Source organism: Ligilactobacillus murinus DSM 20452 = NBRC 14221 (genome assembly GCF_001591685.1).
Classification (GTDB): domain Bacteria; phylum Bacillota; class Bacilli; order Lactobacillales; family Lactobacillaceae; genus Ligilactobacillus; species Ligilactobacillus murinus.
Genome location: NZ_BCVJ01000008.1, coordinates 1 through 49020, shown reverse-complemented (window position 1 = coordinate 49020; position 49020 = coordinate 1). Strand labels below are relative to the sequence as shown.

Sequence of the window (49020 nt, the reverse complement as noted above, 5' to 3'; positions counted from 1 at the left end):
TCTTTTTGTAGGTTTTGTATTACTTAATCTTGTTACAATGTTAAATACTTATTTACTAGCAAGGTATTTAACTACTAAGATATATTGGCGCTTGTTAGGAGTCATGGTATATGAATTTAATTCTTATCATATGATAGTTATGTATGGTAGGAATGCTGTGGGAGAAATGTTAGCATATTCATTTTTACCTCTAGTATTTTTGGGCTATATTCAGATTATGGAAGGAAAACGTGATGGTATATGGGCGTTAGGAATAGGTATGGGGATGATTTTAAATTCCCATGTGATATCAGCGTTATTTACGTTTTTGATTTTGGGTATAATAGAACTCAGTAGGCTTTTTTTGAAAAAATTATCACTTGCAGAATTGGTAAATTGTGTTTATGCAGGGATAGTAGCAATAGTGGTTTCATGTTACTCTATTGCAAATTTAATATTAATTATGCATAAAAATCAGTTAATAACTCCTTGGAAAAGATTAGAACAAATTTCAGTTTCTGAAATGTGGGGAGCAATGTTAAATAATAGTATCAGTGATGTTATTACTTGGAATATAGGTTTAGTTTCTTTTATCCTGTTTGTAGCCATGATAGTACAAATATTCAAAAGGGAAAAAGCAGGTTCATGGAAATACTGGATAATTGGAGCTATGACAGTATATTTTTTAACCTTATCATGGATACCTTATCCTAAACAATTAGGAGAAACATTTTTAGGTAACATACAGTTTTTAGGACGTTTACTATCATTTGTGATGATATTTATTGTTATTGGAATGTGTTTATATCTGGAAATGTACGGAGTAGAGATATCACCAAAATTTTGTGTAGGGATAGTTGGGATATCACTAGTTATAATGAGTTCTGCAGCTGTAGTAACATTTCATGATACTAAAGGAGATTACAATGTTAGGTATTATCTCAATAATAAGAACTACTTATCAGATATAAGTAAAGGAAAGGAGGGATGGTATGACTATATGATAGCCACCCCAAAGGACCGCAACAAATGGTTGATCAATGTGGAAGATCCTAATAATGGTTTGGCTAATAGACTAGATATAAAATCAAATTATTCAAGTTTAACTTTCAAAATTAATGCACAAAAGGCAGAAAGAGTACAGGTCCCATTTTTGCTTTATAATGGGATAAAGTACAATATTAGTGTAAATGGAGAAAGGGAATACAGCTTTAATAGTGGGCAAGTACTAACTATTAATGTTGATAAGGGAATTAACAGTATTGAGATTTCAAGTGAGGTACCCAAATTTAGTTACTTTACTTTTGCTTTAAGTGTGGTAGCAATTATTTTTAGTATATTAATGCTAATATTAACTAGTTCTAAAAAAGTGGGAAGAATTGTGTCAAGGTAAGCTGACATAGTTGCGGGGATTAGAATATTATAGAAGGAGATGGAATTTATGGAAAGTAGATTTAAATTCACTAGCTATTTCCGGAAAAATCTACGGAAGTTTAGTACAAATGACTGAAAGTCAGTTTTTTGCAGTTAGTATAGAAATGTTATATCGATTCTTAATGACAGTTATAGGGATCATCGTTATTCCGAGGGTACCATTTGTAAGATCGTGTTATCTTGGACGTAAGTATCCATTTAGGATATATTTAGATCGATGAATAGTATATGAAGTAGTTAAATCAGATATAATATTTAGACGATAAAAATATTAAAATAAGGGTGGTTCGTTAACTATGAAGAGAAGAAAGATAATTTTAATGAGTATATTTGTTTTGGGGGCAGTTTTTGCCTCATATCCAGCATTCTGTACTCATTATTTTAAGGCTACGTTTGATGGCCAAATACATCTTATCAAATTTGAAGCAGTCACGGAGGCATTGAAACATTTTACACTTCCGCAATTAGTGAATTTTATGGGCTATCAAAATGTCGGTGAAGCTTTTAATGGTATGTATCCATGGTTATCAGGGTTGATTTTTATAATTCCCAGACTATTTATTAGTGAACCTATATATGCATTATTTGCAGGCTTTGTATTGCTAAATTTGATAACAATGGTAAATACTTATCTACTGACTAGACACTTGACTACTAATGTATATTGGCGTTTGCTAGGCGTTACCGTATATGAATTTAATGCTTACCATATGACAGTGATGTACGGTAGAAATGCATTTGGGGAAATGCTAGCATATACATTTTTGCCACTAATATTTTTGGGATATATGCAGATTTTGGATCAAAAATCTAAGGGGATTTGGGCGTTAGGCATAGGGATGGGAATGGTTATGAATTCCCATGTTATTTCGGCTCTATTTTCGGTCATTATATTAGTAATAATTGAGGGTGTGAGGATATGTTTTTGTAAAACCACTATCAAAGAGATTATAAGGATGGTCTATGCTGGAATAGTAGCTATATTGATCTCGTGCTATACTCTGGGAAATATGTTATTGCTGATGACAAAAAACAATCTGATGACCCCTTGGAAAGCCTTGTTACCGATAATACCGGATCAAATGTGGGATTCGATGTTAACAAACAATATGAGTGATAAGACATCCAATTCATGGAATATGGGGTTGATAGCATTTGTGATCTTTATTGCTTTGATCATACAATTATTCAAAGCTGATAAGGTAGGAGAATGGAAGTACTGGATAATTGGAGCGCTTGTACTTTACTTTTTAACATTATCTTGGATACCTTATCCAGAAATATTAGCTACGACATTTTTAGGAAATATCCAATTTTTAGGAAGATTATTGTCATTTATCATAATTTTTATTGTGATTGGAATGTGTCAATATTTAGAAAAATATGGGATGGCCCTTGCGCCTAAACTCTGTTTAATGATAGCTTCGGTATTGCTGATAGCTATGAGTGCTTCAGGGGTGAAAAACTTTCATGATGCAATAGGAGATGATGCTGTTAGATACTATCTAAATAATAAAAATTATTTATCGGAATTAGAGCACGGTAAATATGGATGGTATGATTATATGATTTCTGCTCCAGGAAAAGAAAAAAGGTGGTTGTTTGATATAAATAGTGATGATATCCCTAAAAGATATGAAATAAAAGCAACGTATGGATCACTAGCATTTAAAGTTAATGCTGAGCAAGTAGGACGATTAAAGTTACCGTTCTTACTGTATAATGGAGTGAAGTATAATGTTAAGGTAAATGGTCAGGTTGTGAAAAATTTTAATGATGGGCAGTTATTAACGATAATGGCTAAGAAGAAAACAAATAGTGTAGAAATTTCTAGCGAAGTTCCTAAATTTAATTACATTACATTCGGGTTGACAATGGTTGCACTTATTGTTGGATATATTATGCTATTCGTAACTAATTTGAGAGGAGATTGGATATGGCAAAAAGATTATCAATTATAGTTCCCTGTTACTTTGAGGAAGAATCGGTGCCACTATTCTATGAAGCGGTCGAGAAAGTGAAAGATAAACTAGCAAATGTTGAATTAGAGTATTGGTTTATAAATGATGGATCCACTGATAATACGTTAGGCGAGATGCAAAAATTACAAACTAAAGATCCAGAACATGTACACTATGTCTCTTTTTCACGTAATTTTGGTAAGGAAGCTGCTTTGTATTGTGGCCTTCGAGAAGCAACGGGAGATTATGTGACGGTGATGGATGTTGATCTGCAAGATCCACCTGAGATGTTACCACAAATGCTAGAGATTTTAGCTACGAGTGACTATGATTGTGTGGGAACAAGACGTATAGATCGTTCGGGGGAGCCACCAATTCGATCATTTTTTGCGCGGATGTTTTATAAGCTGATCAATAAGATCTCGGATACTGAGATTGTTGATGGAGCGCGAGATTTTCGCTTAATGACGCGCCAGATGGTTGATTCGATCATATCAATGAGCGAATATAATCGTTTTTCTAAGGGGATCTTTAGTTGGGTCGGCTTTAAAACTAAATATTTAAATTATGAAAATCAAGAACGAGTAGCAGGTAAAACAAGCTGGAATTTCTGGAGCTTATTTAGATATTCGATCGATGGGATCATTAATTTTTCTCAGTTTCCATTGGATATTGCTGCCTTTGTAGGCTTTATTTCATCAGTGGTCTCGGGCGTAGGGATCATGTTTATCATTGCTCGCTATTTGATCCATAGCGACCCAACAAGTGGATGGGCCTCAACGATCTGTATCATGCTTTTTATAGGGGGGATCCAGTTATTTTGCTTAGGGATAGTAGGTAAATATATTGGAAAAATATTTACCGAGGTCAAGGGGAGACCAATCTATATAATTAAGGAGAAAAAATAATAAGATGACTAAACCTGTAACGAGATTACATTATATTGATGTATTAAACTGTATTGCGATATTTTTTGTCCTAATGTTACATTCGTCACAATTAGCCAATTTTGGTAATGATGGCTATTCTCACATGCAGCTGGCCAAATTACTCCAGGTTTTGTGTATTCCAGCGGTTTTTATTTTCTTTATGAATTCAGGTGCTACACTATTGAATTATCGAAAACGTCAAACAACAAAACAGTTTTTTGAACGTCGAGGTCAAAGAGTTTTGGTACCATTTATTTTTTGGTCGGTGATATATTACTTGTTTGATACGAAGTATAGGGCTTTTCCTGGACCAATACCTCATCCAGAAGGAGCTAGTCTACATGGATTTATTGCTGCATTTTTAAATAATAATATCAATAACTTGTTTTGGTTTTTTTATGCGATCATTGCACTATATTTAGTAGCTCCGATCCTGTCAGTGTTAGCTGATAAACATAAAGATACTCTATGCTATGTTGTTGTTATATATTTTGTAGTAAATGATATTTTAGCCTATCTAGGGCATCTTATTGGGAAAAATATTGTGACAGAATTTGTTTCTCAACCGTTATTATCTTCATCATTTGTTGGATTTTTTATTATGGGGTATTTGATCAAAGAAAACTATTTTTCAATCAAGATCCAAAACTTCCTGATCATTGCTGGCTGTATAACATTAGTGGCTTCGATCATTAATGTGCTAACTGATGGAAAATATATTTTCTTGAGTGGCTATAGTTCATTCCTATATTCGGTAGCACTGTATTTAGTGGTGAAACGAGTAACTACTAAGATCAAACAAGAAGGAGTGCTGAAGTTTTTTGCACTTATGTCAGGTGCTAGTTTAGGTATTTATATCTTGCATCCGATCTTCTTTGCGATATTTGACAAGGTAGTTTTTCATGAAACGATCAATAATTGGCAAAACTACTTAGTTGTTATGAATAGTTGGGTGCATATTTTTATACTACCGGTAGTAAGTTATGCTTTATTAGTAGTACTAGTATTGTGTTTGAAAAAAATCAAACTGATTGCAAAGGTATTACCTTAAAGAAATTTCAAGTTAATGTGGTAGTATGTCGTTCTACAGAATTAGGTGTGAAGCAATAGACTAATATCTCACAATACGCTAAAATAATTGTGAGCTAAACTATTTATTAAGGATTGATAATTATCATTAACAAATTTAGAAATTTATTTGATGCTACAATGCTAAAATTTATTTTAGTTGGGATCGTCAATACAATTTTTGGGACAGGGATCATGTTTATCTTCTATAACTTCTTCCATTTCAGTTATTGGGTCTCTTCAGCGTCAAACTATATTTTTGGTAGTATTTTGAGTTATTTTTTGAATAAGCATTTTACGTTTCAAAACAAATCTAAAAGTTTAACAACTGTGATCAAATTTACTATAAATATCACGCTATGTTATCTAGTTGCTTATGGAATCGCTAAACCTCTTGCAATCTGGATATTTAGTGGGTTTGATACTAATATACAAAATAATATAGCAATGCTGGCGGGGGCTGTCTTTTTTGTTGGTCTAAATTATTTGGGGCAGAGATTTTGGGCATTTAAAGAAGGTTAGGTAGGAGGATGTTTGGTGCTTGAAAAATTAGCGTTATACAAAGATGACCTAGGGACGCAGCTCTATATGTTTTGTTTTAGCCTGTACCTGATCGTTAATTTTATGGCAGGTACGACCTTATCAAAGGCTTTTGGCTTAGGGGCGATCGTTGTTTTATTGCGACTTTCACAGTTAGTAACTTTGCTAGTATTTTGTAAGATCATTATATTTGATCGGCATAGATTTAATACGATCCTAGCAATTTTAGTTGGAGCAGGGTTCTTATTCATTGTTTGTAAGCAAGCTCATGAGCTAGATCCATTTTTTATGTATATATTTATTATTGGGGCGTATAAGATAGACTATAAGCAACTGTTAAATAAATATATTTTAGTCGTCTTATCGTTGCTCTTATTAGTGTATATCGCTACTGTTATGGGCCTTGTCGCTAACAATGTCATGTGGCGTGAAGGTGCGGGAGTGATCAGAGCGGGGCTTGGACTAGCTACACCATCTGATTTAGCAGCTCACGTGTTTTATCTGATGTTAGCATTTGCTTTAGTGCGAAATTTTGATTTTTCACGTCAAGAGCTACTTTTTATGATGATTATTGCAGTGTTGATCTATGCCATTACTAATAGTCGTTTAGATGCACTTTTGATGCTACTTTTGTTATTGGTGAGCTATTTTAGACGCTCTATTTTTAAGTTATTTAAGTTCTTAGGTCTAAAAGGAACTAGTCTTATAGTTGTAATTTACGCACTAGGAGATTTATTGCTGACGTATTTTTTTGATCCATATAGTCCGATTTATGCACAGATAGATTCTTGGCTTTCCCGACGCTTATTTTTTGGAAAGATGGCTTTTGAAAAATACCCACTTCACTTATTTGGACAGTATATCTACCAAAATGGAAATGGTGATCCACGGGGATTTGTTGTTTACTATTTTATTGATTCGGCCTATGTCCAAGCATTGATGATGTTTGGAATCATTTTTTTACTGTCTATGTTAGCTCTATTGATCTATTTGCTTTATCGAGCATATAGTCACAAATACTATGGCCTCGTTATTGCTGTTTTATTGATTTCATTTAGCATGGCGATCAACCATCATTTTTGGCACATTTCTTATAACATGAGCCTATTAGCTTTATTGGCAGTATTACCCCAAAATAATGTAATTGAGTAAAAAACTTATTTTACTTTTTTAAGAAAGTGAGATAAGTTTTTTATTCTGTGGTATAATTCAAAAGGGTCTACCGTCATTGTGACGGCTTTTTTGCTTATAGGCAGATCTCATAACAATAGTCATAAACTAGAGATCCATGCCTAATGGATCGAAGGGGAGTTATTAACTATTTGTAATATTATACGAATATTAATAGCTATATACATTATGACCAAGGCCCAAATGATATTTATAGGCTATAGTTTTGTGCTGTGGTGAGAATTTTAAATCAGATAAATTGAATATCTTTGGAGGAATACATATTATGTCTAAATACTTAATTGTTGGTGCAGGACTTTTTGGTGCAGTTTTTGCCAATGAAGCGGCTAAGCGTGGCCATGAAGTTACAGTGATCGAAAAGCGTGACCACTTAGCGGGAAATATTTATACGAAAGAAGTCAATGGGATCCAAGTGCATCAATATGGCGCACATATTTTCCACACTTCAAACAAAAAAGTTTGGGATTACGTGAACCAATTTGCTGAATTTAACCGGTATACGAATACCCCAGTGGCAAATTATAACGGCGAGATCTATAACTTGCCTTTCAACATGAATACTTTCAATAAGCTTTGGGGAGTAGTCACACCTAAAGAAGCGCAAGCAAAGATCGATGAACAACGTGCTGTTTTGAACGGTAAGACACCCGAAAACTTGGAAGAACAAGCTATTTCGTTGATCGGTACCGATATCTATGAAAAATTGATCAAGGGTTATACTGAAAAGCAATGGGGGCGTAAGGCAACTGAATTGCCAGCCTTTATCATTCGCCGTTTACCGGTACGTTTGACTTACGATAACAACTATTTCAACGATGATTATCAAGGGATCCCAGTTGGTGGCTACACACAGATTGTGGAAAAGATGTTAGATCACGACAACATCACCGTCAAAACCAATACTGATTTCTTTGATAATAAAGACCAATACTTGAGTGATTACGATAAAGTCTTATTCACTGGGATGATCGATCAATTCTTTGATTATAAACTAGGTGAATTAGAATATCGGAGTTTACGGTTTGAGACTGAAACCTTAGACGTTGATAACTATCAAGGTAATGCGGTCGTTAACTACACCGATGCTAAGACACCATATACACGGATTATTGAGCATAAGCACTTTGAATTTGGTAAAGGTGATAAGAATAAGACCGTTATAACCCGAGAATACCCTGCTGATTGGAAACGGGGCGACGAACCATATTATCCAGTCAATGATAAGAAGAACAATGCGCTTTATACTAAATACCAAGATCTAGCTAAACAAGAAGCACAAAATGTGATCTTTGGTGGACGTTTAGGGCAATATCGTTATTACAACATGGATCAAGTGATCTCGGCTGCTTTGACCACAGTTAAGCAAGAATTTGGTGATTAAAAATGAAAGTTCTCCGCAACTATTTGTATAATGCGGGCTATCAAGTGTTAGCGATCATCGTACCGCTGCTCACAAGTCCCTATATCAGTCGGGTCTTACATGCGTCAGGGGTCGGCGATAATGCTTATACTAACTCGATCATTCAGTACTTTGTTATGTTTGCTGCTTTAGGTGTCGGCTATTACGGAAATCGTGAAATCGCATATGTGAGAGAAGATCGACAAAAAATGTCAGAAACTTTTTGGGAGATCCAGATCCTAAAAACTTTGACGACTTTAGTGGCATATTTAGCATTTGTGATCTTTTTACAGATCTATACAGAATACACCTGGTATTTATGGATCCAGTCGATCAATGTGCTTGCAGTCGCATTCGATATTTCGTGGCTCTTTATGGGGATCGAAGATTTTAAGCGAACAGTCATCAGAAACACGATCGTTAAATTAGCATCGATGATCATGATCTTTACGCTTGTACGTGATGCAAACGATGTAGCTTTGTATATCTTTATTATTGGTGCATCGACCTTCTTTGGAAATTTGATCTTATGGCCATATCTAAAAAAGATCTTGGTTCCAGTCAAATTTAAAGAGCTACATCCACTAAAGCATTTTAACCCAACAGTGTCGTTATTTATTCCGCAAGTTGCGACATCAGTTTATCTGCAACTGAATAAGACAATGTTAGGTGCAATGGTCGGTGCTGAGTATGCAGGATTTTATTTTAATGCCGATCAGATCGTTAAAATGGTTTTAACTTTGGCGACCTCACTAGGAACGGTAATGTTGCCACATATGGCTTCAGCTTTTGCTAAGGGAAAACATAAAGAAGTAAATAAGATGTTGTATACATCTTTTGACTTCATATCCTTATTATCAGTTGCGATGACCTTTGGACTAGCTGCAGTATCATTGCATTTGGGACCTTATTTCTATGGTCACGGTTTTGGCCCTGTGGGTAAGGCAATGTTGATCGAGGCTGCTGTTATTTTATTTATTGCCTGGAGCAATACTGTTGGTGCCCAGTACTTATTGCCGACTAATAAGGTCAAAGCATTTACGACCTCAGTTGTTTTAGGTGCAGTCGTAAATATGATCGCCAACTTACCATTTATCTATTTATGGGGCTTAGAAGGTGCCATGTATGCGACTGTTATTTCTGAATTTGTAGTTACTGCATATCAAATTTGGTATATTCGTGATCTCGTGGATCTGAAGCAGATGTTTATCAATATCCCTAAGTATCTAATTGCAGGTATAGTAATGTTTGTTCCTGTATTTATGTTAGATAATTACCTAAAGACAAGTATTTTGACATTGGCAATAGAAGTTATTATTGGGATCTTGATCTATATTGTTATGATCATCGTGTTACGACCTACATCGCTTAATCAAATTACGACTATGATAAAGAGTAAAGTAAAAGGTAATTAAAAACATGGTAAGCTGCGGTAAAACACCAATTGCTTACCATGTTTTTTTATAAGATCACGGATGCTACATTTTAAGTGGTAAGTATAGTATAATTACGAAGTATTGAAGCTAGAGTAAAGGGGCTTTAAAAATGAAAAATTATGTATTGTTATGGCATGATAGTGCACGTGCCACGGGTGGTATCAAAGCCAAAGAAGATACTAATAATTTTTTTAGACAAGAAAATTATCAAGTTATAGATACTCCAACTGGAAAGATCGCAAAAGTTTTGTACGTTTTTTGTGTACTTCCTTTTATCTTCTTAAAAATTAGAAGCGGAAATGTTATCGTTCAATTTCCTTCAGGGAAAACATTTCTACAGAAAATGATGTTAGGTTGCATCAAATATCTTTCGGGTGCGAAACTGATCTTGATCGTTCATGATATCGAGGCATTACGTGCTAATGCTGGGGATGGTCATAGCCGTGAAAATGAGACCGAATTGAAATTATTGGGAATGGCTGATGGTTTAGTCTCTTTAAACGGTGTGATGACAGATTGGTTGCATGAGCATGGGATCAATGGTTTGATCACTAATTTAAATGTTTGGGATTATGATAATCCTAATCCGATAAATCCGATGCTACCATACACCGGGAGTATCTGTTTTGCTGGAAATTTAGATAAATCGACATTTCTAACTAAATATGATTTGAAACATAAGTTGCTAGTTTTTGGGCGTAAAACGACACCCGTGAATTTTCCAGGTAATATAGAATATGGTGGTGTCTTTAGTCCTGAAGAATTACCGAGCAAGTTAAAGGCGAATTTTGGCTTGATCTGGGATGGGGATGAATTAACAACTTGTTCGGGTAACTTTGGAAAATATTTACGGTATAATACGCCGCATAAGACGTCGTTATATTTAAGTTCAGGTGTTCCCGTTATTGTTTGGAAAGAGGCAGCTATTGCTAAAGTTATTGAACATTATGGCTGTGGCTTGACTATTTCAAGTTTGAACGAACTAGACGATGTCTTAGACGATTTGACATCAGAGCAATATGAAAAATTATACAAAAACACAGTTCAAGTTGCTGATATGATGCGTCGAGGTGTATTCATGCAAACAGCAATAAATTCATTGATCAAAATGTTAGACGAAGGGAAAAAAGATGAATAAATATGTTTTAACGATCGGAGACCCAAATAAGAATAATGCTGGTCCTAAGGCTAAGGAAGATGTGCTATATTTTTTGAAAGATGAAGGCTTTTTACCACTGCCACTTAACCTTAAGTTAGATCCTGAAGATCGGAGCTTTGGAGCAAAATTACGCAAAGTATATGATGTTAAATTTAAGATACCGCGTGTATTTAAGAAATTAAAAGCAGAAGTGATAGTTTTACAGTACCCGATCTATTCAACGTACTTGACGAATAATATCATTAAAGCAATCAGAAGTTATACTGATGCTAAGTTGTATTTAGTGATCCATGATGTTGAAACGTTAAGACTTTTTAAGGATGACCAGAATTTTTCCCAAAATGAGATCGAAGTGTTCAACAGTGTTGATGGGATCATTGACCATAATCGAAAAATGCATGCTTGGTTAGATGAACAAGGTGTAACGACACCATGTATAGACCTAGGTATATTTGATTACCATAATCCAACTGAATTACGTGAAGAATATGATTATGATCGCTCATTGGTTTTTGCTGGAAATTTAGCTAAGTCAAAATTTTTGACCAGTAAGGAGTTTGAAAAGCTAGCTTTCAAATTAGAACTTTTCGGACCTTCACCAGCTGAGAAATATGCGGAAAATATAAATTACCAGGGTGTTTATTCACCTGAGGAATTGCCAGAGCACTTAAAGCAAAATTTTGGCTTGGTTTGGGATGGTAATAGTATAGTTAAATGTGATGGAACCTTTGGTGAGTATACTAAGTACAATAACCCTCATAAGGCATCGCTTTATTTAAGCAGTGGCTTGCCGATCATAGTGTGGAAAAAAGCGGCATTAGCTGATTTTGTGATCGATAATAATGTTGGTTTTGCAGTTGATAGCTTGACTGAAATTGATGAGCGGCTTGAAAATATGCCACGTGAAGAATATTCAGTGATGAAGAAGAATGCTTTAGCGGTAGCACAAAAGATCCGTACTGGTGAATTTATTAAAACAGCAATGACAAAGTTAGAAAAAGTAAAGGATTAAAAATGGAAAATATAGTTAATTATCGCGCAAAGATCCAGCAAAAGTTAACAACAAAATTTCCTGGGTTAAGTAACTGGTCATATTTAACGGCCTTAGCAATTTATATTTTAGCAATGTCTTTAAAAGGTACAATGCTGGTCAATTTTTTGATCACGGAGCGAGGGTTATTTTATCTTTCAGCTTTACCGGCAGCACTTGTTCTATTTAAAGTAACGTTTTTAGATAATTATGATTGGAAGGAATATATAATTTTTATCCTACTAGAGATCATTTTATTCGCAGTAGGTACTAGTGCAAATGAATTCCAAATATTTTATCTGATGTTCTTTATTGTAGGTGCTAAAAATATCAATATTGATCGAATATTAAAGGTGTTCTTATGGGTCAATTTATTTGTTATCGCTCTAGCATTCTTCTTCTCAACGGTGGGAAGCGTAAAAAATGTCATTATTACTAGAGGGGATTCTCCCGCTGTTAGATATGCCTTAGGGGCTGTTTATCCGACTGATCTGGCATCAAGGGTGTTCTTTATGATGATCGCATATGCAGCCTTGAAACGCTTTAAGTTTTCAATAGCGGAGTATGTATCGTATATTGCACTAACTCTTTTAACTTATATTGTCACAGATACGCGGATCGATCTAATGCTGATGTGTGTATTGATCGTTAGCATCGTTCTTTATGGACGTTTCGATGCATTATTCAAGCATGTGAATGTTTATGTATTGTCGTTATTGAGCACAGCTTATGCGTTTTGTATCATCTTACTAGGTTATCTTTATACACCTAGAATAGGTTTACTAGAAAAAATCAATGGTTTTTTATCAGGAAGATTATTTTTTGAAAAAGTCGCTTTTGAAAATTATAACGTACCTCTTTTAGGCCAATTTATCTACCAAAATGGCTTTGGTGGAGGTTTTAAAGTGCATGATTATTTCTATATAGATTCATCTTTTGTAAGAACACTGATGATGCATGGATTGATCGTTTTTGTACTCATGCTATTACTGATTTGTCTATTGTTTGCCAAATTTAAGAAATTAAATCTGAATTATTGGATAATTTGTTTGATTTTAGTAGTTTTGACTTCTGGAATCGATCAACATCTTTGGGATATTTCATATAATTTTGTTTTCTTAGCTTTGATGGCAAATTTAAATGTAGAAGATAAACTAAATTAAAAATGGCGTTTCACTCGGTGATGCTGCGAGTGAAACGCCATTTTTTTAATTTACAAAGTTTTTTAAAGTAGCTTCAAAGTTATCAAAATATTTTTTGGGATAAAATGCTTGGATACTCTGCTTGATGGCTTGTTCAGTCAATTGAGTATGTTCTAAGTGTTCCATTTGTTCAACTAATTTAGAGACATCGTGTAGCGGATAGCTAAAGCCATTGATACCAGTTTTCAATACATCATGATAGCCATTAAACTCACTACATATTACCGGTATACCATGGGCAATAGCTTCCAACATTATCATTGGTAGTCCTTCATAGGTTGATGTCATGAGTAGAGCTGTTGGCTTTTCTTTTATCTCATGCCAAAGCTCAGGGGTATATCCATGCCAAATTATCCGTTGATCAACATTCAGTTCTCGAGCATACTCTTGACAACGCTTGACATCTTCTCCAGTACCAAAGACATCTAGGGTTGCACTCTCAGTCTTAGAGATAGCATAAATCATTTCTTTTAGATTTTTTTGTCCTTCAAAAATAACTCGACCAGCATAAAAGAATTTTGGTAGAGGCGAATTTGATGTAGGAATAGATGTTGCTATAGGATCAATTGGATTGAAAATTAGACTTATTTTTTCGTCGGGTACGCCATAGCTCAATAATTGTTCTTTAATTGTAGAACTGATAGCCAGATGTCCATCAGCTAGTGGAACAGTAGTTTTAGCATTGAACATATCTTGATCATCAAGTGAAAAATGGATCCAAGATATTATTTTATACTTACGCTTGAAGATACTTCTTATTTTAGCGCCTAATTTTATCATCTTAGGGCTAAGTGAGATGAAGCAAGTATCCGCTGAAGCCAGTAAAAACTTTTTAGTGATTGTAAGTGGTTTGTTTATTTTGCCTGAACAAATACTGATCTGTATTCTAGAATCAAGTTTAGTTAAAAAGTTTTGTTGAGGTGGGGCATTAGTTAAGATGAGTTCAATCTTGTGATGTTCACAAAGTTGATTTAATACTTTAACTAAAACCGTTTCGGTACCACCAGTGCCAGAGAGTTCCATGCATAAAAATTTTAATTTCATGAGTTATTTTCCTTTTGTTCATTTTGTTTGCTTCTAAGTTTAAATAGCAAGATCGCTAAAGAAGATAGATGTAATTTTAGGAATAACCCGGGAAGTAGATGAGGTGTCAGACATTGTTTTAGTGTGACCTGTTCAAGTGCTTTTTTAACTACTGGAGCAGTAATGACCTTATCTAATTCTGCTCTTTTTTGTTTATTAGAGGCAGGGTTACCTAGAGTATATATTAAGCGTACTGCGATAATATTAACTTGGATCAAAGTATAGCTTAAAAAACTTTGTTTAATTACTTGAGGTTGTGAGTCAATGAATTCTTCAGCAATATTTAGCGCATTTAGATAAGCTTGGATTTTTTTTGTATCAAAACTTCTAGTTGCGGATGGTGTATCGATCGTGTAGTGATATAAAACCAGTGCAGAAGTTGTGATCGACTCACAAGCAGCAGTATAACGAATCAGAAATTCACTGTCTTCAGACATAGTAAGCTCTTCATTGAAGTAGATATCATTATCGATCAACAAGGAACGCTTAAAGAATTTCCCCCAAACTGTCATATAGTTAGTAGGTTTTTCAAGCATTCGACACCGAACGTCTAAACTGTTGGATGATGGCAAAGTGAGATCGACAGTGTGTTTTCCGTGTTCAAAGCTAAAAATCTGTAGATCGGCCGGGTTCTTTTTGGCTTGGCTCAAAGCCTTAGGAAGAGCGGATCTGAGATAGTGATCATCAGCATCTAAAAATGCGATCATTTGTCCACGAGCATGTTTGATACCTGTGTTACGTGCGTGACCAACACCTTTTCCAGCGGTCAAAACACGTATTCGTTGATTCTGTAAAGCAAGTTGGTTAGCTAAGATCAAAGTATTATCTTTTGAACCATCGTCAATGATCAATACTTCATATGTTTGATCGATAATTGAATTTGTAACGCTCTCTACTGCTCGTTTTAAAGTTTTCTCTGAATTATATGCTGGGATTATAAATGAAATTAACGGCATACACAACACATCCTTATAAAAATTTTTAAAAAAGGTGCATGCAAAAAGCATGCACCTTTAAGGATCAGTAGGCACTATTGGGTTTAAATAAAATCTTGATAGTCATAAAGAGGATCTTAATGTCAAACCAAATACTGCTTTTTTGAATATATTCTAAATCTAGTTGGACCATTTCATGAAAACCAACTGAATTTCTAACTGTAGCTTGCCAAAGGCCGGAACAGCCTGGAACTACGAGGAGTCGTTGCATATCATAGTCAGTATATTCAGCAACTTCACTAGGTAATGGTGGACGAGGACCAACTAAGCTCATATCTCCACGGACGACATTGAATAGTTGGGGCAATTCATCAATACTTGTCTTACGGATGAAATGGCCGATCTTTGTAATACGAGGATCATTTTTCATTTTAAACATGGGTCCGTCAACTTCATTTTGTTTTTTTAGTTCGGCTAAGCGTTTATCAGCATCAACATGCATTGAGCGAAATTTGAACATATCAAATTCACGTTGTCCTTTGCCGACACGCTTTTGTTTATAAAAAACAGGACCATTGTCTTCTAATTTTATCAAGAGTGCTACAATTAGGAAAAGTGGACTCAAAATGATCAAACCACAAAGACTAGCTATAAAATCAAAAATACGCTTAATTATGTGATAGGTTCTTTTTTTAGCAAGCATATCTTGATCAATTATTATTTTTGATGACTGCTTCAATACCCTCACTCCAAGATTAAAAACTGTTTTCGTAACGTTGGTGGAAGAACTTAGCTTTTAAGAAAGCTGACCCTTTTTTCCACCAATTAACACCTTCAATATATACAAGCGGGAGCTCCTTTATTTCTGAAGGAGAAATATTTCCCCACTCTATTTGTTGTTGTAACCAAACGTTAAAAATTATTTCACTCACGCGTCCATAGAAACGTTGCTGGAAGGCAGAAAATTCTGTAGAACCTAATTTTTTTTCTAAGTCAGATAAAATACCAAATAACCAAGTACAGTACTGATCCATTAAATCTTTTCGCATAATAGCCATATTAAACATATAACCTGATGTCTTACTTAAAACCTTATCATATGTTGTTAAGTAATCCGGATGTTTTTTGCTGATTATTTCACGTGTTGCATCTAACTGATTTGAGTAATGTGTATGCTTATAGTGTGAATATAGTGTTTCAATATAATAGTGTCTTTTCTTAGGTAGTATTATATTATAGTCCTCTAACAAGGGGAGTAGTTCCTCACTTGAGATGACCCAATCAAGACGGTTCTTTCCAGGATGGCGTTTAGCACTAAAATAACGACGATAGTGTGCTAAACCAATATAATCGGCATCTAGATTTTTCCAAGCCCAGTATAAACCAGTCAGTTCACTGTAGCTGTCATTTTTTTGAGAGATATTCTCCCCAACATCATCTTTTTGATAACCTAGATCCAATTCAGGATGTAAGGCAACCCCTACCTGCAATGGTATATACATTTTATCAGTCGGCATTGCATATTTTTTATGCGTTGCCACAATAATTTTGACTTTATTTTCCAAAACGAGCTCCTCAATATCTCTATTTCCATAAAAAACTAACCCATACTTAGATACAGGTTAGATTTAACCACTAATTGGTATTTTTATAATTTCGTTGTTTTCTCTCGTATTCTTCATAAGCAACGAATCGTTTTTTTCCACGAGCACTACGAATTTTTCCAAAATTGACAGGACCAATGATAACGGGGAGAAAAACACGGACAAACTTTCGAAAAATTGAAATTGGTTCGTTTCCCCATGATTTTAGCAGTAGATGATTGCTAAAATTAGTTTTTTGATCATATGAAGGAAATTCAAAGTATTCTTTTGGAAAAATCGCTGTTCCATCAGACAAAGATAGTTGATGATTTCCAAGTGTAAAATCCGGGTAATAGTTTATTAGTTCCTTAGTGATCAAAGCATTGTTAGTCACTTCGACCGTACCATCCGCAATGCCACTAAAGTCTAGTTTAGCGTACTTATCCAATAAACGAGTGATAAAATCGTTATTAGGCTCACTTGCAATAACTGCGGTACTAATTGCGTTATCGTACATAAAACCCCAGAAAGCATGTCTATCTAATAACTCATCAAAACTCTTATTGACCATAATATCAGAATCTAGATAAATTCCACCAAATCGATTCAAAACATCTAGCCGAATAACATCTGAAGCGTATGCAAATTTTTTCTCATTAAAAGCAACCAGTGCAAATTTATTTTGGTTTAAATCCCAATTATGTTGATTCCACTCGATAATTTCATAGTCTGGTAAATAGCGTTTCCATGAATTTATACATTTGACGACCTGGGTAGGCTTATCAGCATCGCCCAGCCAGACATAGTGAATTTTTTTGGGTATCATACTTATCTAGTCACTTTCATATTAAAATATTACAAGAAAATAATACCATATAATTACGCAAGATGCTAGTTTAGACAGATAACAGTGATTATTTTTCATGGGAATAGCGAGCCCGCAAGCCCCAAAGGATCGAAACGGTGTCGATGACTTCTTGAAACATTGCGCCCACGATCGCTGGGATCCATCCAGTGCTAGCAACTAACATTAAAAAGACACAGATAAAGATCCCGATCAAAACAGCTTGGCGTGCAATGCGTAAAGTATCTTGGGCGATCTCAACGGCCTTAGCGACTTTTAGCAGGTCATCTTTTAAGATCACAACATCGGCTGATTCACTGGCTGCTGTGGCTCCATGGGCCCCCATGGCGATCCCGACATCAGCGACGGTCAATGAAGGGGCATCGTTGACTCCATCGCCGACCATGATAACGGGATGCTCACTTTCAGGTACTGCTTTTAAAGCCTGGATCTTTTCTTCAGGCAGTAATTTTGCCCTAACATCATCGATCCCGACTTCTTTAGCGATCGTTTGGGCAATAGCTTGTTGGTCACCAGTCAACATCATCAAGTGTTTGACTCCATGGTCGCGTAAAGTTTGCATCGTTTGAGCAGCTTCAAGGCGTAATTTATCGATGAAAGTGATCGTCCCGATATAGCGGTCATTTAAACTAATATAGACACAAGTTTGGGTCGTTTCAGCGACTTGGGCTGTTGGGGCAACAAACGAAGCTTTTCCGACTTTAATAGTCTGACCAGCGATCTGTGCTGTGACCCCGTTACCTGTGACCTCAGATAGTTGCTGAACTTCTAATAAGTTAACATCATGTTTAACCGCATAATTGAGTAAGGAACGAGCTAGGATGTGGCCGGAAGATTGTTCAGCACTAGCTGCGTAACTTAAAAGCTCTTCTTTGGTCGTACCTGCTACGGGTTTGATCTGATCGACAAAGAGGCGACCACTGGTGATCGTCCCGGTCTTATCAAAGGCGGCTGTTTTAGCTGTTGCCATCTTTTCCAAGACACTGCCGGTTTTGACCACGATCCCATTACGTGACGAACGGCTCATCCCAGATACCAAAGCTACTGGGGCCGCTAAGATCAATGGACAAGGTGAAGCTACGACCAAAACTTCGGCAAAACGTACTGGGTCTTTAGAAACAAACCAAGCGATTCCAGCGATCACAAAGGCGATCCCAGTAAATGGAACGGCATAACGGTCAGCCATTCGGACAAAATGAGCTGGGGTACTGTCGGCTTGTTTGACCAGTTGGATCAAACGTTGATATTGACTATCTTTAGCGAGTTTATCGACTGTCATTGTTATCGCAGAATCACCATTGATCGAACCAGAATAGACAGTATCGCTAACATTTTTGGTGATCGGTCTAGATTCACCAGTCAAGCTCGACTCATCAAACATACTACTGCCTTTGATGATATGCCCATCGACAGGGACAGTCTCGCCGGGTTTGACGACCAATTGATCGCCGATGTTAGCTTCATCGACTTTGATATCGACAAGTTTGTCAGCCACGACTTTGTGAGCGGTCTGTGGTGAATTGTCGAGCAAAGCTTTTAATTCGGTATGTGCTTTTTTAGAAGCATAATCTTCAAGCGAATCACCGCCGACCAACATGATCAAGACGATCATTGCAGCCCAATACTGCCCTACAGCAAGTGTAGCAGCCACAGCAGTGATCGCCAGCAGATCGACCCCATAGCTACCCGAGCGTAAGGTTTTGATCATTTCTTTTAACATGGATAAGGCGATCAAAGTTCCTGTTATCGTAATAATGATCTGCGCGACCAAGGCAAGCCCAAAGCCAAATTCTAAGACCGCTGAGAATAATGCGATCGCAATGATCAAGCCTAATTTAGTTGAATGTTTCATAATTAACATCCCCTCGTAAAAAAATAATTTCAGTTCTACTTTACTTAAACCGTAACACCAAAAACAACTAAAGTAAATTAGAATCGTTCTAAATAATAATGATTCTCAATTAGAGGGGATGAAATCTTGATTTGGTAGGGTTTGTATGTTCAGGTGAAAAAGGGTGTAATTGAAAAAGGTTATCAATTAGAGGGATCAATGTATAAAAAGGCATAAAATGTATATTAATACAAAAAAACAGCCACCTAATACATGTCGTATTGGATGGCTGTATGGTATTAAGCTTCAGTTTTCTCTGGCTTTTCAGCCAATGTGATCACGCCCACAGCGTTTAGCCCTGTATGTGTCATGATGATCGGACTTGTTAGGCGTGCGATGTAGGTCGCTTTACTATTTTCTGGTAAGATCGTTTCTTTGATCTTTTCCAAAAATTCTGGATCGGTCCCGACATTTGACAGCGAAAGAGCTTGGATCGGATTATCTTTGTGTTGTTCTGCTAATTCTTTACAGTGCTTGATGAAGGTCTTGCGACTTCGACCCTTGGTAAAGACATCAAGGCTGTGTTCATTTAAGCGGACGATGATCTTTAAGTTGATCAGTTTTGTCAAAGCACCAGCAAAACGACTCACACGTCCACCAGCAACAAGGCAGTCGAGATTATCTACCAACACGTCGATCGTTGTGCGTGAGTAGATATCAGCACAGTGTTCTTTGATCTCGGCGATCGATCTGCCTTCTCTTGCGTCTTTAGCAGCTGCTAAGACTTGGAATGCTAGTCCACGGTCAGTCGATTTGCTATTGATCACAGTTACATCAGCTTCTGACATATCAGCTGCACTGAGCGCTGTTTCAAAAGTTCCGCTCAAAACATCGGAGATCAAGATCGCTAAAACTTGGCTACCATCTTTGCCTAATTCATCGAAAGTATCGATAAAACGCCCCATTGCTGGTTGACTGGTCTTAGGGATGTTACCCTTGCGCAATTCTTCAACTAGTTGTTCGCGACTGATGTCTTCACCATCAATGTAGTTTTTACCATTCACCTCGACTGAAAGCGGAATGACCGTAATATTATTTTCTTTTATCTCTTCAGGTGTTAATTGAACAGATGAATCCGTAACGATTTTGATCGGTTTTGTCATAAGTATTTACTCCTTGGATCAAGCTCTATATTATTAATCATTTCCATTATATTATAACTTTAATAGCTTGTGAATCAATAAGAAATAGAATCCAAGTCTAGTAAGATAAAGCGTTTTTTATAAATGATCGTACCTTTGCTTGAGGCGATCTTTGATGAGTTTGACTTCACTTGCAGATGTGACCCCACTTTCACGATAGATCAAAGTGATGATCATTGTTAGATAATCATCTAAAAAAGCGGTAAGTGATAAGGTATCAAGTTGCTTTTCTAAGTTGCAAAGTGAGTGGTCGTTTGGTAAGTCCAACGAAAAATCAGCATTTATCTCATGGATGATCTGGTGGAGTTTATAGTAGATGGTCGTTGTTGTTTTTAAGTTGCTGAGATATGTTTTTTTATTGATAGGTAAGACATAGCGCGTCTTATCATCATGATCAAAGATGAAAGTGATATGGTCTGGGTCGCTGAAATAATCATAATAAACGTGATCAAGTCTGACCCAACTGGTCGCATGACGGGTATAGCCACTTAAAGGGACAAGTAAGATCTTTCCCCAGACATAGGGCAGACATGGTGTTTTTTTAGCAAATGATCCGACTAGTGCGCGTGTTAATAAAAGCCCAACTGGCTGTTGTTTGATGAATTGATTGACTAAACGTGTCGTCTCTTTGTCACTGATAATGATCCCGCGTTTAGTATCTAAGATGAGTGAGCGACAGTTCTTTAGTCCAAGATCGTGACAATCCCAGACTAAAAGAAGGGTCTGTTTGTCCAAATATGCGTCAGCATCAAAATATCCTTGTTGATAGAGTTTGACTAAACCAGCATGGTCAAAGGAAATTGTTTCCATAAAATTCACCTCTTATAATTTTAGGTTTTTCTTAACTACTACCGTAATATCTCACAATTATAAAGTTTATTAGACTTATTTTTAAGGCTATAAAAAATTATGTTTGTGTTATAGTAGCTGATAGATAGCTTAAACCCTATCATAACAGGGTTTTAAGAGAACTAAAAAATTACTTGCAGTTTTTTTGCGGTAAGATGCAGGTTTTTTTCAGTTCATATAGGTCGTATGCTGAAAACAGTTTAGGGCCCTAGACAAACTTTATCAGTAAAGGGAGTCTAGTTTATGTATGAAAAAGGATTTGCATATTTATTGCAAGGAGAACATGAAAAAGTTATCTATGGTGTTTTAAAGTATCTGCATGTATCGCGACAAGACTCAGATTATGAAGATCTAGTGGTAGAAGGACAGATCGCTTTTGCCCAAGCTTATTGTGCTTATTGCCAAACACATGACAGTGTTACAGAAGAAGCGGTAATGCCTTATCTCTATCAGAAGGTCAAGTGGCGTTTGTTAGACTTATTGCGTAAACAGACGCGAACTAAGCAAAGAGAATGCGGGTTGCCAGAAAATGCTGATGAACTATGGATAGTTGCAAATTGTCAAAATGATGATGTTATTATAAGAGATTTATTGGAAAGGTTATGGAACTTGTGTACACCAAAAGAACGTAAATTTTTAGAACTACAGCTGTATTCTAACTTAAATTTAGTAAAAACAGCTAAAATGTTGGAAATTAGTCGAAAAACAGTGTATAACTACAAAAGGAGCATTTTACGTAAATTAGATTCATTGTGAAATATATATAAAAAATTATATATATTATTTTATTGGGTCGTTAATAATGTTTCGTAACCTAATATTAATCTAAGTAATAAAATTTGAAGTTTAGTTACTTAATTTGAAGTATTCTAATTACTACTTAGCTATAAAGATGGTGGCTAAATTAGCTTAGTTAGGTAGTTAAATAAGAGATGGTTTTACAAGGGAGCATGGATGGAAGATTTTGCATACAATATAGTATACGCTGTAAATGATGATTTTTGTGAGATTATGGGTGTCTCTATTGCATCATTGCTAGAAAATAATAGTGAAATTTTGAAGAACTTGAGGATCACCGTATTATCGAGTGATATTACAGATGAAAATAAGAAGAAAATTGAGCAAATTTTCATAAGATTTGGGGCGGTTATTCCAAGATGGATCGATGCTACTAATACAGAAACTAGGTTGAAATATAGGGTGACTCTTGATAGGGGATCTGTATCACAATACTCACGTCTATTCATAGATAGAATTTTTGATGATTCAGTTTCAAGAGTATTATACTTAGATGCTGATACAGTCATTGAAAATTCTATTAAAGAGTTATGGAATCTAGACTTGGAGGATAACACAATAGGGGCATTAAAGGATGCTTTTAGTAAATACTATAGGAAAAACGTAGGCCTAGAGGAGAATGACATAATGTTTAATTCTGGAGTGATGCTAATTGATGTAAAGAAATGGAGAGAAAGAAATGTTGAAAAAAGATTATTAGATTTTATTGCTGATCATAGGGGATATATTCAACAGGGAGATCAGGGAGTATTGAATGGTGTTCTCAGTAAGGAAACATATCCGTTAACACCTAGATATAACTTGATTTCAGCATTTAGTATGTTTTCATACAAACAGATGATTCTATATAGAAAACCAGTTGCTTGTTACTCAGAGAATGAAGTGAACGCAGCTGTAAAAGATCCGGTGATTATACATTATACTAGTAACTTTTTTTCTGACAGACCTTGGTATGAAGGTTGTAATACGAAGTATGCCAAAAAATGGGTAGAGTATAGGAATTTAACGCCTTGGAAAAATAATAAGCTAAGATCCCCTAACAAGAGTTTGCTTTCAAGAATTTATAATGTATTACCAGATACTGTAGGGTTAAGATGTGCATCTATTTTCCAAGCATATTTAAGACCTCTAAAAAATAGATTTATAATTCTAATACGTGGATTTTGAATGTAGTATTACACAAGATTATTAGATTATATTTGTAAAAAAAAGAAACAGACTAAAAAAGTTATAAGGATAAAGAAGTGTGATGTTATTTTAGAGACTTATTATATGATTTATATGCATAAAAAGAATGAGGATTTCTAGAGTAAAGGACTGCGTGCTAACTTAATACTGGTGGGAACGCTAAAAGCGTTGCATAGAAAGGACTAACCTGATGAAAAACTTACTTGTAACAGGCGGTGCCGGTTTTATCGGTAGTAACTTTGTCCGCTACATGCTCGAAAAATATCCTGAATATAAGATCGTTAACTTAGATCTGTTGACCTATGCTGGTAATATTCATAATTTAGATGATCTAAAGGACAACCTTAATCATATCTTTGTTCACGGCAATATTACAAACCGTGAATTGGTCGAACATTTAGTTAAAGAACACGATATCGATACGATCGTAAACTTTGCGGCTGAAAGCCATGTTGACCGTTCGATCTTACATCCAGAAGTTTTTGTAGAAACAAATGTGCAAGGTACGTTAGCACTCTTACACGTAGCTAAGACAATGGGCTTAGAAAAATATTTGCAAGTTTCGACTGATGAAGTTTATGGTACTTTAGGTAAGGAAGGATACTTCAGTGAAACGACACCATTAGCACCTAACTCACCATATTCAGCAAGTAAAGCCTCTGCTGATCTGTTAGTTCGTGCTTACTATGAAACTTATGGTCTAAATGTGAATATCACACGTTGTTCAAACAACTACGGACCATACCAATTCCCTGAAAAATTGATCCCGTTGATGACATCAAATGGGATGGATGGTAAGAAATTACCGATCTATGGGGATGGTAAAAATATCCGCGATTGGCTTCATGTCTACGATCACTGCCAAGCAATCGACCTTGTTTTACATAAGGGTCGCAAGGGGGAAGTTTATAATGTCGGGGGACATAATGAACGGACAAATAATGAGATCGTACACTTGATCGTTGAACAACTTGGTTTAGGTGAAGATGCAATTGAATATGTTGCTGATCGTTTGGGACACGATCGTCGTTATGCGATCGATCCAACAAAGATCGAAACTGAACTCGGTTGGAAGCCAAAATATACTTTTGATACAGGTATCGTTGAAACTGTTAATTGGTATTTAAACAACGAAGAATGGTGGCGCCCACTAAAAGAACGTGCAGCCTTGAAGTAAATAATGGTAAGAAGTTGGTGATAATTGCATGTATCAGTTTTATTAGTAATAAGCTTTAAAAGCTGAATTTGGAAATAAAAAGTTTTGAACTATGTAATGTAGTGAATTACTAAGTAGTTTAAAAGATAAGAATTTTTTAGGAGAATATTAATGAGTGAACAAACGAATAATACAGTTGATTTAAATAGAATTTTTTCAATTTTAAGAGCTAATTTGTTAAATATAGTTTTGTGTGCAGTTGTGGGAACAGTTATTGCGCTAATTGTGTCTTATTTTTTTGTAACTCCAAAATATAGTTCTACAATTGATTTGTTAGTAAGTCAAAAAGATACAAATACTCAGACTCAATATACAGCACAACAAGCAGATTTGCAGGCAATCAATACGTACAAGGATGTGTTAAAAAAATCAATAATTTTAACACCCGTTTTAAAGAAAATACGTGAAAATGTGAATTATCAAGGTGATTTATCTGATTTACAAAGCTCAGTTGATATATCTAATCAGACAAATTCACAAGTTATTAGTGTAACGGTAACTGATAAAAATGCATATATAGCTACTGATATTGCGAATGAAATCGGAACGATTTTTACAGAAAAAATAAAAAAAATGATGAAGATTGACAATGTGACAGTTGTAAATAAGGCAACTGTAAACCCAACACCTGTTTCTCCAAATAAAAAATTAAATGTATTAATTGGACTACTATTAGGTAGTCTTATTGGGATCTGTATTTCCTTGATCAAAGAATTATTAGATACAACTGTTAAAGATAGTAATTTTTTAAGGGAAGAATTGGATTTAATAAATTTAGGGTTTATTTACCACATAAATAACGGAAATAAGGATTATCGTGTTGTTGAAGTTATTACAGATACAAGTAATGAAGAAGATCGACGAATTTAGGAGAAGAGTCAAATGAAATTTTTTAAAACAAAAAAGCAACTGGATGTTAATAGCATGGAAAACGGTGTTCGAATGATAACGGTAACGGCGCCTAATTCTACAAATACTGAACAATTTAATACAATTCGAACGAATATTGAATTTTCAAATATAGATAAACAATTAAAATCAATTGTATTGACATCTTCTTCGGCTTCCGAAGGAAAATCAACGATAGCAGCAAATTTAGCGGTCTCATTTGCAAGACAAGGTAAAAAAGTATTGCTTATAGACTCTGATTTACGTAGACCAACTATTGAAGCTACATTTAATATTATAAATCCGATTGGCTTGACAAATTATCTAACTGAGCAATCAGTCTCTGTAAATGATATTTTTTATAAAACATCTATTGATAAATTGTATATTATTCCAAGTGGTCCTATTCCACCTAACCCATCAGAGTTAATTGGGTCAAAAAAAATGGAAAAGTTGATAAAAATGCTGGAAGATGCGTTTGATTTAATTATCTATGATGCTCCCCCAGTACTATCCGTTACTGATGCACAGATTTTATCAACAAAAGTAGATGGTACGATTATTGTAGTTAGGGTAAATAAGACGGAAAAAGAGGCTGTTAAGCAAGCTGTTGAATTAATTAAACATGTTAATGGGAAAATTATTGGGACTATTTTAAATGATGTCGTTGGGGAGTCGAATGGCTATTATGGATATTACGGGAAAAATGATAAAAGATAAGGAAGATGTGTATGCCTAATCTAGTTGATTTACATTGTCATATTTTACCGGGAGTAGATGACGGCTCTCCGGATTTAGAACACTCGCTACAGCTAGCATGTCAAGCTGTAGCTGATGGGGTAACACATATTTTAGCTACACCACACCATTTGGATAAAAATTATGTTAACCATCATAAAGCAGTTATTGAAAAGACTGCAGAATTTCAGGCTGCCTTGTGTGAGAGAAAAATACCTTTAAAAGTTTTTCCGGGACAAGAAATTCATATAAATGGTAACTTGTTGAGTAACTATGATGATTTTTTAGGTACAGATATTAAGAAGAACTACATATTACTAGAGTTACCTCACGGGGATGTGCCGGCGTATACTGATAGGATTATTTTTGAGCTAAGGAAAAGGGGGACAACGCCTGTAATAGTTCATCCAGAGCGTAATTTAAAAATTCAAAGTGATCAAAATATTTTATATAATCTTATACAAAAAGGAGCTTTGGCACAATTAACAGCAACTAGTTATATAGGAGGTTTTGGAGAACATGTAGCAAATATTTCGAGAAGTTTGATTTCTCATGGCTTGATTCATGTCGTTGCTTCGGATGCACATGTGTTACCCGGACGAAATTTTGTCTTAAGGGAATCAATAAATGAAATTGCTAAAGAATTTGGTAGGCAACAAAGTCAATTTTTTAAGAACAATGCAGAATGTTTACTTAACGGCATTGAAATAGTTCAACAACCATATAGCCCGATTATTAAGAGAAAGAAACGTTTCTATATATTTTAGTAGAGTAGTTGTTTATAGATATAGAATAATGTCAAATATATTGATTTGAATGTAGAATTATTTGGGATAGTGGAGGCATATCATACATGGTTAGAAGAATATTACACTTTGAGATGACAGATAATATAGGTGGAATTGAAACTTTTATTATGAATATGTATAAAAATATGGATTCAAATGATATTAGGTTTGATGTTATAACGACTAGTCGAGATAAAATACCATTTGAGGAGAAGTTGAGAGAACAAAATTCAAAGATTTATCATATACCATCACCTAAAAATATATATCTATATGTAATGGAAATTATACGTATAATAAGGAGCAATAATTACGATATTATACATATTCATAAAAATTCTTTAGTAAATATTATTCCAATAATTATTGCATATAAGATCAATGGTAGCCGAGTTATTGTTCATGCACATAATACGGCTCCTACTAAGGGAAATTTGAAATTTTTGCATTATATCAATAGGTGGTTACTCAAAAGTATGAATATACGAAGAGTGGCATGTTCTAGAAAAGCAGCAAAATGGATATTCAATACAGATATTGCTGATCAAGTATTGATTATTCCGAATGGGATAAAACTGGAGCAATACGCTAGAAATAAAATAATTAGAGAGAAAATACGAAGAAAATATAGTTTAGATAGTGATGATATATTAATTGGAAATGTTGGTAGATTAACTAAACAGAAGAATCAAGAATATCTTATAGAATTGCTTGAGAAACTTGATGAAAAATTTAAGTTGATTATTATTGGTGATGGTAAGCTAAGAAACACTTTAATTAGTAGTGCAAAAAGGAGAAAAGTTTTAGAGCGGATAATATTTACGGGAGCTGTACAAAATGTGAATGACTATTTACAAGCGGTAGATATATTTGTAATGCCATCATTGTTCGAAGGGTTACCTATTGCTGGGATTGAAGCTCAAGCTATGGGGATTCCTGTTCTCGTATCAGATGCAGTTTCAATCGAACTGAAGCTAACCTCAAATATTGAATATTTGAGGTTAGCTAATCAGGAACAGTGGATAAACCATATAAAAAAATCTGTAGGGAAAGTTAACCATGAATCGATTGAACAAATAAGGGAAAATGGATATGACATTAGTCAAACAAGAATTAAAATAAGACAATTATACAATAAGATACTAGTGGGGAATAATGATTGTGAGTAAAGTTAGTGTAATTATACCCAATTATAATGCTGAAAGATATATTGAATTATGTTTAGAATCAATAAAAAAAAATAAAAGTGAGCTGGAGATAATTATTATTGATGATGGATCAATTGACGGTTCACGTAAAAAATTGAGTAAATTATCAAAAGAAGATTCGAGAATAGTTGTTGAATATCAAGCAAATATGAATGCGTCCGTTGCAAGAAATAGAGGAATGGATTTAGCTACTGGCCAATATATTATATTTGTTGATGCAGATGATATTCTGGAAGCAGGAGCAATTGATTTGATGGTTGAAAGTATGGAAGAGTATCAAGTTGATTTAGTGATAGGGAATCATATTTTGGTGGATAAATCAGGTAAGTTAATTAATAAAAGTGATGATTTTATAGAAAAAAGTTATATAGAAAAGAATCCAATGAATCTGGTTGATAAAGTTCCAAATCCACCAAATAAACTTTATAAATTGGAAATAATTAGGAGAAATGGTATATCTTGGGGGAACGTTAGAATTGGACAAGATATTAATTTTTATCTAAAATATTTGTTATTTTGTAAAAATGTAGCACTATTAAGTAATGTGGTTTATAGTTGGCGAATTCTATCTAGTAGTATGAGTCATAAGCCATCTCTTAAGATTTTGGATATTGTGAATTCATTTAAAAATATACGAAATTATTATATTTTAATGAATAGAGAGAAATTATACGTAAAGTATATACAATGCATAGAGTTTGAGCATTACAATCGTCAAATGGAAAAACAAAAGTACTTCCAGGATAGAGCACAGAGGAGATTTATAGTGTCATATTTTTCATATTTCTTAAAAAGAATAATGTCACAAGGAATAAAAAAAAGTGTAAACTTTCCTAATTATAAAAAACGATATTTTACATGTAAAATAAAATTAACATGTAAATCTTTATATGTATCAAAGTTATATAGTCGTATGATGAAAAATAGATAGGGGATGTTAGCGAGTGATCATTTATATTTTGATGTTTATTTGCTCATTGTTTTTTATCTACATAGGCGAGCAATTAGATGTGGAAAAAAATTTAAAAAAAACTGCAGTATTGGTGGGAAACGCAGTGTTCTATGTACCAAGTATCATCAAAATGACAACGATAGGTGGGATATATTTACTTGCTATATTGCTTCCTAGTTTCTTAGCGGGATATAGAGATTATACAATTGGAACTGATGTTTTAGTGTATGGAAATATTTGGTTCCACAATGCGATACTATCAAATAATTTTTGGAATTATTTGGAATGGGCTAATAATAGTTCAATAGGTGTGTTGTATGCAACGTTTAATTATGTAGTATCTAGATTTACATCTAATGTTCATATTTTTTATTTCTGGTATAGTTTTGTTGAAACTGCGCTAGTCTTGATGACACTACGCAAGAACAGGATCGATATAGTGTTAGGAATGTCAACATACTATTTTTTATTTTTCAATTTAACATTGAATATATTAAGACAAAGTTTAGCAATGATAGTTATTGTATGGGGATTTAACTATGTTACTGAAAAGAAATTATGGAAGTATTTGTTAATTATTTTGATTGCAAGTGGTTTTCATAGTACTGCAATGATAGCAATTATTATCTATCCACTATACTGGATTGCGAATAATAGAGAAAAATTACTGAATGTATTTGTATTAAGTGTATGTATACTGTTCATTGTGTTTTCTGAAAAATTAACAGTGCTTGCTTTAAATATTGGAATGTTGAATGAACGATATTCTGATTATTTGATGAATTCAAATATTAGGGGGGGCTTTTTTGCACACTTATTATTTTGTTTACCGATACTAATTTTATATTTAACAGCAAAAAATAATATTGGTGGTAGTAGAGATAGTCAGAGATATAATGGATTTAGACTAATAGTAGCATTCACAACTGTTTTAAGTGGTTTTAACTTGAAATATGTGTATTTGGGCCGAGTTACTCAATATTTTGATTTTTTGTTTTTATTAGCTGTTCCATATATAGGGAACAGGTATTATGTGAAAATAGGTAGATATAGAGATACACTAGTAACAAAATTATTAATATATATATATCTAATCACATATTGGATTATTATTTATGGAGTACAAAATTCTGGTGAGACTGTTCCATATATTTTGAATTTTAACTAAGGAACACGGGAGATACGATGGAAAAAATAAAAATTGCAGTGTTTTTACACGGATTATCTGGTGGTGCTGGACAAGTTGTTATAGATTATTTTAGTCATATGAAATATAGAGAAGACTATGATATAGATGTGATTACATTAAATGTTGAATCAGATAAGCTACGTAGAAGGTATGAGTCGGCTGGAATGAGAGTATTGTTAATTCCAAGTAAAAAAGAATCTATTTTGAAGAATCTGTTATCAATGTATCATATTTTTCGAAGAAAAAAATATGATATTGCTTATGGACATATGACATTAACCAACTGTTTTCCGTTTTGTATAGCAAAGTTGTGTGGTATAAGAACGCGAATTAGTCATTCACACTTAGTAGTCTCACCAACTATTTTTAATAGAGTATTAGCCAAGGCAACTCAGCTATTTTCGACAGACTATTTAGCTTGTGGGATAGAAGCTGGAAAGTCTTTATATGGTGATCATCCATTTGAAGTGTTTAATAATGCAATTGATTTACAAAAGTTTAAGTATAACAGTTATATACGATACAAAATTCGGAAGAACAACGATATTACTGATGACAACTTTGTGATTGGACATATAGGTCGTTTTGATAAACAGAAAAATCACGATCAGTTAATTGATATTTTTAAGGTGATTGTATCTGAGAACAAAGATGCCAAACTTATATTGATAGGAGATGGGATACTACTTAGTAAAATCAAAGAAAAAGTTAAAAACTATGGTATTGAGAAAAATGTTATTTTTACTGGGGCCATAGATAATGTGGCAGAATATATACAAGCAATGGATGTTTTTGTGCTTCCTTCTTTATATGAAGGATTGTGTTTATCTGCTATTGAGGCTCAATGTAGCGGAGTTCCTTGTGTGTTTTCTGATACTGTGTCTATAGAAACAAAAAAAATAGAAAATGTTTATTTTGTAGGTTTAAATGATAGTTCCGAAAAATGGGCTAGGGAAATACTAAGCATGGAAAATACTATGCGGGAAAAAAAGAGCATACAGATATTAAAAGAGTATGGATATGATATAAATATTGAGGCACAGAGACTGGATGTGTATCTAAGAAATAGTTTGACAGGTAAATAGTGTGGATAAAATTATTGGAGGAATATAATAATGAAGGTAGCGGTAGCGGGTACTGGATATGTAGGATTAAGCATGGCAACTTTATTGGCCCAGCACAATGAAGTTATTGCAGTTGATATAATTCCTGAAAGAGTCGAATTGATTAATAATAAAAAATCACCAATTGTTGATAGAGAGATTGAAGATTTTTTGGCTAATAAAGAACTGTCGTTGGTAGCTACTACTGATGCAAGTAAAGCGTATCAAGATGCTGATTTTGTTATTATTGCAACGCCAACTAATTATGATGCTGAAAAAAATTTTTTTGATACTTCGGCTGTAGAAAGTGTAATTGAAAAAGTTAAAAAAGCAAGTTCAACCGCTACTATAGTCATAAAATCAACAATTCCAGTTGGATTTACAGAGAGAATTCGTAAGAAGACCGCTAATAATAATATTATTTTTAGTCCAGAATTTTTACGTGAAAGTAAGGCATTGTATGATAACCTCTATCCCTCAAGAATTGTTGTGGGGACGGATTTAAGTGATGAAAGACTAGTAAATAAAGCTAAAATTTTTGCAAAATTACTAGAAGATGGTGCAATAGATAAAAATATTCCAACGTTAATTATGGGATTTACGGAAGCTGAGGCGGTAAAGCTTTTTGCTAATACATATTTAGCACTAAGAGTGAGTTATTTTAATGAATTGGATACATATGCTGAATTAAAAGGATTAGATACTAAAAAAATAATTGAGGGTGTAGGACTGGATCCCAGAATCGGTACACACTACAATAATCCTTCTTTTGGCTATGGTGGGTATTGTTTACCTAAAGACACAAAGCAATTACTGGCAAATTATCAAGATGTTCCTGAAGATTTAATTGCGGCAATAGTGAAAGCAAATATTACTCGCAAAGACTTTATTGCTGAACAGGTCTTAAAAAAGGCAAATTATGGTGGTAGTTATAATAAAAATAAGATCGTTGTAGGAGTTTATCGTTTAACGATGAAATCTAATAGTGATAATTTTCGTCATAGTTCGATTCAAGGTATTATGAAACGAATTAAAAATAAGGGAGGAGAAATAATTATCTATGAGCCTTCTTTGGGAGATAATGCTAGCTTCTTTGGAGATAAGCTTGTTAACGATTTAGGTGAATTTAAAACTATATCAGACGTAATTATTGCTAATAGATATACATCAGATTTAGATGATGTTTCTGATAAAGTTTATACAAGAGATATATTTAATCGAGACTAGTTAAGGAGGAGTGAATTTAGTGATTTCAAAAGTAGTAGCCATTGTAGTTACGTACAATAGAAAGGAGTTATTGATTGAATGTCTTCGTGCTCTATTGGAACAGTCAATTGAATTAGTAGAAATATTAGTGATAGATAATAATAGTACAGATGGTACAGAAAAATTTTTAGAGATGGATGGAATTTTAAGGGAAAAATCTATAAACTACATAAAGCTTTCTTCTAACATTGGTGGTGCTGGTGGATTCTACGAGGGTTTGAAACGGGTAAAAGATAAGGAATATAATTGGGTTTGGTTGATGGATGATGATACGATTCCACAAAAAAATGCCCTAAAAGAATTATTAGATGCTAATGAGGTTATTAATGATAATACAGAAGAAAAAGTCTCTTTTCTAGCAAGTTCAGTATACGGTGAGAATGGAGAAGTTATGAATGTACCTGAAATTGATAATAGAGCAGCTGCTAATGGGTACTTGTATTGGTATAAATTTTTAAAGAATGGGATTGTTAGTATAAAAAAAGCAACATTTGTATCTATTTTAATAAGTGGTGATGCTATAAAAAGGGTAGGTTTGCCTTGCAAAGAATATTTTATTTGGGGAGATGATTCTGAGTATACTGAAAGAATGGTGAGGTATGCGGGAAATGCATATATGGTTGGAAATAGCATTGTAACCCATAAAAGAAAGAATCCACGAAATTTAAATATTCTTAATGAGGATAATTTTGTTAGGTTAGAAATGTATCACTATATGTTTAGGAATCAATTGATAAATACTATATACTATAATGGTAAATGTGCAGGAGTAAGAAAGATATTAGTAGATATTAGAACAATAATTCGGGGAATGAAAAAAAAATCTAGACTCAAAATCGCTAAACAAATAATATATGGAGATTTCCAAGGGATTATACAGTATAAAAAATTTCATAAATATATTACTAAAGAAGTTAAAAATTGAGAATCTACTATTACTATTGTAAGTATTATTTAGTAAAGACTAGAGAAAGGATTGCAAGATGGGAGAATCTATATGAGACATGCTATTTTAGTTGAAGGACATGGCAATAATGCTGAGGTTTTACAGGAAACGATACGAATCTTAGATGATGCGGAAATAGATTTTTGGATCCATTGGGATAAACGTTTCAAAAAACCTATACTAACTAGTTATAAAAGTAAACTTCATTTTATAAAACCAATAAAAAATAATTGGGGTGCTGATACGCAAATTATTATAGAAAAAAAGTTGTTAAAGGCAGTTTCAAAAAAAAAATATGATTATATACATCTGATTTCTTCAAGTGATATTCCGCTTATGACAGCTAACTATTTTAAGAGTTATTTTAAAAATGAAGTGTATATTGGTTTTTTTAATAGCAAAAATCAAATTAGTGACAGGATAAGGTATTATTATCCAACAAGGTTTTTAAATTTGAGGAAAGATCCTTTTAAATTGAAACGTGTAATCTTCAGTCTTGTGGTACTTTTACAAAAATTACTGAGAATTGATAGGTTAAAGAATAGTAATTATAAAATAAAGAAGGGTAGCAATTGGTTTTCTATAAAAAAGAAATACATAGCAAATATACTGGAGTTTGATGATAGTATATTTATGTATTCTTTTTTAGCAGATGAATTATATATTCAAACTATATTAGGTAATTTTGAAGACAGTATTGATAATAAGGATGGAAATTGCAGGTATATTGATTGGGATAGAGGAAGACCTTATGTTTTTACTGAAAAGGATGCAAGAGAATTATCAAATTTAATAAATACAAAGTACAGTTTTGCTAGGAAAGTTAATAATGCAAATATACCGAGAAAAATATTTCAAGACCTGTAATTTATAGAATAAAATCTAGATTTTACTTTTGATAGTTACAATATGGTTTTAAAGTATACAAGTACTTAAATGTTTGGAATACCCATTTTTAGGTGTTTTTGCAGAAAATAATAAGTTTTGGGAGTAAAGGCCAGTATGAGACGGGTTTTGGCTTGAAAAATATATGAGAGACGAAAAAATTTTATTTTTAGAACATTTACGTAGTGTATATGATCATTGTCACGATCATTTATTAGAGCAGGGAAGAAAACGTGATCAAGGGATAACTTTTTATGTTGTATTACTGGCTTTTATCTTAACTAATAAAGATAAAGTAGAACAGGTTTTCGGTGGAGAGAGTACTTTCATTTTTATTAATGGTGGACTAGTTATTATTGGATGGATAGTTTTGTGCTTTTTGGCAGATCTTAGAAGTTGGCATACACAATACTTAGGAAGTATCTATACATTGAACTGGATTTTTGCTAATGAATCTAAATTTGATAGTGTTGATGACATAAAAAATCAAATGAAGACGATAATGACAGCTACGATAAATACACAGAATGTACCTAGTTTTTCCAAGCACCCCATTAGATGGTGTCGTTATTGGATGAGTGGGTTATGGAAATCAACAGATGATAAGGTATATACAGGCATGATAGTGTTAACAGCTACGCCGTTGATGGGGATATTGAATAGAATAGAATATACTAAAAATTATGTTTGTCAGTGGTTTATATTATACTTATTGGTTAGTATTATAATTTTCGAATACTATGCAAAAAAGAAAGTAGCTGAAGGAGAGAAATATAATACTTGGATATTAAGTTTCGACTATAATTCTAAACTAAAGTAGTGAGGTAGCGATTTTTTGAAGTGGGAAAATAATTATTTTGAAATTAGTGGGACTGAAAATTTTTTCAAAATTGTACAAAAAACAGGCGGAGTAGTGATTGCTCCACAAGTGTTAAAGAAGTTTATTTTGATAAGGGTAAAAAGAATGGACCAAAAAGAGTATTGGGAATTTCCAAGAGGGTTTATTGAAAATGATGAATCTTTTGAACATGGAGCCATAAGAGAACTTAGAGAGGAAATGAATATAGTTACTAGCGACATCCATGATTTGGGAGAAATAAAAATTGATTCTGGATTAATTCTATCTAATGTGCGGATGATGTTAGCTAAAGTACCTGAATATGAATTGAGCAAAATAGAATTACAAGATTCAGAAAAAATCTTAGATTATCGTCTTTTCAGTATAGATAAACTTTGTAATTTGATTAGAAATAAGGAATTAGTTGATAGCTTTTCAAGATCAATATGTTTGGAATTGTTACTAGATAAGGATATATAAGAAATTCTTGATTTTGTAAATGAAAGAGGATAGGTGACGATGACAAGGCACATTACTACAGAAAAAAATTTGGTGCTCAATAAAGAGGCTATAGAGCATCAGTATACATATATGTTTTTAAACGTATTTTTGATATTATTCTTAGCTTGATTGGCCTAATCGTAGTTGTTATTCCAAGTTTGATCATTTCGTTATTTATATACGCTTGTGATCGTGGACCAGAATGGTAAACGTTTTAAGGTATATAAATTTAGATCGATGTACGTGAATGCAGATACATTACTTGAAAAGTTAAAAGAAAAAAATGAAGTTACTGGTCCGATGTTTAAAATGAAAAATGATCCTAGAGTTACTTCAGTTGGGCGTTTTTTACGAAAAACAAGTTTAGATGAATTACCACAGTTATTGAACGTTTTACGTGGTGATATGAGTTTGGTTGGTCCTCGTCCACCGTTGCCAAGTGAGGTCGAAGAGTATAGTGAATACGACAAGCAACGACTATGGGTAGTTCCAGGATGTACTGGTTTGTGGCAAGCAACTGAGCGTAATAATGTTGGATTTGCAGAAATGGTCGAATTGGATTTAAAGTATATTCAAAATAGAAGTTTGTTTTTAGATGCTAAGATAATTTTTCTAACCTTTTTAGTGATTATACATCCTAATGGTGCATACTAATATGATCAGCTCCCAGTTTTGGGGGCTTTTTTGTATTCTTCCAAAAAAATTGCTATCTTCAACAAAAAACTTCGCGATAATGGTTAAAAATATTTTAAGGGGAATTTTTGATATTGCGTTTTCATTATTAGCATAGTATCATTTAAATATAAATAAATTAACTTAACAGGTTGCATAGTTAGTTTATATAATATATATCCTCTATTTCCCCGTGTTTGTCGCTGGTTCCGATGGCTGGGGATTTTTTGTTTGTGCTATGACAGCGGTACCTCAGAACGTTTTCTTTCTAATTATTGTGAACTACCTTTTGAAAAATATGAGCGGTCCAATTTTTTTAATGAGCCGTTTCTAATCACGAAAAAGCCCTTGTCCATAGCGCGGACAAGGGCTTTTACTAAATTAGTTATTTTGTAATATCGCCACCGACATATTTTTTAGAGATCTCTTTTAATTTACCATCTTTGCGGAGCTTATCTAAGGCCTTATCAACGCTCTTTTGTAATGCTTTATCTTTTTTAGACATCAAAGCGCCGATCTTGGCTGGATCTTCTTCTTTGGAAACATCAGTTGCTTTAAGACCCTTAGTTGAGTGGTCTTTTTTGTAGGCATACCAAGCAGACATTGAGTTGATCGCACCTTTTGCACGATCTTGTTTGATCAGGTCAAGCGAAGTTGTAAAGTCAGAAGATGGAACGACTGTTGCTTTATATTTTTTAGCGATGAGCGCATTGTCAGTCCCAGTCCCAGCTGCGATCTTTTGCCCCTTGATCTGTTTTAACTTAGTCAGATCAGTTCCTTTTTTGGTGATCAAAGCAAAGTGTGAGTAGATATAAGGCTTAGAAAAAAGGTATTTTTCTTTCCGTTCTTTGGTGATCGTTACGTTGTTTAAAACAACATCATATTTACCCGTGTCAAGACCTGCGATCAAGCCATCCCACTTAGTAGGAACAAATTTAGCTTTAAGTCCCATTTCCTTGGCGAGTTGTTTACCTAATTCTACTTCAAAGCCGGTCAATTTTCCGTCCTTACGGTAAGAATAGGGAGCAAAAGTTCCTTCTAATCCAATGGTCAAAGTCCCTTTTTCCTTTAATTCTTTAGTTGTTTGTGCCGGAAGCTTTTCAGCCGCTGAAACATGTTGGGGCTTTATGGCGTTCAAGGCAAAAGTCAAACCTAGGACACCTGCGACAGCTAAGATATTTTTAAATGTTTTTTTCATGATAAAGTCCTTTCATTAATTCAAGTTATCTAATGTCATAGCACTGATGAATTCCTTGATCCGTGGATCTTTTGAATTGAAAAAGTCATCTTTTGACCCTGAGAAATTGATCTGCCCGTCTTCGATAAAGAGGACCTTATCGGCAACGTGGCGCGCAAATTCTAGGTTATGGGTCACGATGATCAGTGATTGTTTTTCGGATGCTAATTCTAAGAGCACTTTTAAAACTTCGAGCTCTAATTCAGGGTCAAGCGCACTAGTTGGCTCATCTAAGAGAATATAACGCGGACGCATCGCTAGTGAACGTGCGATCGCAACGCGTTGGGCTTGACCACCGGATAGTTGGTTAGGATAGGCCGTAGCTTTTTGTTTGAGCCCGACTTTATCCAATAGTTCTAAAGCGCGTTTTTTAGCAGTCTGTTTATCTTCTTTTAAGACGTGGACTGGTCCTTCCATGACGTTTTTTAAGACCGTCAAATGTGGAAAGAGGTTATAGTCTTGAAAGACCATTTCCGTTTTTTGGCGAACGGCTAAGATCTCTTTTTTAGTGATCTTTTTGGCAAAATCAAGCTCGATCCCATCACAATCATAGGTTCCGCTTTCAGGTCGTTCAAGTAAGTTCAATGAACGTAATAGTGTCGATTTACCTGAGCCAGAGGGCCCCACCAAGACCGTCGTTTCGTGGTCGTTAAATTCAGTTGTGATATTTTTGAGCACCGTTTGTGTGCCAAAAGTTTTAGTTACATCTTTAAGTCTCAACATAAATTATGCCTCCCTATACTTGGGGCTTGAGGTAACGGGTCGTCACCTTTTCAAGCCAACTTTGAACAAATGATAATATTGTACATAAAATCGCGTATAGAGCGGCCACCGTACAGTACATTACTAAAGGTTGATAATTTTCAGCTGCGATCTGTTGACTGACTTCAAACATTTCAACGATCGTGATCGTCGAAGCAAGTGAAGTATCTTTGACTAAGCCGATAAAACTATTTGACAGCGGCGGTAACGAGACGCGCGCTGCTTGCGGAATGATGATCCTAAAGAGTGTCTGGAGGCGTGTCATTCCGATCGCTTGAGCGGCCTCCCATTGCCCCTTAGGAATGGATTCGATGGCTGCTCGGATCGTTTCGGAAGCATAAGCGCCAGTATTTAACGTAAAGACGATGATACCTGCTGTAAATGGTTCGAGCTTGATCCCGTCAGGAAAGACGCCCTTGATCGTCAAATATGGAAGTCCGAAATAGACGATAAATAATTGAACGATCAAAGGAGTGCTCCGGAAAAGCCACACATAGAATCTAAAAATTGCTTTGATAATCAAAAATGGACCTTTAGTCTGTGAAATACGGATCAAAGCCGTGATCAAAGCCAACACGAGCCCTAGGGCAAACGAGATGACCGCAAGCGGGATCGTATATTTGATCCCCGCACTGATCAGTTCTGGCAATGATGACCAAACTGTGTGCCACATTTTATCCACCACCTTTAAAATTAATGTACTTTTAGTAAGTTAAGACCACTTAATTGTACGTGGTTTAAACTAAATAAGCAATAGTAAAAGCTTAATTACCTAAAATAAGTTATTTTTGATAAAAAGATAGCTATAGATCCACCCCGATAAGCTCAAATTAATGTTAAAATTAAGGTAACTAAACAAAAGTGGGTGATCAGATGTTTCCAGAAAGACTACGGGCCTTAAGACTAGGGGCAGGGCTATCGTTAAGCGAATTAGCCCAAGCGTTAAACCAAATGGAGGTCTCATATAGCAAACGCAACAAAACGATCTCACAGATCGGAAAATGGGAGCGAGGCACGACCACACCATCCTATCTAGAAGTTTTGCAGTTAGCACAATATTTTCAGGTATCACTAGATTATTTAAGTGGGCGTTCTTTTGACAATTATGATCTTAATGAGTTATTTGCTTCCAATGCGCAATTATCATTTCAACAACAAAAGCTGACAGCTAAGACACGTGGTGAGATCTATGCCTTGATCAAAGGTTATTTGAATCAGCCAACTGCGACAAAGCAAACGACTGAAGAGATCAGCTTAGATCTAGGGTGGGACCACATTGAAGATAAATAGAACTATTATAAAAAATATTGCTTTAAATTTTATTGGTGCGCTCATCTATGCGTTAGCGATCAATTCTTTTTTGATCCCGAGCAAGTTAGGTGAAGGTGGTGTGACGGGCTTGATGACGATCTTTTATTACTGGATCGGTTTTCCTCCAGCACTGACGAACCTGATCTTAAATGGGATCTTATTATTTGTGGGCTGGAAGATGTTGAGTAAACAGACGGTGCTATACACGATCGTGGCGATCGCTAGTATCTCTTTTTGGCTCAAACTCACCAGTCAGATCCAGTTCAAACTTAATGATCCACTCGTAGCTGCGATCATTGGTGGTGTTTTGATGGGGATCGCAATGGGCATTATCATGAAAGGTGAAGGGACCACGGCGGGCAGTACGATCTTGGCTAAGATCATGAATAAATACTTTGGGATCAAGACAGGTTCAGCAATGCTAGGCTTTGATCTGATGGTAGCCGTCCCCTCATTTGTCTTGATCGGTTTTGAAAATATGCTCCTGACGATCATTGAATTATACATTTCAGCAGTAGTTTTAAATAAAATGTTAGAAGCATTTATTGCAAAACGGGCTTTTACGATCATTTCAGACAAAAGCGAAATGATCGCGCAGGCGTTGTCAACGCTTAACCAAACAGGGATCACGTTATTGGATGGTCATGGCTATGTCAGTGGGCAACCAAAAAAGATCATCTATTGTGTTTGCCAAGCTAAATTGCAAGTCAAAGTCATGGATAAGATCGCGCAGATCGATTCTAATGCCTTTGTGGTCTTAGACGAGGTCAGAAGCGCCTATGGCAACAACTTAATTAAATTATTATAAAAATTAGTTGACATTGCTCTAATATGTTTGTATTATGAATAGCAACAGAAGTCGTAGAAGTAGTCCTATCATCTGGGAGTCAGAAAGCTGGCGGTCGATGCGAGCCAGTCAGGGTGGTAGGTACCAAATATAGACGACGTGATTCTGAACGGCAGACCGGACCGTTATCACACCGGTGAAAGTGAAGTGAGTTTTATTACTCACTTAAGCTGGGTGGTACCACGGTTTATTTAAGTCGTCCCTTTTTTAGTTAAAGGGGCGACTTTTTTTGTGGCCAGTCAAGAATTTAGGAGGGAAATTTATGCACAAATGCGGTGGACTTTTGCGCTATCTACATAACGAGAGGAATTTGAGACAACGTAGATAATTTTAGATCCGGGGGAAGAATTAAGATGAAAAAGATAAATTTTGGAGAAGCAGTTATTATTCTAGTTTTGATGTTAGCTATTTTAGGGACTGGAGTCATCGGATTTGGTCTCTCGCCACAAGTACCCGTTTTATTTGTGGTCGCTTTATTAATTGCATGGGCTAAGATCAAAAAAGCAACTTGGGAGAAAGTTCATGATGGGATCACGGAAGGTATCACGACGGCGATCATTCCGATCTTTATCTTCTTGTTGATCGGGACTTTGATCGCGGTTTGGATCAAGGCCGGTATCATTCCAGCATTGATGGTCTTTGGCTTTAATAGCTTGAGTGTTAAATTTTTTGTGCCCTCGGCCTTTATCGTTTGTTCGTTGGTCGGATTATCGATCGGGAGTGGTTTTACTACGATCTCAACGGTCGGGATCGCGATTTTAGGAATGGGCATGACGATGGGCTTAGATCCAGCTTTAGTAGCGGGTGCGATCTTATCAGGTGCGATCTTTGGCGATAAGATGTCGCCTTTGTCTGATTCGACCAACTTGGCTTCAGCGGTGGCAGGGTCTGAACTTTTTGCCCACATTAAAAATATGATGTGGACAACGATCCCAGCCTTTTTGATCTCTTTAATTGGCTTTTTAGCACTCGGACATGCCAGCAAAGCTCCAGACATGACACGGGTCAACGAAACGATCAATATTTTAGAGCAACATTTTACGATCAATTGGTGGGCTAGTTTGCCGATCATCTTGATGTTTATCTGTGCATGGTGCAAGATCCCAGCGATCCCGACTTTGTTTATCAATATTTTTGTTTCAACAGTGATGATCTTTATCAATGATCCACATTTTACGATCAAACAATTAGCTAGCCTAGTGGAGACTGGCTTTGTTGCCCAAACAAAAAATGCTGATGTGAATGCACTGTTGACGCGGGGCGGGATCTCCAACATGATGGGGACAGTTTCATTGATCATCATGACATTGGCTTTAGGTGGACTTTTGATGAAATTTGGGATCGTCGCAGCTGCGATGGATCCATTAGCTAAGAAATTAAATACACCAGGCAAATTAGTGACGATCACGATCTGTTCTGGGATCGCGATCAACTTATTTGTCGGGGAACAATACCTCTCTGTGATCTTGCCAGGACGTGCGTTTAAAGGTGCATTTGAACGTTTGAAACTCGATCCTTTGAGCTTGAGTCGGGTCTTAGAAGATGGCGGAAGTGTGATCAACTACCTGATCCCTTGGGGCGTGGCCGGTTCGTTTGCGGCTTCGACATTAGGTGTCTCGGTCTTAGCTTTCTTACCATTTACCTTCTTTAGTTTGTTATGTCCAGTATTTTCGATCTTAAGTGGGATCACTGGTATTGGCTTGAAATGGCAAAAAAAGTCAGCATAGAAGTTAATTGATTTTACAAAATTTTTCGCAATGTGCTAGGATAAAAGACGAAGAACAAATTAATAGAGAAAGCGAAGAGAAAAAGTGGATATCTTAACTAAATTATATGGTCCTTTTTTTGATGTAAACAACTGGAAGACAGTGATCGAATCTGGTGAAGACTGGATGATCATTTTCTCCTTAGTTTTGATCGAATGTCTATTGTCCGTCGATAATGCGATCGTGTTAGCGGCCCAGACCCAAAAACTACCTGATAAAAAACAACAAGAAAAATCACTTTTCTATGGTCTTTGGGGCGCTTATATCTTCCGTTTCGCCTTGATCGGGGTCGGATCTTATCTGATCCACTTCTGGGAGATCAAAGTGCTGGGGGCAGGTTATCTGATGTATCTATCGCTCAACCACTTTTATCGGATGAAGTATCCAGAGCGTGCCAAGCGGAAAAAAGGTAAAAATAAAAAACCGATCTTACCCTTGTTTTGGTCGGTTGTGATCTCGATCGAATTGATGGATATCGTCTTTTCGATCGACTCGATCTTAGCTTCGTTAGCGATCTCACCTAATCCAGTTATCGTCTTGATCGGTGGCTTGATCGGGATCTTATGTATGCGGGGGATCGCGGAAGTTATCATGCGTCTGATCGATATCGTACCTGAACTTGAAGTAATGGCGTACTTTTTGATCGGTCTGATCGCGATCAAATTATTCTTAACGATCCCAATGATCGATATCGAGATCCCGGCTGCGGCCTTTGGGATCGTAGTCTTGGCCTCGGTCGTGGTGACTTTGATCGTCCATAAAGTCAGAAATTAAGAGGAAGTTACATGTTATTACAGCGGTTAGATTTTTTATTGCCGTATACAGTCAAACGCTTGACCTCAGCTGATGTTGGTGCGATCTTGGCTTTACAAGCTAAACATTTAGAATACCATCAGCATTATCAAACAGATCAAGTGACTAAAGAAGATGTTTTAGCTGAGTTAGAAGCATTGCCCCCAAAAGCTTTACCCGAGCAAAAGTTTTATCTGGGCTTTTATGTTAAAGATGAGTTAGTGGTACTAGTAGATCTAGTTTTAGATCATCCCAAAGCTAATTGTGCTTGGTTGGGGCTAGTGATGACCGAAAAGACAAAGCTACGGCAGCATTATGCCACTAGAGTTTTGACGGCGCTTAAAGCTGCATTGAAGCGTGAAGGTTACAAAGAGTTACTGACTTCATCAGCCTTATCAGATGTAAATGCACAAGGTTTTTTGAATGCCTTAGGGTTTGAACAAGGAATGGTGACTTGGGTATATGACCCTAAACTAGGCCATGATATCCAAGTCGTTCTTCGAGGGATCGAGTTATAATTAGGTATTTGAGGTGATGATTTGAACTCGGAAACATTTGCACAAAAAACGGCCCAAGGTTTGGTCTTAGTTGATTTTTATGCCGACTGGTGTGGCCCTTGTAAGTTACTTGAGCCGGTATTAAAGACCTTGGAGCAGGAATTTGGTGAACAGATCAAATTTGTCAAAGTCGATGTCCAACAAGACCAAAATCTGGCTGTGGCCAATAATGTGATGAGTATTCCAACGATGCTATTATTCGTCGATGGAGTTGCAAAAGAAAAATTGACTGGTTATAAGCATTTGGCGGATATGCGTCAATATTTGACCAGTAAGCTCGAACAATATAGTTAGACAAAAGAGGCTACAAAAACTTGTAGTCTCTTTTGTGATAGAATAATAGTAATTACTTTTTACAATAGGTGTCTTAATAAAATGAAAATAGCGATTTTAACGGATAGCTCAGCTGTGATCGATGCTGATGCTGCCGCGAATTTAGATATAAAAATATTAGCTCTACCGTTACTTTTGGGACAAAAGGTGTATTATGAAGGTCAAGATCTCCGTGATGGTGAACTTTTTGACCTAGTGAATGACTCTAAAGAAACCCTAAATATTGCTTCAGTCTCGCGCAAAACGCTTGCCCAACAGATGCAGACCTTAGCTGATGCTGGTTATACTGACGTGATCTGCATCTATTTAGCCAACGGGATCAATGCTTTAGATGAAAATTTGCGCACTTATGCTAAAGCCGAAGCACGGGCTTTGAATGTACACTTGTTTGATTCACATACAACAGGGCTGGCTCAGGCAAAATTAGTGCGTCAGGCTGCTAAACTAGTCAAGTCAGGTGAAGATGTTGCCCAGATCTTAGCTAAGTTAAGTGTGATGCGTGATAAGACGCAGACCATTGTGATCGATGATATTCGTAATTTACGTAAAACAGGTTATGTCTCAAATGGAACGCCAGTCGTTGGCAATGCTCTATTACACTTAAAGACGCTACTGGAATTTACAGATGATGGCAAATTAGCAGTCTTGGATACGAGTGTTCGGATGAAAAAGGCCTATTATAAGGTGCTCGAACAGATCAATAGTAGTGGCCAAGAAGTGACTGATCTCATGTTGATGTGTGATGAAGCTTCAGCTGAGACAGCCAATAAGTGGTTGCAAAAATTTCAAACAGATCTTCCAGAAACAAAACTTGAGATCACCCGGCTCAAACCATCGATCAGAGCGCATGTGGGTGAAAAGAGCCTTTTAGTCAGTTGGATCTATGCTTAATGAAACAAGGTATATAATAAGGGCTCATCACGATAGAGCATATCGTGGTGGGCCCTTATTTGCCTTGTAGTTTAGCTTAGAGGAATATTTTGCTAAGAAAAAAGTCCCTGACACTGAGGGACTTAAAAGTTATTTACCAATGCTCCAGCCACCATCGATCTGCATGACTGAGCCGTGGATATAATCGGCGACTGGACTGGCTAAAAAGAGGCTCAGTTCAGCCACTTCACTGGGATCAGCCCAACGTTTAGCGGGAGTGTTTTGGGCGACTTCTTTTGCCATCATGGCATCACCAGCAAAATCGGCTTGATTCATTGGGGTCTTGATCGCTCCAGGAGCAATACAGTTGACCCGAATACCTTTGGCGGCGTAGTCAAAAGCTAATTGTTTGGTATAGCCGATGATCGCATGCTTGCTGGCGGTGTAAGCTGCTCCGCCTCCACCTGCGATCAAACCTGCGATCGAAGCCATATTGACGATCACACCATGTTTTTGAGCTAACATCGTCGGTAAGAGCGCATTGGTCAACAAAAAGATGCTCTTTAGATTCGTGTCAAAGATGTTATCCCAAAGTGCTTCGGTTGTTTCCAAGCTAGGCGTATAAGCATCCAAGATCCCAGCCGTATTGAGTAAGATATCTACTTGAGTGGTATGTGCTAGGATAAAGGTAGCTAACTGTTTGATATCAGAACTTTTACGCACATCACAGGGATAGAAATAAAAGTTAGTCGGATAAGCTTGCTTAAGGGCAATAAGCTCAGTATTTTCAACTAGATCGGTCCCAAAAAAGGTCATCCCTTGTGCTAAAAAAGCTCGTGCTTGAGCTAAGCCGATCCCAGAAGCTACGCCAGTTCCAACGACGACTTGTCCAGCTAATTGAGGATAATTTGTCATTAGTCTACCAATTCCCAGTCAGTTGCTAAAACATCGCATGAAGTCGGCATGAATTGTGAAAGTGATGGTTCTTCTTTAGTTTTGATCATGAGATAAGGGTTGATCTTTTCACCGTTTAAAGTATCATCTTTAACCACAAAGATATATTCTTCACTGCCGCCCCAACCAACGGTCCGGACGGCTTTTTGGCCTGCTTTTAAAGCCGGTAAAATTTCTTCAAATGTCATTTAAAAATACCTCGTTATTTTGTTAGATCAATTGTTTGGCTTAAGAAATAGACTAAAACTGCCCCAAGAGTCATCGAAATAAATTCGCCGATCCCGACAGAAAGATAAGTTGCCCAAAATGGTAAGTCACTTACATAGTGTAATTCTAAAGCAACGCTCCAAGACATCAGTGAGCATATAATGACACAGATAGTCAACTTAAGGGGCACTGATCTGATATTGCGTGTTGCCCAGTAGCTAAGGCTAGTCATTACCAAGGTCCCCAAAGTACCAAAGATCACATCAATGATCCCTAGGGGTGATTGAAGATTGGCGAGCGCACAGCCTAAAGTTACCGCCCAGATATAACGCTTGTTAAAAACGCTCAAATTATTGAACAATTCTGAAAAGCGCAGTTGAACAGCACCAAAGCTCAAGGGGTTGATCAAAGTAAAGGCAACATATAAAGCTGCGACCATCCCAGCCTTAGCCAGCTGGACGGTCCGAGTATGTGTTTTGGTCATAAAATGTCTCTCCTAGTTTTTTATTACGGTGGGATGGTTGCGAACCACCAATGTATTAGTATAGGTAGAAATTATAAAAAATGCAAACTTTGATATATAAAATTTCATATCTTACTGATATAATAAAGAATTGTTTAAAAGTGTTTATTTTTATTAAAGGATTTTGATTTTCTGAAAGGGTGACAGAAATGGAGTATAGACGGAAAAAAAGAGTATTATCCAGTTATCGCAAAATGAATAAGCGCAAACTTTGGCTAGCTTCCGGTATGACGATGATGGCGATCTCAACAGGGATGTATGCAACGCAAAATGTTAAAGCCGATCAAGTAAGCGTAGAAGCACAAAATACACAGCAAGTAGCTACAGGTAAGGATAATAGTAACGCATCAAATGAACAAAATGATCAGACAACTGTACAACTAGATCAGAATATATCTGAACGAGAAGATGCGCAAAATGAAAATTTTAACACAAATGATCAAGCAAAAGTTGATTTGAATGCTACAGCTCAAGAAGATAATTCCAGTACTACTGAGCAAGTACAGACTAAAGATACAAGTTTGGTGGATGATGCAATAGAAGATGCAAATGCTACCCAAGAGTTGCAATTGACAACTGATGAAAAGAAAGTAAACGAAAATGCGGGTAAAAATGTACAAGCTCAGCAACTTCAGGTCAATAAAGTTGCAACTAAGATGCAAACACCAGACGCTATATACATAGGAGATAGCCAATATACTCATGGAAATGCCATTGATGTAGCATCATATCAATCCTGGTTAAATCAAGACGACTTCAATAAATTAAAACAACTGGGTATCAAAGCTGTTGTTGTTAAATTGACAGAAGGCCAAAGTTATGTGAATCCTGCAGCTACTAAACAAATAAATTATGCTAAAAATGCTGGCTTAACTGTGTCTGTCTACCATTATGCGAGATTTAATAATGCTACTACGGGCTATGCTGAAGGACAGCATATAGCAAACACGATGGAAAATCTTGGCTTAGGTCAAGACACATTGATTTTTGCAGATATGGAAGACCATAGTACCTATAGTAACGACGTGCGTGGCAATTTAAATAGTTTTTGGAATGCTTTAACGGCAGCTGGCTTTAATAATCATGGTGTTTATACAGGTGGTGGTTATCCATATCATGAAGCAGCAAGCGAGACTGTTGGTAAGGCAAAGACTTGGTGGTCACAATATCCTTTTGTACCAACTAATAATGGTTACTACGAAAAAAAATGGAAAAACTTAGGGTATGGCGCATGGCAATTTTCATCAACTGCTTATATACCAGGACGCGAGAATATGGGGGCGTTAGATCTTTCAATCGATTTTAATGGTTTATTTTCAAAATCAGATACAGCTGAAAAAACTGTTACCCAACAGGTTTTTAAAGACGGACATTGGTATTTGATCGATCAAAAGACAGGGCAATATCTAACGGGGATCCAACCGATAACTGATCAAAATAAGGTAGTTTACTATAATGATGCCGGTCAAATGCAATATGGTCAGCAAAATATAGGTGGATATTGGTATTTATTTGATCAAGTTACAGGTGCTATGCAGTATGGCTTCCAAAATTTAACTTCATATAGTCAAGATAAGACTGTTTATTACGCCAATAACGGTCAAATGCAATACGGACAGCAAAAGATCAATGGTTACTGGTACAATTTTGGTACTTTTGATGGTGCCATGAAGACTGGTCTTGTACGGATCCCAGAGCAAAATAAAACTGTCTACTATGCTGACAATGGCCGAATGCAATATGGTTGGCAATGGGTAAATAATGCCACACGTTATTTTGATACGTTCAACGGTGCAATGGTCACGGGCCAGCAAAGAATCAATGGCCACTGGTACTTATTTGATAACAACGGTGCAATGCAACGTGGTTTCCAAAACCTTAAAGCTTATGGTGATGATAAGACAGTCTACTATAACCAAGATGGTTGGATGCTTTACGGCTGGCAAGGGATCGATAACGTGCCATATTATTTTGATACGTTCAACGGTGCCATGATGACAGGCGAACGA

General features: G+C 35.6%; 49 protein-coding genes and 1 riboswitch. Of the genes, 35 read left to right on the top strand and 14 right to left on the bottom strand.

The genetic code is table 11. From position 1 onward, the window contains the following. The 11 genes from LMU01S_RS03005 to LMU01S_RS02955 form a co-directional block, all read left to right on the top strand. Positions 1-1372 (top strand): putative glycosyltransferase family protein (locus LMU01S_RS03005; protein WP_225354589.1); only part of this gene is annotated, 1372 nt, incomplete at its 5' end. 337 nt (positions 1373-1709) lie between these two features. Continuing rightward, positions 1710-3374 carry a putative glycosyltransferase family protein gene (locus LMU01S_RS03000; protein WP_056958458.1) on the top strand — a complete coding sequence of 555 codons (1665 nt, stop codon included), beginning with the start codon at positions 1710-1712 and terminating at the stop codon, positions 3372-3374. Further along, a complete protein-coding gene (locus LMU01S_RS02995; protein ID WP_056958460.1) occupies positions 3350-4282 on the top strand; it encodes a glycosyltransferase family 2 protein in 933 nt (310 codons plus the stop codon). The genes LMU01S_RS03000 and LMU01S_RS02995 overlap by 25 nt, the downstream gene beginning before the upstream one ends. A gap of 4 nt (positions 4283-4286) precedes the next feature. Continuing rightward, positions 4287-5354, top strand: coding sequence for an acyltransferase (locus LMU01S_RS02990; protein WP_056958462.1), 1068 nt, complete (start codon positions 4287-4289; stop codon positions 5352-5354). A gap of 158 nt (positions 5355-5512) precedes the next feature. Then, a complete protein-coding gene (locus LMU01S_RS02985; protein ID WP_056958540.1) occupies positions 5513-5893 on the top strand; it encodes a GtrA family protein in 381 nt (126 codons plus the stop codon). A gap of 15 nt (positions 5894-5908) precedes the next feature. Then, positions 5909-7063 (top strand): hypothetical protein, encoded by a 1155-nt coding sequence (locus LMU01S_RS02980; protein WP_056958464.1) that lies wholly within the window; start codon positions 5909-5911, stop codon positions 7061-7063. Positions 7064-7367: 304 nt separating this feature from the next. Continuing rightward, positions 7368-8483: a UDP-galactopyranose mutase gene (glf, locus tag LMU01S_RS02975; protein ID WP_056958466.1), complete on the top strand. Its 1116-nt coding sequence runs from the start codon at positions 7368-7370 to the stop codon at positions 8481-8483. A 2-nt stretch (positions 8484-8485) separates the two neighbouring features. After that, the gene (locus tag LMU01S_RS02970) at positions 8486-9916 is read left to right on the top strand and encodes a flippase (protein ID WP_010690223.1); all 1431 of its coding nucleotides are present in this window, start codon (positions 8486-8488) and stop codon (positions 9914-9916) included. Positions 9917-10046: 130 nt separating this feature from the next. Continuing rightward, positions 10047-11075 carry a glycosyltransferase gene (locus LMU01S_RS02965; protein ID WP_056958468.1) on the top strand — a complete coding sequence of 343 codons (1029 nt, stop codon included), beginning with the start codon at positions 10047-10049 and terminating at the stop codon, positions 11073-11075. Beyond that, positions 11068-12108: a sugar transferase gene (locus LMU01S_RS02960; protein WP_056958470.1), complete on the top strand. Its 1041-nt coding sequence runs from the start codon at positions 11068-11070 to the stop codon at positions 12106-12108. Before LMU01S_RS02965 ends, LMU01S_RS02960 begins: the two co-directional genes overlap by 8 nt. A 2-nt stretch (positions 12109-12110) precedes the next feature. Further along, positions 12111-13289, top strand: coding sequence for a hypothetical protein (locus LMU01S_RS02955; RefSeq protein ID WP_056958472.1), 1179 nt, complete (start codon positions 12111-12113; stop codon positions 13287-13289). Between the two features lie 45 nt (positions 13290-13334). On the opposite strand, the gene LMU01S_RS02950 is transcribed toward LMU01S_RS02955, so the two are convergent. The 8 genes from LMU01S_RS02950 to LMU01S_RS02915 all read right to left on the bottom strand — a co-directional run bounded on the left by LMU01S_RS02950 (position 13335) and on the right by LMU01S_RS02915 (position 21637). Further along, on the bottom strand, positions 13335-14372 hold the full coding sequence (locus LMU01S_RS02950; protein WP_056958474.1) for a glycosyltransferase: 1038 nt from the start codon (positions 14370-14372) through the stop codon (positions 13335-13337). Continuing rightward, a complete protein-coding gene (locus tag LMU01S_RS02945; RefSeq protein ID WP_056938486.1) occupies positions 14369-15367 on the bottom strand; it encodes a glycosyltransferase family 2 protein in 999 nt (332 codons plus the stop codon). Before LMU01S_RS02945 ends, LMU01S_RS02950 begins: the two co-directional genes overlap by 4 nt. 64 nt (positions 15368-15431) lie before the next feature. Continuing rightward, entirely contained in the window at positions 15432-16049 is a 618-nt protein-coding gene (locus LMU01S_RS02940) for a sugar transferase (RefSeq protein ID WP_174519375.1), read from the bottom strand. Between the two features lie 52 nt (positions 16050-16101). Further along, positions 16102-16911: a DUF4422 domain-containing protein gene (locus LMU01S_RS02935; protein WP_056958478.1), complete on the bottom strand. Its 810-nt coding sequence runs from the start codon at positions 16909-16911 to the stop codon at positions 16102-16104. Positions 16912-16981: 70 nt separating this feature from the next. Then, positions 16982-17755 carry a glycosyltransferase family 32 protein gene (locus tag LMU01S_RS02930; protein WP_056958479.1) on the bottom strand — a complete coding sequence of 258 codons (774 nt, stop codon included), beginning with the start codon at positions 17753-17755 and terminating at the stop codon, positions 16982-16984. 88 nt (positions 17756-17843) lie between these two features. Beyond that, positions 17844-19646, bottom strand: a complete 1803-nt coding sequence (locus tag LMU01S_RS02925) for a heavy metal translocating P-type ATPase (RefSeq protein ID WP_056958482.1) — start codon at positions 19644-19646, stop codon at positions 17844-17846. A 278-nt stretch (positions 19647-19924) separates the two neighbouring features. Continuing rightward, positions 19925-20788 carry a DegV family protein gene (locus LMU01S_RS02920; protein ID WP_056958484.1) on the bottom strand — a complete coding sequence of 288 codons (864 nt, stop codon included), beginning with the start codon at positions 20786-20788 and terminating at the stop codon, positions 19925-19927. 117 nt (positions 20789-20905) lie between these two features. Continuing rightward, positions 20906-21637, bottom strand: a complete 732-nt coding sequence (locus LMU01S_RS02915; RefSeq protein WP_056958486.1) for a hypothetical protein — start codon at positions 21635-21637, stop codon at positions 20906-20908. A 282-nt stretch (positions 21638-21919) separates the two neighbouring features. On the opposite strand from LMU01S_RS02915, the gene LMU01S_RS02910 reads away from it, so the two are divergent. From LMU01S_RS02910 to LMU01S_RS02835, 16 genes are all read left to right on the top strand, one after another. Next, on the top strand, positions 21920-22432 hold the full coding sequence (locus LMU01S_RS02910) for a sigma-70 family RNA polymerase sigma factor (protein WP_056958487.1): 513 nt from the start codon (positions 21920-21922) through the stop codon (positions 22430-22432). 198 nt (positions 22433-22630) lie between these two features. After that, a complete protein-coding gene (locus tag LMU01S_RS02905) occupies positions 22631-23641 on the top strand; it encodes a glycosyltransferase family 8 protein (protein WP_056958489.1) in 1011 nt (336 codons plus the stop codon). A gap of 211 nt (positions 23642-23852) precedes the next feature. After that, entirely contained in the window at positions 23853-24839 is a 987-nt protein-coding gene (gene rfbB, locus LMU01S_RS02900; RefSeq protein ID WP_056958491.1) for a dTDP-glucose 4,6-dehydratase, read from the top strand. A gap of 150 nt (positions 24840-24989) precedes the next feature. Then, complete coding sequence (locus LMU01S_RS02895; protein ID WP_056958493.1) at positions 24990-25748, top strand: YveK family protein; 759 nt, start codon at positions 24990-24992, stop codon at positions 25746-25748. Between the two features lie 12 nt (positions 25749-25760). Beyond that, on the top strand, positions 25761-26486 hold the full coding sequence (locus LMU01S_RS02890; RefSeq protein WP_056958495.1) for a CpsD/CapB family tyrosine-protein kinase: 726 nt from the start codon (positions 25761-25763) through the stop codon (positions 26484-26486). Positions 26487-26491: 5 nt separating this feature from the next. Beyond that, a complete protein-coding gene (locus LMU01S_RS02885) occupies positions 26492-27271 on the top strand; it encodes a tyrosine-protein phosphatase (protein ID WP_056958497.1) in 780 nt (259 codons plus the stop codon). A gap of 86 nt (positions 27272-27357) precedes the next feature. Then, on the top strand, positions 27358-28461 hold the full coding sequence (locus tag LMU01S_RS02880; RefSeq protein WP_056958499.1) for a glycosyltransferase: 1104 nt from the start codon (positions 27358-27360) through the stop codon (positions 28459-28461). Beyond that, on the top strand, positions 28454-29431 hold the full coding sequence (locus tag LMU01S_RS02875) for a glycosyltransferase family 2 protein (protein WP_162258473.1): 978 nt from the start codon (positions 28454-28456) through the stop codon (positions 29429-29431). The genes LMU01S_RS02880 and LMU01S_RS02875 overlap by 8 nt, the downstream gene beginning before the upstream one ends. A gap of 13 nt (positions 29432-29444) precedes the next feature. Next, positions 29445-30620, top strand: coding sequence for an EpsG family protein (locus tag LMU01S_RS02870; RefSeq protein WP_056958502.1), 1176 nt, complete (start codon positions 29445-29447; stop codon positions 30618-30620). A gap of 17 nt (positions 30621-30637) precedes the next feature. Then, positions 30638-31726 (top strand): glycosyltransferase, encoded by a 1089-nt coding sequence (locus tag LMU01S_RS02865; protein ID WP_056958504.1) that lies wholly within the window; start codon positions 30638-30640, stop codon positions 31724-31726. 30 nt (positions 31727-31756) lie between these two features. Continuing rightward, a complete protein-coding gene (locus LMU01S_RS02860; protein WP_056958505.1) occupies positions 31757-32971 on the top strand; it encodes a nucleotide sugar dehydrogenase in 1215 nt (404 codons plus the stop codon). A 19-nt stretch (positions 32972-32990) separates the two neighbouring features. Continuing rightward, on the top strand, positions 32991-33935 hold the full coding sequence (locus tag LMU01S_RS02855) for a glycosyltransferase family 2 protein (protein ID WP_056958507.1): 945 nt from the start codon (positions 32991-32993) through the stop codon (positions 33933-33935). Between the two features lie 72 nt (positions 33936-34007). After that, positions 34008-34823 carry a beta-1,6-N-acetylglucosaminyltransferase gene (locus LMU01S_RS02850; protein ID WP_056958508.1) on the top strand — a complete coding sequence of 272 codons (816 nt, stop codon included), beginning with the start codon at positions 34008-34010 and terminating at the stop codon, positions 34821-34823. A gap of 163 nt (positions 34824-34986) precedes the next feature. Continuing rightward, positions 34987-35661 carry a hypothetical protein gene (locus LMU01S_RS02845; RefSeq protein WP_056958510.1) on the top strand — a complete coding sequence of 225 codons (675 nt, stop codon included), beginning with the start codon at positions 34987-34989 and terminating at the stop codon, positions 35659-35661. 15 nt (positions 35662-35676) lie between these two features. Then, positions 35677-36159 carry an NUDIX hydrolase gene (locus LMU01S_RS02840; protein ID WP_056958512.1) on the top strand — a complete coding sequence of 161 codons (483 nt, stop codon included), beginning with the start codon at positions 35677-35679 and terminating at the stop codon, positions 36157-36159. A 264-nt stretch (positions 36160-36423) separates the two neighbouring features. After that, positions 36424-36834 (top strand): sugar transferase, encoded by a 411-nt coding sequence (locus tag LMU01S_RS02835; RefSeq protein ID WP_501161639.1) that lies wholly within the window; start codon positions 36424-36426, stop codon positions 36832-36834. A gap of 403 nt (positions 36835-37237) precedes the next feature. Here the strand turns inward: LMU01S_RS02835 and LMU01S_RS02830 are convergent, their stop codons facing one another. From LMU01S_RS02830 to LMU01S_RS02820, 3 genes are read right to left on the bottom strand one after another with little or no spacing between them, the layout of a single operon-like run. After that, positions 37238-38050 carry a transporter substrate-binding domain-containing protein gene (locus LMU01S_RS02830; RefSeq protein WP_056958515.1) on the bottom strand — a complete coding sequence of 271 codons (813 nt, stop codon included), beginning with the start codon at positions 38048-38050 and terminating at the stop codon, positions 37238-37240. Positions 38051-38065: 15 nt separating this feature from the next. Continuing rightward, the gene (locus LMU01S_RS02825) at positions 38066-38812 is read right to left on the bottom strand and encodes an amino acid ABC transporter ATP-binding protein (protein WP_056958517.1); all 747 of its coding nucleotides are present in this window, start codon (positions 38810-38812) and stop codon (positions 38066-38068) included. 13 nt (positions 38813-38825) lie between these two features. Beyond that, entirely contained in the window at positions 38826-39524 is a 699-nt protein-coding gene (locus LMU01S_RS02820) for an amino acid ABC transporter permease (RefSeq protein ID WP_056958519.1), read from the bottom strand. Positions 39525-39724: 200 nt separating this feature from the next. Here LMU01S_RS02820 and LMU01S_RS02815 point away from each other — a divergent pair, with 200 nt between their 5' ends. From LMU01S_RS02815 to LMU01S_RS02785, 7 genes are all read left to right on the top strand, one after another. Then, on the top strand, positions 39725-40141 hold the full coding sequence (locus LMU01S_RS02815) for a helix-turn-helix domain-containing protein (RefSeq protein ID WP_004050903.1): 417 nt from the start codon (positions 39725-39727) through the stop codon (positions 40139-40141). Continuing rightward, positions 40128-40970, top strand: coding sequence for a YitT family protein (locus LMU01S_RS02810; RefSeq protein WP_174519373.1), 843 nt, complete (start codon positions 40128-40130; stop codon positions 40968-40970). The genes LMU01S_RS02815 and LMU01S_RS02810 overlap by 14 nt, the downstream gene beginning before the upstream one ends. Before the next feature lie 392 nt (positions 40971-41362). Further along, positions 41363-42736, top strand: coding sequence for a Na+/H+ antiporter NhaC (gene nhaC / locus LMU01S_RS02805; protein ID WP_056958521.1), 1374 nt, complete (start codon positions 41363-41365; stop codon positions 42734-42736). 84 nt (positions 42737-42820) lie between these two features. Continuing rightward, positions 42821-43549 (top strand): TerC family protein, encoded by a 729-nt coding sequence (locus LMU01S_RS02800; RefSeq protein WP_004050899.1) that lies wholly within the window; start codon positions 42821-42823, stop codon positions 43547-43549. A gap of 11 nt (positions 43550-43560) precedes the next feature. Continuing rightward, positions 43561-44085: a GNAT family N-acetyltransferase gene (locus tag LMU01S_RS02795; protein WP_056958523.1), complete on the top strand. Its 525-nt coding sequence runs from the start codon at positions 43561-43563 to the stop codon at positions 44083-44085. 21 nt (positions 44086-44106) lie between these two features. Next, complete coding sequence (gene trxA, locus LMU01S_RS02790; protein ID WP_056958526.1) at positions 44107-44418, top strand: thioredoxin; 312 nt, start codon at positions 44107-44109, stop codon at positions 44416-44418. Between the two features lie 81 nt (positions 44419-44499). Continuing rightward, positions 44500-45348, top strand: a complete 849-nt coding sequence (locus LMU01S_RS02785; RefSeq protein ID WP_056958528.1) for a DegV family protein — start codon at positions 44500-44502, stop codon at positions 45346-45348. A 129-nt stretch (positions 45349-45477) separates the two neighbouring features. On the opposite strand, the gene LMU01S_RS02780 is transcribed toward LMU01S_RS02785, so the two are convergent. The 3 genes from LMU01S_RS02780 to LMU01S_RS02770 are packed head-to-tail and all read right to left on the bottom strand — an operon-like array spanning position 45478 to position 46972. Continuing rightward, on the bottom strand, positions 45478-46242 hold the full coding sequence (locus LMU01S_RS02780; protein ID WP_056958530.1) for a 3-oxoacyl-ACP reductase: 765 nt from the start codon (positions 46240-46242) through the stop codon (positions 45478-45480). Beyond that, a complete protein-coding gene (locus tag LMU01S_RS02775) occupies positions 46242-46469 on the bottom strand; it encodes a DUF2829 domain-containing protein (RefSeq protein ID WP_056958533.1) in 228 nt (75 codons plus the stop codon). Before LMU01S_RS02775 ends, LMU01S_RS02780 begins: the two co-directional genes overlap by 1 nt. 14 nt (positions 46470-46483) lie before the next feature. Next, entirely contained in the window at positions 46484-46972 is a 489-nt protein-coding gene (locus LMU01S_RS02770; protein ID WP_056958535.1) for a QueT transporter family protein, read from the bottom strand. Positions 46973-46978: 6 nt separating this feature from the next. Continuing rightward, positions 46979-47026, bottom strand: a riboswitch (PreQ1 riboswitch). A gap of 134 nt (positions 47027-47160) precedes the next feature. Here LMU01S_RS02770 and LMU01S_RS02765 point away from each other — a divergent pair. Next, on the top strand, positions 47161-49020 hold a 1860-nt coding region (locus LMU01S_RS02765), incomplete at its 3' end, for a GH25 family lysozyme (RefSeq protein ID WP_061773551.1).

Coding starts and splice junctions, on each gene's coding strand:
- LMU01S_RS02885 (WP_056958497.1), top strand. CDS start 26,492: ATGTGTATGCCTAATCTAGTTGATTTACATTGTCATATTTTACCGGGA.
- LMU01S_RS02965 (WP_056958468.1), top strand. CDS start 10,047: ATGAAAAATTATGTATTGTTATGGCATGATAGTGCACGTGCCACGGGT.
- LMU01S_RS02890 (WP_056958495.1), top strand. CDS start 25,761: ATGAAATTTTTTAAAACAAAAAAGCAACTGGATGTTAATAGCATGGAA.
- LMU01S_RS02825 (WP_056958517.1), bottom strand. CDS start 38,812: ATGTTGAGACTTAAAGATGTAACTAAAACTTTTGGCACACAAACGGTG.
- rfbB (WP_056958491.1), top strand. CDS start 23,853: ATGAAAAACTTACTTGTAACAGGCGGTGCCGGTTTTATCGGTAGTAAC.
- LMU01S_RS02830 (WP_056958515.1), bottom strand. CDS start 38,050: ATGAAAAAAACATTTAAAAATATCTTAGCTGTCGCAGGTGTCCTAGGT.
- LMU01S_RS02925 (WP_056958482.1), bottom strand. CDS start 19,646: ATGAAACATTCAACTAAATTAGGCTTGATCATTGCGATCGCATTATTC.
- LMU01S_RS02865 (WP_056958504.1), top strand. CDS start 30,638: ATGGAAAAAATAAAAATTGCAGTGTTTTTACACGGATTATCTGGTGGT.
- LMU01S_RS02945 (WP_056938486.1), bottom strand. CDS start 15,367: ATGCCGTTAATTTCATTTATAATCCCAGCATATAATTCAGAGAAAACT.
- nhaC (WP_056958521.1), top strand. CDS start 41,363: ATGAAAAAGATAAATTTTGGAGAAGCAGTTATTATTCTAGTTTTGATG.
- LMU01S_RS02785 (WP_056958528.1), top strand. CDS start 44,500: ATGAAAATAGCGATTTTAACGGATAGCTCAGCTGTGATCGATGCTGAT.
- LMU01S_RS02955 (WP_056958472.1), top strand. CDS start 12,111: ATGGAAAATATAGTTAATTATCGCGCAAAGATCCAGCAAAAGTTAACA.
- LMU01S_RS02995 (WP_056958460.1), top strand. CDS start 3,350: ATGGCAAAAAGATTATCAATTATAGTTCCCTGTTACTTTGAGGAAGAA.
- LMU01S_RS02780 (WP_056958530.1), bottom strand. CDS start 46,242: ATGACAAATTATCCTCAATTAGCTGGACAAGTCGTCGTTGGAACTGGC.
- LMU01S_RS02815 (WP_004050903.1), top strand. CDS start 39,725: ATGTTTCCAGAAAGACTACGGGCCTTAAGACTAGGGGCAGGGCTATCG.
- LMU01S_RS02915 (WP_056958486.1), bottom strand. CDS start 21,637: ATGGAAACAATTTCCTTTGACCATGCTGGTTTAGTCAAACTCTATCAA.
- LMU01S_RS03000 (WP_056958458.1), top strand. CDS start 1,710: ATGAAGAGAAGAAAGATAATTTTAATGAGTATATTTGTTTTGGGGGCA.
- LMU01S_RS02930 (WP_056958479.1), bottom strand. CDS start 17,755: ATGATACCCAAAAAAATTCACTATGTCTGGCTGGGCGATGCTGATAAG.
- LMU01S_RS02850 (WP_056958508.1), top strand. CDS start 34,008: ATGAGACATGCTATTTTAGTTGAAGGACATGGCAATAATGCTGAGGTT.
- LMU01S_RS02990 (WP_056958462.1), top strand. CDS start 4,287: ATGACTAAACCTGTAACGAGATTACATTATATTGATGTATTAAACTGT.
- LMU01S_RS02860 (WP_056958505.1), top strand. CDS start 31,757: ATGAAGGTAGCGGTAGCGGGTACTGGATATGTAGGATTAAGCATGGCA.
- LMU01S_RS02880 (WP_056958499.1), top strand. CDS start 27,358: ATGGTTAGAAGAATATTACACTTTGAGATGACAGATAATATAGGTGGA.
- LMU01S_RS02920 (WP_056958484.1), bottom strand. CDS start 20,788: ATGACAAAACCGATCAAAATCGTTACGGATTCATCTGTTCAATTAACA.
- LMU01S_RS02820 (WP_056958519.1), bottom strand. CDS start 39,524: ATGTGGCACACAGTTTGGTCATCATTGCCAGAACTGATCAGTGCGGGG.
- LMU01S_RS02950 (WP_056958474.1), bottom strand. CDS start 14,372: ATGAAATTAAAATTTTTATGCATGGAACTCTCTGGCACTGGTGGTACC.
- LMU01S_RS02970 (WP_010690223.1), top strand. CDS start 8,486: ATGAAAGTTCTCCGCAACTATTTGTATAATGCGGGCTATCAAGTGTTA.
- LMU01S_RS02895 (WP_056958493.1), top strand. CDS start 24,990: ATGAGTGAACAAACGAATAATACAGTTGATTTAAATAGAATTTTTTCA.
- LMU01S_RS02795 (WP_056958523.1), top strand. CDS start 43,561: ATGTTATTACAGCGGTTAGATTTTTTATTGCCGTATACAGTCAAACGC.
- LMU01S_RS02960 (WP_056958470.1), top strand. CDS start 11,068: ATGAATAAATATGTTTTAACGATCGGAGACCCAAATAAGAATAATGCT.
- LMU01S_RS02910 (WP_056958487.1), top strand. CDS start 21,920: ATGTATGAAAAAGGATTTGCATATTTATTGCAAGGAGAACATGAAAAA.
- LMU01S_RS02845 (WP_056958510.1), top strand. CDS start 34,987: ATGAGAGACGAAAAAATTTTATTTTTAGAACATTTACGTAGTGTATAT.
- LMU01S_RS02770 (WP_056958535.1), bottom strand. CDS start 46,972: ATGACCAAAACACATACTCGGACCGTCCAGCTGGCTAAGGCTGGGATG.
- LMU01S_RS02775 (WP_056958533.1), bottom strand. CDS start 46,469: ATGACATTTGAAGAAATTTTACCGGCTTTAAAAGCAGGCCAAAAAGCC.
- LMU01S_RS02940 (WP_174519375.1), bottom strand. CDS start 16,049: ATGCTTGCTAAAAAAAGAACCTATCACATAATTAAGCGTATTTTTGAT.
- glf (WP_056958466.1), top strand. CDS start 7,368: ATGTCTAAATACTTAATTGTTGGTGCAGGACTTTTTGGTGCAGTTTTT.
- LMU01S_RS02985 (WP_056958540.1), top strand. CDS start 5,513: ATGCTAAAATTTATTTTAGTTGGGATCGTCAATACAATTTTTGGGACA.
- LMU01S_RS02905 (WP_056958489.1), top strand. CDS start 22,631: ATGGAAGATTTTGCATACAATATAGTATACGCTGTAAATGATGATTTT.